Annotated in this window: 43 protein-coding genes and 2 tRNA genes; 13 read left to right on the forward strand and 32 right to left on the reverse strand. The window is 71.1% G+C overall.

Annotated features, from left to right (window positions below):
• The 4 genes from N865_RS15015 to leuC form a co-directional block, all read right to left on the reverse strand.
• Positions 1 to 621: hypothetical protein (locus N865_RS15015; RefSeq protein WP_034807614.1), on the reverse strand; the 621-nt coding region annotated here is incomplete at its 3' end.
• Between the two features lie 236 nt (positions 622 to 857).
• Entirely contained in the window at positions 858 to 1,667 is an 810-nt protein-coding gene (locus tag N865_RS15020) for an HU family DNA-binding protein (protein ID WP_034807617.1), read from the reverse strand.
• A 284-nt stretch (positions 1,668 to 1,951) separates the two neighbouring features.
• Complete coding sequence (leuD, locus tag N865_RS15025; RefSeq protein ID WP_034807619.1) at positions 1,952 to 2,545, reverse strand: 3-isopropylmalate dehydratase small subunit; 594 nt, start codon at positions 2,543 to 2,545, stop codon at positions 1,952 to 1,954.
• Between the two features lie 3 nt (positions 2,546 to 2,548).
• The gene (gene leuC / locus N865_RS15030) at positions 2,549 to 3,976 is read right to left on the reverse strand and encodes a 3-isopropylmalate dehydratase large subunit (RefSeq protein ID WP_034807622.1); all 1,428 of its coding nucleotides are present in this window, start codon (positions 3,974 to 3,976) and stop codon (positions 2,549 to 2,551) included.
• A 139-nt stretch (positions 3,977 to 4,115) separates the two neighbouring features.
• Here leuC and N865_RS15035 point away from each other — a divergent pair, with 139 nt between their 5' ends.
• The gene (locus N865_RS15035) at positions 4,116 to 4,868 is read left to right on the forward strand and encodes an IclR family transcriptional regulator (protein ID WP_034807625.1); all 753 of its coding nucleotides are present in this window, start codon (positions 4,116 to 4,118) and stop codon (positions 4,866 to 4,868) included.
• Between the two features lie 111 nt (positions 4,869 to 4,979).
• Here N865_RS15035 and N865_RS23575 read toward each other — a convergent pair whose 3' ends face one another.
• Positions 4,980 to 5,309: a hypothetical protein gene (locus tag N865_RS23575; RefSeq protein WP_245603785.1), complete on the reverse strand. Its 330-nt coding sequence runs from the start codon at positions 5,307 to 5,309 to the stop codon at positions 4,980 to 4,982.
• 1 nt (position 5,310) lies between these two features.
• Here N865_RS23575 and N865_RS15040 point away from each other — a divergent pair, with 1 nt between their 5' ends.
• Positions 5,311 to 5,952 carry a L,D-transpeptidase family protein gene (locus tag N865_RS15040; RefSeq protein ID WP_245603786.1) on the forward strand — a complete coding sequence of 214 codons (642 nt, stop codon included), beginning with the start codon at positions 5,311 to 5,313 and terminating at the stop codon, positions 5,950 to 5,952.
• Between the two features lie 97 nt (positions 5,953 to 6,049).
• Positions 6,050 to 7,057 (forward strand): glucose-6-phosphate dehydrogenase (coenzyme-F420), encoded by a 1,008-nt coding sequence (fgd, locus tag N865_RS15045; RefSeq protein ID WP_034807628.1) that lies wholly within the window; start codon positions 6,050 to 6,052, stop codon positions 7,055 to 7,057.
• A 9-nt stretch (positions 7,058 to 7,066) separates the two neighbouring features.
• Here fgd and N865_RS15050 read toward each other — a convergent pair whose 3' ends face one another.
• On the reverse strand, positions 7,067 to 7,573 hold the full coding sequence (locus N865_RS15050; protein WP_034807631.1) for a DUF4188 domain-containing protein: 507 nt from the start codon (positions 7,571 to 7,573) through the stop codon (positions 7,067 to 7,069).
• 70 nt (positions 7,574 to 7,643) lie between these two features.
• Here N865_RS15050 and N865_RS15055 point away from each other — a divergent pair, with 70 nt between their 5' ends.
• Entirely contained in the window at positions 7,644 to 8,288 is a 645-nt protein-coding gene (locus N865_RS15055) for a MerR family transcriptional regulator (RefSeq protein ID WP_034807634.1), read from the forward strand.
• Here the strand turns inward: N865_RS15055 and N865_RS15060 are convergent.
• The 8 genes from N865_RS15060 to N865_RS15095 all read right to left on the reverse strand — a co-directional run bounded on the left by N865_RS15060 (position 8,276) and on the right by N865_RS15095 (position 15,273).
• A complete protein-coding gene (locus tag N865_RS15060; RefSeq protein WP_051510669.1) occupies positions 8,276 to 10,126 on the reverse strand; it encodes an alpha/beta hydrolase in 1,851 nt (616 codons plus the stop codon). The two genes, N865_RS15055 and N865_RS15060, sit on opposite strands and share 13 nt — an antisense overlap.
• Before the next feature lie 34 nt (positions 10,127 to 10,160).
• Positions 10,161 to 10,236, reverse strand: a tRNA-Glu gene (locus N865_RS15065).
• A gap of 101 nt (positions 10,237 to 10,337) precedes the next feature.
• Positions 10,338 to 10,409 (reverse strand) — tRNA-Gln (locus tag N865_RS15070).
• Positions 10,410 to 10,499: 90 nt separating this feature from the next.
• Positions 10,500 to 11,222 (reverse strand): HAD family hydrolase, encoded by a 723-nt coding sequence (locus tag N865_RS15075; RefSeq protein WP_034807636.1) that lies wholly within the window; start codon positions 11,220 to 11,222, stop codon positions 10,500 to 10,502.
• Entirely contained in the window at positions 11,219 to 11,860 is a 642-nt protein-coding gene (locus tag N865_RS15080; protein WP_051510671.1) for a GNAT family N-acetyltransferase, read from the reverse strand. The genes N865_RS15075 and N865_RS15080 overlap by 4 nt, the downstream gene beginning before the upstream one ends.
• Before the next feature lie 10 nt (positions 11,861 to 11,870).
• Complete coding sequence (gene gltX / locus N865_RS15085; RefSeq protein WP_157557718.1) at positions 11,871 to 13,484, reverse strand: glutamate--tRNA ligase; 1,614 nt, start codon at positions 13,482 to 13,484, stop codon at positions 11,871 to 11,873.
• 66 nt (positions 13,485 to 13,550) lie between these two features.
• The gene (locus tag N865_RS15090; protein ID WP_034807640.1) at positions 13,551 to 14,330 is read right to left on the reverse strand and encodes a fumarylacetoacetate hydrolase family protein; all 780 of its coding nucleotides are present in this window, start codon (positions 14,328 to 14,330) and stop codon (positions 13,551 to 13,553) included.
• Positions 14,331 to 14,364: 34 nt separating this feature from the next.
• Positions 14,365 to 15,273: a DMT family transporter gene (locus N865_RS15095; protein WP_034807642.1), complete on the reverse strand. Its 909-nt coding sequence runs from the start codon at positions 15,271 to 15,273 to the stop codon at positions 14,365 to 14,367.
• A gap of 59 nt (positions 15,274 to 15,332) precedes the next feature.
• On the opposite strand from N865_RS15095, the gene N865_RS15100 reads away from it, so the two are divergent.
• Complete coding sequence (locus N865_RS15100; RefSeq protein ID WP_051510675.1) at positions 15,333 to 15,686, forward strand: hypothetical protein; 354 nt, start codon at positions 15,333 to 15,335, stop codon at positions 15,684 to 15,686.
• 151 nt (positions 15,687 to 15,837) lie between these two features.
• Here N865_RS15100 and N865_RS15105 read toward each other — a convergent pair whose 3' ends face one another.
• Entirely contained in the window at positions 15,838 to 17,241 is a 1,404-nt protein-coding gene (locus tag N865_RS15105) for an HNH endonuclease signature motif containing protein (protein WP_157557719.1), read from the reverse strand.
• Positions 17,242 to 17,475: 234 nt separating this feature from the next.
• Between N865_RS15105 and N865_RS15110 the strand changes: the two genes are divergently transcribed.
• Together N865_RS15110 and N865_RS15115 are read left to right on the forward strand one after the other, a co-directional pair.
• Complete coding sequence (locus N865_RS15110) at positions 17,476 to 18,351, forward strand: hypothetical protein (RefSeq protein WP_034807646.1); 876 nt, start codon at positions 17,476 to 17,478, stop codon at positions 18,349 to 18,351.
• 255 nt (positions 18,352 to 18,606) lie between these two features.
• Positions 18,607 to 18,927, forward strand: a complete 321-nt coding sequence (locus N865_RS15115) for a hypothetical protein (RefSeq protein WP_034807648.1) — start codon at positions 18,607 to 18,609, stop codon at positions 18,925 to 18,927.
• 662 nt (positions 18,928 to 19,589) lie between these two features.
• Here the strand turns inward: N865_RS15115 and N865_RS15120 are convergent.
• Both N865_RS15120 and N865_RS15125 read right to left on the reverse strand, forming a co-directional pair.
• Entirely contained in the window at positions 19,590 to 20,405 is an 816-nt protein-coding gene (locus tag N865_RS15120; RefSeq protein WP_051510678.1) for an alpha/beta fold hydrolase, read from the reverse strand.
• 128 nt (positions 20,406 to 20,533) lie between these two features.
• On the reverse strand, positions 20,534 to 21,097 hold the full coding sequence (locus N865_RS15125; protein ID WP_456077512.1) for a dihydrofolate reductase family protein: 564 nt from the start codon (positions 21,095 to 21,097) through the stop codon (positions 20,534 to 20,536).
• Positions 21,098 to 21,232: 135 nt separating this feature from the next.
• Here N865_RS15125 and N865_RS15130 point away from each other — a divergent pair, with 135 nt between their 5' ends.
• Positions 21,233 to 21,835, forward strand: coding sequence for a TetR/AcrR family transcriptional regulator (locus N865_RS15130; protein ID WP_034807651.1), 603 nt, complete (start codon positions 21,233 to 21,235; stop codon positions 21,833 to 21,835).
• Between the two features lie 18 nt (positions 21,836 to 21,853).
• On the opposite strand, the gene N865_RS23580 is transcribed toward N865_RS15130, so the two are convergent.
• Positions 21,854 to 22,051, reverse strand: coding sequence for a hypothetical protein (locus N865_RS23580; protein WP_034807653.1), 198 nt, complete (start codon positions 22,049 to 22,051; stop codon positions 21,854 to 21,856).
• On the opposite strand from N865_RS23580, the gene N865_RS15140 reads away from it, so the two are divergent.
• Positions 22,023 to 26,144, forward strand: a complete 4,122-nt coding sequence (locus tag N865_RS15140; RefSeq protein ID WP_407636787.1) for a S8 family serine peptidase — start codon at positions 22,023 to 22,025, stop codon at positions 26,142 to 26,144. The genes N865_RS23580 and N865_RS15140 overlap by 29 nt on opposite strands.
• A 203-nt stretch (positions 26,145 to 26,347) precedes the next feature.
• On the opposite strand, the gene N865_RS15145 is transcribed toward N865_RS15140, so the two are convergent.
• Entirely contained in the window at positions 26,348 to 26,905 is a 558-nt protein-coding gene (locus tag N865_RS15145; protein WP_034807657.1) for a TetR/AcrR family transcriptional regulator, read from the reverse strand.
• Between the two features lie 105 nt (positions 26,906 to 27,010).
• On the opposite strand from N865_RS15145, the gene bioB reads away from it, so the two are divergent.
• The 4 genes from bioB to bioD are packed head-to-tail and all read left to right on the forward strand — an operon-like array spanning position 27,011 to position 31,329.
• The gene (gene bioB, locus N865_RS15150) at positions 27,011 to 28,108 is read left to right on the forward strand and encodes a biotin synthase BioB (protein ID WP_034807659.1); all 1,098 of its coding nucleotides are present in this window, start codon (positions 27,011 to 27,013) and stop codon (positions 28,106 to 28,108) included.
• Positions 28,101 to 29,447, forward strand: a complete 1,347-nt coding sequence (gene bioA, locus N865_RS15155) for an adenosylmethionine--8-amino-7-oxononanoate transaminase (RefSeq protein ID WP_034807661.1) — start codon at positions 28,101 to 28,103, stop codon at positions 29,445 to 29,447. Before bioB ends, bioA begins: the two co-directional genes overlap by 8 nt.
• Entirely contained in the window at positions 29,444 to 30,598 is a 1,155-nt protein-coding gene (locus N865_RS15160) for an 8-amino-7-oxononanoate synthase (protein ID WP_034807662.1), read from the forward strand. Before bioA ends, N865_RS15160 begins: the two co-directional genes overlap by 4 nt.
• Complete coding sequence (bioD, locus tag N865_RS15165; protein WP_034807664.1) at positions 30,595 to 31,329, forward strand: dethiobiotin synthase; 735 nt, start codon at positions 30,595 to 30,597, stop codon at positions 31,327 to 31,329. The genes N865_RS15160 and bioD overlap by 4 nt, the downstream gene beginning before the upstream one ends.
• Here bioD and cimA read toward each other — a convergent pair.
• The 13 genes from cimA to serA form a co-directional block, all read right to left on the reverse strand.
• On the reverse strand, positions 31,308 to 32,888 hold the full coding sequence (gene cimA, locus N865_RS15170; RefSeq protein WP_034807666.1) for a citramalate synthase: 1,581 nt from the start codon (positions 32,886 to 32,888) through the stop codon (positions 31,308 to 31,310). The genes bioD and cimA overlap by 22 nt on opposite strands.
• Before the next feature lie 300 nt (positions 32,889 to 33,188).
• A complete protein-coding gene (locus N865_RS15175) occupies positions 33,189 to 33,902 on the reverse strand; it encodes a gamma-glutamyl-gamma-aminobutyrate hydrolase family protein (protein ID WP_034807668.1) in 714 nt (237 codons plus the stop codon).
• Between the two features lie 11 nt (positions 33,903 to 33,913).
• Positions 33,914 to 34,681 (reverse strand): 3-oxoacyl-ACP reductase, encoded by a 768-nt coding sequence (locus N865_RS15180; protein ID WP_034807669.1) that lies wholly within the window; start codon positions 34,679 to 34,681, stop codon positions 33,914 to 33,916.
• Positions 34,682 to 34,710: 29 nt separating this feature from the next.
• A complete protein-coding gene (locus N865_RS15185; RefSeq protein ID WP_034807672.1) occupies positions 34,711 to 36,084 on the reverse strand; it encodes an aldehyde dehydrogenase family protein in 1,374 nt (457 codons plus the stop codon).
• Between the two features lie 94 nt (positions 36,085 to 36,178).
• Positions 36,179 to 37,546: a glutamine synthetase family protein gene (locus tag N865_RS15190; RefSeq protein ID WP_034807674.1), complete on the reverse strand. Its 1,368-nt coding sequence runs from the start codon at positions 37,544 to 37,546 to the stop codon at positions 36,179 to 36,181.
• Between the two features lie 58 nt (positions 37,547 to 37,604).
• On the reverse strand, positions 37,605 to 38,336 hold the full coding sequence (locus tag N865_RS15195) for a FadR/GntR family transcriptional regulator (protein ID WP_034807676.1): 732 nt from the start codon (positions 38,334 to 38,336) through the stop codon (positions 37,605 to 37,607).
• Positions 38,337 to 38,390: 54 nt separating this feature from the next.
• A complete protein-coding gene (locus tag N865_RS15200; RefSeq protein WP_034807679.1) occupies positions 38,391 to 40,856 on the reverse strand; it encodes a GcvT family protein in 2,466 nt (821 codons plus the stop codon).
• The gene (locus N865_RS15205; RefSeq protein ID WP_034807681.1) at positions 40,853 to 41,755 is read right to left on the reverse strand and encodes a choline/ethanolamine kinase family protein; all 903 of its coding nucleotides are present in this window, start codon (positions 41,753 to 41,755) and stop codon (positions 40,853 to 40,855) included. Before N865_RS15205 ends, N865_RS15200 begins: the two co-directional genes overlap by 4 nt.
• Positions 41,756 to 41,770: 15 nt before the next feature.
• Positions 41,771 to 43,390 carry an amino acid permease gene (locus N865_RS15210; RefSeq protein ID WP_051510680.1) on the reverse strand — a complete coding sequence of 540 codons (1,620 nt, stop codon included), beginning with the start codon at positions 43,388 to 43,390 and terminating at the stop codon, positions 41,771 to 41,773.
• Between the two features lie 153 nt (positions 43,391 to 43,543).
• On the reverse strand, positions 43,544 to 44,359 hold the full coding sequence (locus N865_RS15215) for an HAD family hydrolase (protein WP_034807683.1): 816 nt from the start codon (positions 44,357 to 44,359) through the stop codon (positions 43,544 to 43,546).
• Between the two features lie 28 nt (positions 44,360 to 44,387).
• Positions 44,388 to 45,503 (reverse strand): branched-chain amino acid aminotransferase, encoded by a 1,116-nt coding sequence (locus N865_RS15220; protein ID WP_034807685.1) that lies wholly within the window; start codon positions 45,501 to 45,503, stop codon positions 44,388 to 44,390.
• A gap of 112 nt (positions 45,504 to 45,615) precedes the next feature.
• Positions 45,616 to 46,680, reverse strand: coding sequence for a 3-isopropylmalate dehydrogenase (locus tag N865_RS15225; RefSeq protein WP_034807688.1), 1,065 nt, complete (start codon positions 46,678 to 46,680; stop codon positions 45,616 to 45,618).
• A 577-nt stretch (positions 46,681 to 47,257) separates the two neighbouring features.
• Complete coding sequence (gene serA, locus N865_RS15235; protein WP_034807693.1) at positions 47,258 to 48,841, reverse strand: phosphoglycerate dehydrogenase; 1,584 nt, start codon at positions 48,839 to 48,841, stop codon at positions 47,258 to 47,260.
• Positions 48,842 to 49,213 lie beyond the last annotated feature (372 nt).

Here is a 49,213-nt window from a genome sequence, read left to right on the forward strand (position 1 = left end):
CACCGCCCACGTCCCGCAGTCGACGAGGTTGGTCGACAGGTCCGTGAGGCAGGACGGCTGCGTCTGCGGGAGAGCGGCACTCGGTGCGACCGACGCGATGTGCCGGGCGCCGAGGCCCTGGTAGTAGCCGAGCCGGTAGATCTCGACGGTATAGGCTGCCGCATCCGTGCGGATCTTGAAGTCGACCGTCTCACCGTGGTTGACGCTCATCTGGGTCGCGAACCCCGCGATGGACCCGCCGCCGGAGTCCTTCGTCGGGATGTCCCACTCGGAGGCGGGCGCACCAGGAAGCGCGTTCTCGCAGACGACCGGGTTGGGCGCGACGGAGCAGTCGGCGTCGATGATGGCGCCGGCGGCCGCCCTCGACGTGTCCGTGGTCGGACCGCCGGTGGGCGCGCTCGTGGCCACGCGGCCCACGGGGCGGTCCATCGGGTCGAGGACCGAGGAGATCGTTGCGCGCCCCCCGACCTTCGGATCCATCTTCCGGTCGTCCCGGGGGTCCGGTTCCCCGATGGCGGGTCCCGCCACGAGGACGAGGATGACCGATGTGGCGAGAAGCGCGGTGAGGCCCTGCCTGCGGGTGGAGACGGAGGGCAGGCGGCGTGACGATGAGCGCGGCACGGAGTTCCTTGGTGCTTGTGGTGTGCCGTGTGAGGATCGCTCGACCACCCGGCAGGCCCCGGGCGCTCGGTCGCACGAGCCGGCCAGTCGGCCTCCCCCGGTCCCCCACACCCGCGGCGTCGGCGACCCCTGATGTGCCGACAGCCGCGGGCAGCATACACGGCCTGAGGCGCCTCGCTGCACATCAGAGAGGGCGCCTCAGGGTGCCGGCCTGAGCCCGGACGCGAGGGGCCTGTTCAGCCCTTGGCGGCGGCCTTCCGAGTCGTCGTCTTCTTGGCCGGAGCCGACTTCACCGCAGCCTTCGCCGTGGACGCCGTCGCCGTCTTGCGCGCGGTGGTCGTCTTCGTGGCCGCCTTGGTCGCGGTCCTGGCAGCGGCCGTGGTCGCGGCCTTGCGTGTGGTCGCGGCCTTCGTGGCGGTCTTGCTCGCGGTCTTGGTCGCCGTCTTCGTCGTCGCCCGTGCGGGAGCGGTCTTCGTCGCGGCGGCGCGGGCCGGAGCCGCCTTCGTCGTGGTCCGAGCGGTCGTGGCCCTTGCCGTCGAGGCCCTCGCCGTGGTCTTCTTCGCGGACGCCTTCGCCGGGGCGGCCTTCGTGGCCGTCTTCGTGGCTGCCTTGGTTGCCGGGCGGGTGGCCGCCTTGGTCGCCGGGCGGGTTGCTGCCTTGGTCGCCGTCTTCGTCGTCGCACGGGCCGCCGGCCTGGCGGGCGCGGCCTTCGCGGCGGATGCCGTCCCGGCCGAGGCCCGGGAAGCGGCCGACTCCGTCTTCGAGAGCTTCTTGGCCCCCGAGACGATCTCCTTGAAGTTGGTGCCGGCCCGGAACTTGGGGACGCGGGTCCTCTTGATCTTGACCGTGTCACCGGTCTTGGGGTTCCGACCCGTCCGGGCGGCCCGGTCTGCCCGTTCGAAGGTGCCGAAGCCGGTGATGCCGACCTTCCCACCCTTGGCCACCTGGCGGATCACGACGTCGAGGAAGGCCTCGAGCGCGTCGGATGCCACTCTCTTGCTCCCGAGCTTGACCTCGAGGGCGTCGATCAGTTCTGCCTTGTTCACGTCTTCCCCTTCAGAGGACGGTCGGTGTCAGGCGACCCGACGAGAGGGTCCGGATCGAGTCCGGTTACCTCATGACGGTAGGCCGACTTGAACGCGAGGTCCACCACCGTTCCCGGGGTTCTCGTTGTGTCGCAAGGGGATTGAGGAGGGTCGGCGGCCGTCCCGGAGCCCCGAAAGGGCTGCCGGGAGGACCGGCCCCCGAGGATAGAAATGGGCGAACCCCGTTGTCGCTCAACAGGATTCGCCCATCTCACACGGCCAGCCGTGGCCGCTCGGACTGCGGCTCAGGCCAGGGTCGTGACCGGCTTGTGCGTCGGCCTCGTCTCCTCGAACTTCGATACCGCGTCCTCGTGTCGCAGGGTCAGGCCGATGTCGTCGAGACCCTCGAGGAGGCGCCACCGGGTGTAGTCGTCGATCTCGAAGGGCGCGACGATCTCCCCCGCGTGGACCGTCCGGGAGACGAGGTCGACCGTGATCTCGGCGCCGGGGTGGTTCTCGAGGTACTTCCAGATCAGCTCGACGTCGTCCTGGCGGACGATCGCCGTGAGGAGGCCCTGCTTGCCGCTGTTGCCACGGAAGATGTCCGCGAAGCGGGAGCTGATCACGACGCGGAAGCCGTAGTTCATCAGGGCCCACACCGCGTGCTCGCGACTCGACCCCGTGCCGAAGTCCGGGCCGGCCACGAGGACCGACCCAGCGGCATACGACGGGTTGTTGAGGACGAAGGACTCGTCCTTGCGCCAGGCAGCGAAGAGGCCGTCCTCGAAGCCGGTTCGGGTCACGCGCTTGAGGTACTCGGCGGGGATGATCTGGTCGGTGTCGACGTTGCTCCGGCGCAGCGGCACACCGACTCCGGTGTGCGTCTCGAACTTCTCCATGGTTCAGGCCTCCTCGCGGGCGGTGGACGTCTCGAGCGCCGGCAGGTCGGCCGGGCTCGACAGGGTGCCGCGAACCGCCGTGGCGGCGGCGACGAGCGGGCTGACGAGGTGGGTGCGCCCACCCTTGCCCTGGCGACCCTCGAAGTTGCGGTTGGACGTCGAGGCGCTCCGCTCGCCCGGGGAGAGGGTGTCGGGGTTCATGCCCAGACACATCGAGCAGCCGGGGAGGCGCCACTCGGCACCCGCCTCGGTGAAGACCTGGTCGAGGCCCTCGGCCTCGGCCTGGAGGCGGACCTTCGCCGAGCCGGGCACGACGAGCATCCGGACCCCGTCGGCCACCTGGTGCCCCTTGACGACCGCCGCTGCGGCACGGAGGTCCTCGATGCGGCCGTTGGTGCACGACCCGACGAAGACCGTGTCGACCCGGATGTCCCGGAGCGGCGTGCCCGGCTCGAGCCCCATGTAGGCGAGCGCGTTCGCGGCCGCGAGGCGGTCGCTCTCGTCGGCGAACGCCTCCGGGTCGGGCACGGACTCACCGAGCGGAAGACCCTGCCCCGGGTTGGTGCCCCACGTGACGAAGGGGGTCAGCTCGGACGCGTCGAGGTCCACCTCGGCGTCGAAGACGGCGTCGTCGTCGGAGCGCAGGGCCGTCCACTCGGCGACGGCGGCATCCCAGTCGGCGCCCTTGGGCGCGTGCGGACGCCCCTCGAGGTAGTCGAAGGTCGTCTGGTCGGGGGCGATCATCCCGGCGCGGGCCCCGGCCTCGATCGACATGTTGCAGACCGTCATGCGGGCCTCCATCGACAGGGCCTCGATGGCCTCGCCGCGGTACTCGATGACGTAGCCCTGGCCCCCGCCGGTGCCGATCTTGGCGATGACGGCGAGGACGATGTCCTTGGCGGTGACGCCGTCGGAGAGCTGCCCGCGGACGTTGACGGCGAGGGTGCGGAACGGCTTGAGCGGGAGCGTCTGGGTCGCGAGGACGTGCTCGACCTCGGACGTGCCGATGCCGAAGGCGAGGGCGCCGAAGGCCCCGTGGGTCGAGGTGTGGCTGTCACCGCAGACGACGGTCATCCCGGGCTGCGTGAGGCCGAGCTGCGGGCCGACGACGTGGACGATGCCCTGGTCGGCGTCACCCATGGGGTAGAGCTTGACCCCGAACTCCTCGCAGTTGCGCCGCAGGGTCTCGACCTGGACCTTCGAGACCGGGTCGGTGATGGGGCCCGGGGTCGTCGGGACGTTGTGGTCCTCGGTGGCGAGGGTCAGGTCGGGCCGGCGCACGCCCCGGCCCGCGAGCCGCAGCCCGTCGAAGGCCTGCGGGCTGGTGACCTCATGGAGGAGATGGAGGTCGATGTAGAGCAGATCGGGCTCACCCTCGGCCCGCCGTACGACGTGCGACTCCCAGACCTTCTCGGCCAGCGTCCCTGCCATGACATCCCTCCGCGACGACGTTCCAACCCTGTGAGCGCACGCCGGACGGGTCGTCGCGACGTCGCTGCACGGAACAGCCTGAACCTTTTGTGGGTCCAACGGATTGACGTCTCAGTGCCTGAGACGTCAATATCAGTGCATGGACAACTCTTCAGGTGTCGGCGTGCTCGACAAGGCAGCCACGGTTCTCGGTGCCCTCGAGGCAGGTCCCGCCACCCTCGCCCAGCTCGTCGGGGCGACCGGGCTGGCGCGACCGACGGCGCACCGCCTTGCCGTCGCGCTCGAGCACCACCGTCTCGTCTCCCGCGACATGCAGGGCCGCTTCGTGCTCGGCCCACGGCTCGGCGAGCTCGCGTCGGCCGCCGGCGAGGACCGCCTCCTCGCCGCCGCCGGCCCGGTCCTCGGCGCGCTCCGCGACCACACCAACGAGAGCGCGCAGCTCTTCCGGCGCCAGGGCGACCAGCGCATCTGCGTCGCCGCGGCCGAGCGGCCGGTCGGCCTGCGCGACTCGATCCCGGTCGGCGCCACCCTCTCGATGCTCGCCGGCTCGGCGGCACAGGTCCTGCTCGCATGGGAGGAACCAGACCGCCTCCACCGGGGCCTGCAGGGCGCCTCCTTCACGGCCACCGCCCTGTCCGGGGTCCGCCGGCGCGGCTGGGCGCAGAGCGTCGCCGAGCGCGAGCCCGGCGTGGCCTCGGTCTCGGCACCGGTCCGCGGGCCCTCCGGTCGCGTCGTGGCGGCGGTCTCGATCTCGGGCCCGATCGAGCGCCTGTCGCGTCAGCCTGGTCGCCTCCACGCCGCGACGGTCGTCGCCGGCGCCAACAAGCTGACCGAGGTGCTCCGTCGGCACCACGCGATGCAGCAGCAGCAACAGCAGCAGCAGAACGCCTGAGCCGTCTGCGGCGTCGTTGACAGCCGTCCTTGACGGCCGTCGTTGACAACGGATCGGTCACGATCACGATCCACCCGTCGGCGTGGCCAACCTCTCAGGTAGCCCGCGGCGTCATCCTGTGTGCAACGTCCTACGCTTGAACAGGGGGATCGAGATGTCCACGATGGCCCGACACGGCCTCAACCTGCGGCGCACATCCCAGGTGGCCACCGCGCTGGCGGTGGTCCTGGCGATCGCGGCCTGTGGTCCCGGCCAGGACGCCGGGGTGCCGCCGACCGGAACCCAGGCATCGAGCTCGACGGCGCCGTCGCCCAGCTCGACGACGCCGTCGCCCAGCTCGAGCACACCGAGCACACCGACCACCCCGCGCCAGCCGACCACGACCACGTCGCCGCCCAAGCCGACGGCGAAGCCGACGAAGCCGGCACCTCCCGTGGTCATCGTGCTCCGGCCTGGTGACAACGGCAGCAAGGTCCGCTCGCTCCAGGCCCGGCTGCGCCAGATCGGCTGGTTCTCCGGCGACGTCAGCGACCACTATGGCTCGCGCACGACGGAGGCCGTGAAGGGCTTCCAGGCCAAGCGCGGCCTCGCCGCGACGGGCGTCGTCGACGAGACGACGTGGAACCGGCTCCTGGCCATGACCCACACGCCGACGGCCGACGAGCTGGCCAACGTCAAGGCCACACCGAAGCCTTCGGGGCCGATGAGGTGGGACGTCGACACGCGCTGTCTGACCGGCCGGGTCATGTGCATCAGCAAGTCGACGCGGATGCTCACCTGGGTCATCGACGGGGTGCCGCAGTACCAGTTCGCGGTCCGCTTCGGCAGCGACGAGCTCCCGACGCGCGAGGGTGTCTTCCACGTCTACAAGAAGCAGGTCGACGTGATCTCCAACCTCTACCACACGCCGATGCCGTACTCGATGTTCTTCAGTGGCGGCCAGGCCGTGCACTACTCGTCGAACTTCGCCCGGCTCGGGTACTCCGGCGCCTCGCACGGGTGCGTCAACGTCCGCGACTGGGACGGCATCGTCCGGCTCTACAACGAGTCGCGCATCGGCGACGCCGTCATCATCCACTGGTGAACCCCCTCCAGCGCCCCCGGCCCGCCCGGCCGTGGGCGCTCGACCGTCGTAGGCTGGCGGGACCACTCCCCGTCACCCGCAAGGCCTGGAGGTCACCGTGCTCAAGGTTGGTTGGAAGGCGTCCGCCGAGCAGTTCGGTCCGCGAGAGCTCGTCACGTATGCCGCGCAGGCCGAGTCGCTCGGCCTCGACTCCGTCTTCATCTCCGACCACTTCCAGCCGTGGCGCCACGGCGAGGGCCACGCGCCCTTCGCGATGTCCTGGCTCGCCGCCGCCGCCGAGCGCACGGAGCGGATCCAGCTCGGGACGTCGGTCATGACGCCCACCTTCCGCTACAACCCCGCCATCGTGGCGCAGGCCTTCGGCACGCTCGGAGCCCTCAACCCGGGCCGGATCATCCTCGGGATCGGCACGGGCGAGGCCATCAACGAGGTCGCTGTCGGCGCGGCACAGTCGCCCTGGCCCGAGTTCAAGGAGCGGTTCGCGCGCCTGCGCGAGGCGGTGACCTTGATGCGCCGGCTCTGGACGGAGGAGCGGGTGACGTTCGAGGGCGACTACTACCGGACGAAGGACGCGACGGTCTACGACCGCCCGGAGACCCCCGTGCCGGTCTACGTCGCCGCCGGGGGACCCCTCGTCGCGCGGTATGCCGGGCGCTCGGGTGACGGCTTCATCTGCACCTCCGGGAAGGGCCGCGAGCTCTACGAGGACCAGCTCGTCCCCGCTGTCGAGGAGGGCCTCGCCAAGGCGGGGCGCCGGCCCGGGGACATCGACCGGATGATCGAGATCAAGCTCTCCTACGACCGCGATCCCGCGGCAGCGCTGCACAACGTGCGGTTCTGGGCGCCGCTGTCGCTACCGGCGGAGCACAAGCACGGCGTCGAGGACCCGGTGGAGATGGAGCGGCTCGCCGACGAGCTCACCGACGAGGAGATCGCCAAGCGGTGGATCGTCACGAGCGACCCCGAGGAGGCCATCGCGCAGATCAAGCCCTACGTCGGCTGGGGCTTCAACCACCTCGTCCTCCACGCGCCGGGCCACGACCAGCCGCGCTTCCTCGAGCAGTTCGCCGCGGACATCCTCCCAGGGCTCCGCGAGCTGGGCTGACGAGACGCTTCAGCTCGCTCGCGCCAGGCGGGCGTGTCTCCGACCGGACCGGTCCGACGTCGTGCCGAACGCTGCGCCGAGACCGGTGGCCGGCATCGAGACGTAGAGGCTTTCGTGGGCCCCGGCCGGGACGGCATACGTCTCGTGCCAGATGCCGACGACCCCGGCGGCCTCCCGGCTGCGCCGGTAGAAGTCGAGCCACGCCGGCCGGTGGCCCCGCCCCGGATCGTGGGCGTAGGCGTAGATGTCCTCGACGCTGCGCCAGTACTGGACGAGGGTCGGGCCGCCCGCCCCGAGAAGGGTCCGGTGGTCGAGGAAGCCCGGGTGCACACCCGCTCCCGCCTCGGCCGCAGCGCGGGCCCGGTGGAGCTCGGCCAGCATCGGCCCCATCGCGCGCAGCGTCGGGACCCAGATGTCGGGTCGCCACGGCTTGTTGATCCTCATCCCGATGAGGAAGACGGCGAGGTCGCCGTCGAAGTCGTGGCTGTGATGGGCGTGCTGAGTCGTGCGGGACATGCAGGCCTCCATCGGATAGTTGGACTATCCAATAGTGGATAGCGCTACTATCCAATGTCAAGGAGGATGGATGAGGATCTCGCAGCTGGCCGACGCCACGGGCGTCGGCATCCCGACGCTCAAGTACTACCTCCGCGAGGGCCTGCTCCACGCGGGTGAGGCGGAGAGCGCCACCCGCGCGTCGTACGACGCGAGCCATGTCGAGCGGGTGCGCCTCGTCCGGACGCTCATCGACGTGGGCCGCCTCTCGATCGAGCGGGTGCGCGAGGTGGTGGCGGCCCTGGAGCACCCTCCGGCGACGCGCCACGAACTGCTCGGCACCGCCCACGACGTCCTCCGCGCCCACGACCAGCCACGGCTCGGCTCGCCCGCCGACGGGATCGCCCCAGCGGCCGTCGGCCAGGTCGCCGCCCTGGGCGCGCCGCCCTGCGCCGACTCCCCTGCCGCCCGCCAGCTCGGCCTCGCCCTGACCGCCGCATCGGCCGCCGGGTGGCCGATCAGCGACCACACCCTCGAGACCTGGGCGGGCGCGATGCGTACGGTCGCCGGGCAGGACATCGACGCGGCCCTCGCGGGCACCTCGTCGGCCGACGCCCTGAGGTACGCCATCGTCGGCAACGTGCTCACCGACCCCGTCATCATCGCGCTCCGACGCGTGGCCCAGGAGCAGCTCAGCGCAGAGATGCTCGGCGGCACGGGGGGTCAGTTCCGGTAGGGCCGCGCCTCGAGGATCTTCGCGAGGTGCGCGGTCCTGGCGGCGGACCAGCCGGGCGGGTTGGACACCTGGACCCACGACGTGAGGTTCGCCGTGGCCGAGTAGAGGTGGCCGTAGCCCATGGGGATGCTCCCCGCGCCGGGCAGGTCGAGCAGAACCTGCCACATCGTCACGACGGGGAACCACCCCATCCGCTCTGACACATCGGGTCCGCGCTGACCATCCAGGATCCAGTCGGGCCGGCTGAACGCAAGGCTGGGCGAGAAGAAGACGACCGGGTCCGACGCGTGCTGGAGGTAGACGATCCGGGTCGGCCCCCACGGGCCCGGGGTCTGCGCGAAACCGTCCTGCTCCGCCGTGAACCTCACGGTGCGGCCCTTCTCGTAGACCGGCAGCCAGGGCGCGGTCCCCGGCTCGCGCTGGGCGATCAAGCGGCTGTGCAGCTCGTTGACGAAGGTGGGGCCGACCATGAGGGCGCCGTCGATCGGCTCGTTGATGACGTTCATCGACGACAGGATGCTCTCGACCCCGAGCGAGCCGAGCGACAGCCCGTAGAGGTAGAGCCTGGGCCGTGATGCCGCGGGGAGGGTCGACCAGTACCCGTGGACCGTGTCGAAGACGGTCCGCGAGGTCTCCCTCACGGCGTCCTGGTCGGCGAGGAGGGAGATCCAGCTGGGCAGGTAGGAGTACTGCACGCCGGCGATGGCCGTGTCGCCGTTCCAGATGTACTCGATCGGGTCGACCCCGTTCATGTCGAGGAACCCCGTGCCCGTCGTCGTCGCGACGACGAGGATCTTGCGGTTGAAGGCCCCGGTGCGCTTGAGCTCCTGGAGCAGCAGGTCGGCCCGTCGCTGGACGGTGTCGGCCGACGCGAGCCCGACATAGACCCGGATGGGCTCCTTGGCACCGCCGCCGTTGGCGGCGTCGAGGTCGGCGACGGTGGGGCCCGACGCGACGAACGAGCGTCCCTGGCGGCCGAGCTGCTCCCACTTCGTCAGCGACTGCGGGCTGCCCGACCGCTCCGGAGCCGCGGGCTGGGCGACGCCCAGCGTCAGGGTCGTGTCACGCGGGGCGAACAAGGCGTTGGTGGCGGCGAAGAAGCCGTTGACGAGGACGCCGCTCCACAGCAGCCACATGACGAGCAGGAGCACGCTGGTCCCCAGGACAACGGCAAGACGGCGCGGCAGCAACCGCCCGAGGAAGCGGATGACGGTCTGGAAGAGCAGTCGGACGCTCCTCGCCACGACGAGCACGAGGTTGGCCACGATGAACGTGACGACGATGATGACGGGCCAGACCGTAGGGCTCACCGGCTCCATCCCGTACACGCCGCGGATCTCGTTCTGCCAGCCGACGAGGCGCCACCCGCCGAAGACCGCCGCCCAGAGGCCGAGAGCGACGAGGATCCGCACGATGACGGTGCGCACCCGACCCGTTGGCTTGGGGATCTCGAGGTAGTCCCAGACCCACTGGAGGCTCGCCCCGAGGCCGTAGCCGACCATCACCGTGACGCCCGAGGCGATGCCCTGGACGTAGCCGGAGCGCGGCAGGAGGGACGGCGTCAGCGACAGGGCGAAGAACCACGAGGCGAAGGTGAGCCCGGTACCGGAGAAGGAGGGCTCGAAGACCCGCTTCGCGTGGCCGAGGGTCGGCGCCCAGCGGTGGTGTCCGGGTGGTGGTGGGCCGACCGCGTCGACCGGGGCGTCGTGACCCTGCCGAGCGCCCTCCGGCGCGTTCCCGGTCACGACAACGGTCATGGTGGCCAGCCCCTCGAGCTCGAGATACCTGCTCTCTGCAGCGTAGGAGCCGAACCCGTGAACCGTCCGGGGAAGGAGCAAGGCCCGGATCCTGAGGGATCCGGGCCTTGCCACGTGGTAGCCCCGACGGGATTCGAACCCGCGCTACCGCCTTGAGAGGGCGGCGTGCTAGGCCGCTACACAACGGGGCCACGCGCTTCACCGAGTCACCTCGGCACGAGGAGAAACCTTACCGTGAAGGAGCGATTTCTCCGAATCGGCCCAACCTCGCTCGCGCGGGGCTGAACCAGAGCTGGGGTACCAGGACTCGAACCTAGAATGACGGAACCAGAAACCGTAGTGTTGCCAATTACACCATACCCCAAGGGGTTTCACGTCCAGCCGACCCGGGGGCGGGCTGTGCGGTGAACCGAGAGGAAATACTACCCATGTCCGGGGCGGTCTCCCAAATCGGCTAGCCCAGGAGCGCCGCGACCTCGTCGAGACGCGTGACGCGCGCCACGGGGTGCGAGGTGCCGAGCCGCGCCCGGTCGAGCCAGACCCCACGCAGGCCGACGGCCGTGGCTCCGAGGACGTCCCACTCGAGGCTGTCGCCGATGCACACGGTCTCCCCCGGCTCGGCCCCGACGAGCCGGCACGTCTCGAGGTAGACGCGCGGGTCGGGCTTGCCGAACCCCAACGTGTCGGTCGTCACCACGACCGCGAAGGCGTCGAGCAGGTCGAGCGCCTCGAGCTTGAGCCGGGTCGGCTCGGCGGCCGAGTTCGTCAGGAGGGCGACCGGCAGCCCGGCCCGGTGTGCGGCGTCGAGGAGCGGCGGGACGTCGTCGAAGAGGCGCTGGGCCTGGCGGAAGGCCGGGGCGTAGGCGAGCTCGTAGGCCTCGTGCGCCCCGTCCGGCACGGTCAGGTCGAAGGCGCGGGCCACCTCGTCGAGACGACCCGCGCGCATCGCCTCGAAGGCGACCTCCCCCGACGCGTAGCGCGGGAACCACCGCTCGGGGTCCTCGTAGTACCGCTCAGCCATGGCCACGTGGTCGGCGTCGCTCGCCGGCCAGACCGTGGCCGCGGCGACCGTCCCCGCCGCGACCGTCGCCCCACGGGTGTCGACGATCGTGTCGTCGACATCGAGGACGAGCGCCCGTATGCCGCTGAGCGCGCTCGCGAGGGTCGGCTCGCTCACCCGCCGTCCCCCAGTCCGAAGAACGGCAGGGCGGCGTCGACCCCCGTGATCTCGACGTCGGTGCCACGGCCCGAGGCGACCCAGTCGGCCCGCTCGACGCGGACGTGCTGGAGCGTCTCCCCGCTGTGCTGGAGGGTCGAGGTGTGGGTGTCGCGGTAGCCGAGCGCACGGGAGACCCCGAGCGAGGACCCGTTGTCCACGACGGCCGAGCTGACGGCCGCCTCGGCCCCCAGGTGGCGGAACGCGAGCTCGAGGATCGCGCGGCGCATGTCCTTGCCCGAGCCCTTTCCGCGCGCGTCCCGCACGAGCCACGAGGACGAGTCGACGGTCCGCTCGGCGCGGTAGTCGGGGCCCTCGAGGGTCTGCATGCCGATCAGGTCACCACCGAGCCGGACGGCGAAGGGCAGCGCCCAGTCGTCCGGGGACCACAGGCCGAAGCAGCGCCAGTAGCTCTGCACGAGGATGGCCCGGCGGTTGGACGGGTCGTCGAGAGCGGCATACCGCGTTGCGGACGGGTCCATCTCGAGGTCGGCCGGCAGGATGGCGCAGAGGCTCGGCAGGTCGGCCTCGGTCACGGGACGCAGGTCGAGGTCGCCCACCTGCAGGCGCAGGCCGCGCAGGGGCCAGACCTCCACCATCGCCGAGGCCTCAGAGCGAGTCGCGCAGGGCACGGAGGCGGGCCAGCGTCGAGGTCTTGCCGAGGATCTCCATCGACTCGAAGAGCGGCGGGGAGATCCGCTGGCCGGAGACGGCGGTGCGAAGGGGGCCGAAGGCGAACTTCGGCTTGATGCCGAGGCCGTCGACGATGGCCTCGCGGAGCGCGGCCTCGATGACCGGGGCGTGCCACGCACTGCCGGTGCCGAGGACGCCGGGACCGTGGTCGTCGATGTCGCCGAGCGCGTGGAGGGCGGCGTCGAGGACCCGCGGCGAGTCCTCCTTGAGCTGGGCGCGCGCGTCGTCGGCGATCTCGAGCTGGTCGTCGGCGACGAAGAACGGGCCGACGAGAGCCGGTGCCTCGGTCAGGTGCGCCATCCGCGTCTGGATGAGCTCGGCGACGAGCTTGAGGCGCCCGAGCTCCCCGAGCGAGGGGTTGCCGAAGAGGACCCCCGCCTCCTCGAGATAGGGCAGCAGGCGCGAGGCGAACTCCCCCACGTCGAGCGAGCGGATGTAGACCCCGTTGAGCCAGTCGAGCTTCTTGAGGTCGAAGATCGGCCCGATCGGGTTGACCTTCGACCAGTCGAACGTCCGGCTGAAATCGTCGAACGAGAAGACCTCGACGTCGTTGCCCTCGGCGTCCTGCTGCGGGGGGTAGGCCAGGAGCGCGAGGAAGTTGACGAGCGCCTCCGGAAGGTAGCCCTGCTCGCGGAACCACGTGAGGCGGGCGGCAGGGTTCTTGCGCTTGGAGATCTTCGACTTGTCGGTGTTGCGCAGGAGCGGCATGTGCGCGAACTTCGGCGCCTCGAGCCCGAGCCACCGGTAGAGCAGGATGTGCTTGGGCGTCGAGCTGATCCACTCCTCGCCGCGGACGACGTGCGTGATGCCCATCTCGTGGTCGTCGACGACGACGGCCATGTGGTATGTCGGGAAACCGTCGGCCTTGAGGATCACCTGGTCGTCCGGGCGGGGGGCCGAGACCGTGCCACGGATGACGTCCTCGAAGACGAGCGGGGCGTCGTCGGGGATGAGCATGCGGACGACCGGCGTCTCGGAGAAACCGGGCAGCGCGGCCCGCTCCTCACGGGTCTTGCCGTGGCACAGCCGGTCGTAGCCGGTCGGCTGCTTCGTCTTCTGCTGGACGTCGCGCATCTGCGCCAGGCGCTCGGTCGAGCACCAGCAGTAGTAGGCGTGACCGGACTCGATGAGGCGCTCGACGTAGGGCCGGTAGGTGTCGAGGCGCTCCGACTGGCGGTAGGGGGCATAGGGGCCGCCGATGTCGGGCCCCTCGTCCCAGTGCAGGCCGAGCCAGCCGAGCATGTCGTAGAGCTGCGCCTCGCTGTCCTCACGGAAGCGGGCGCGGTCGGTGTCCTCGACGCGGAGGACGAACTGGCCGCCCTGCTGCCGGGCGAAGGCGAGGTTGAAGAGGGACATGTACGCCGTCCCGACATGGGGGTCGCCGGTGGGCGACGGCGCGACGCGGAGGCGCACCGCACCCTTCCCGTCGGAGGTGGAGACCCGGGGGGTGGGAGCCGGCCGGACCTCGACCGAGCTCTCGTTCGGGACCGAGCCCGGCGGCATACCAGTGTCGTTCGTCGTGTCGCTCATAGTGCGCCCAAGCCTAGTGGTCGCGTACGGGCCGAGCGACGGGCGCCGGAGGCGGCGGGAGTCCGCTCAGCGACGGACGAAGGTGTTGGTCAGCGACCCGAGGCCCTCGATCTCGACGGTGACCTGCTGGCCGGCCTCGACGAGCCCGACGCCGGCCGGCGTCCCCGTCAGGATCACGTCTCCGGGCAGGAGCGTGAAGGCAGCAGAGGCGTGCTCGATGATCGCGCCGATGCCGTGGATCATGTCGGCGGTCGTGCCGTCCTGACGGACGTCGCCGTCGAGGGTGGTCACGATGTGGAGGTCGGCCGGGTCGAGCTCGGTCTCGATCCACGGTCCGAGCGGGCAGCTCGTGTCGAAGCCCTTGGCCCGGGCCCACTGGCCGTCGGTGCGCTGCCAGTCGCGGGCCGTCACGTCGTTGGCGATGGTGTAGCCGTAGATGCACTCGGCGGCGTTCTCGGCCTTGACGCCCTTGGTGATCGTCTTGATGACGACCGCGAGCTCGCCCTCGTAGGAGATCTCGCTGCTGCCGGACGGCAGGACGACCGGGTCGTACGGCCCGACAACGGCGGTGTTGGGCTTGAAGAACATCATCGGCTCGGCCGGGACCTCGCCGCCCATCTCCTTCGCGTGGTCGGCATAGTTCCTGCCGATCGCGACGACCTTGGACCGCGGGATGACCGGCGCGAGGAGACGCACGTCCTCGAGCATGACCGGCGGCTGCCCGCTCGGCTGGAGACCGATGTAGAGCGGGTCCCCCGCGAGGGGCGTGATGACCTCGCTCCCCGGGTCACCCTGGACGATGCCGTATGCCGGGTCCTCCCCGGTCGTGTACCTCGCGATGCGCACGGGCCCCAGCCTACGACCCGCCGGAAGGACCGCGTCAGCAGCACTCGATGCGGGGAGACTGAGCGTCACAGCAGCCCCTCGGACCGAGCTCGGCCACGAACATCGCCCCGACGACGAGGACACCGCCGAGGACGCCCGCCGAACCAAGAGCCTCGTGGCCGGCCGTCGCCGCGAAGACTGCAGCGAAGAAGGGCTCCATGGTCATCACCACCGCGGCCGTGGTCGCCGTGAGCCGGCTCTGGGCCCAGGCCTGCACCACGAACCCGACACAGGTCGCTGCGACCGCGACGTAGATGGCGGACCACCACGTCGTCATCGACGAAGGCACCTCGAGACCGTCTCCCGCGATGGCCCAGAGCGCGCACAGCGCGGTGGCGATGCAGACCGATGTGGCGGTGAGTGCGACGGCGTTGGCCGCCGTCGCCCAGCGGCTCAACGACGCGATGTGCAGCGCGAAGCAGGCCGCCCCGGCCACGGTGAGGGCCGCACCCAGGCTCACCGTCGTGCTGCGCAGGACGAGGAGCGCCATCCCCACGGTCGCCAGCACGACAGCAGCCCACCCGGCCCGACCGACGCTTTCCCCGAAGAAGGCGGCAGCCACGACTGGCGTGAGGACGACGGCGGCCCCGGTGAGGAAGCCGGACACGCCCGCATCGGTGTCGAGCAGGCCGTGGGTCTGCAGCAGGAAGCCGGCCGCCAGGAAGGCGCCAAGGGCAGCGCCGTGCCCCAGCTCCCGGCGGGTCATGGCCCGGAGCCGGCGTGGTGCCGCGACCACGAGCACGAGGGCGGCGATCCCGAACCGCCAGACCAGGAAGGACGCGGGCGAGGTCTCGGGGAGGGCCTGCTTCGTGACGACGAAGGTCGAGCCCCACACGGCGGTCGCACCGACGAGGGCGGCGACCGCCCCGAGAGGTCGTGCGCTCGTCCGCGACGCTGTCGACACCCGACCATCGTCGAGCCTCGGCGCGACAGCGGACAAGGCGGACAGGGCAGGATCGGGCCATGCGTGTCATCGAGGCCTCGACCCTGCCAGCCCACCCCGTCGGTCAGTTCGGAAGCGTCGGGTTCTTCGTCGCTCTCGCGGGCGCGGCAGTTCACGCCGTCGTGGCCAGGCTCGAGCCCGGCGGCCGGATCGGGCGTCACCCGGCTGTCGTCGACCAGGCACTCGTCGTGCTGGCCGGCGACGCTGTCGTCTCTGGGCACGACGACGTGCGGGTCGAGGCGTCGGTGGGCCAGGTCGTCATCTGGACTGCCGGCGAGGACCACGAGACACACACGAGCCACGGGCTCACTGCGCTCATCCTCGAAGCCGAAGGGCTCGGCGACGCCTTCGTCGCAGAGGGTCCGCGGTCCTGACCAGGGCCCCGGGCGCGGGGGCCTTGGCTGCCGCCGAGCACACTGTTCGGACAGCCATGTCCCAGCGGCGAGACAGGCTTGGCGTCCATCCGCTCCGAGGCAAGCCTGAACAGATCGCCGCCCTCCCTGCTCTTCTACGTCGTCAGTGTCCTCAGAAGGGCGGCGAGTCGTCGGGCGCGCTCGTGGGCCGGGCCGGCTCGGCTCCGTCGCGCAGCGCTTCCAGCCAGTCCTTGGGGTAGGTGACGTACTCGCGGCCCGCGAGGGTGGTCCAGGCGAGGCCGCCGTCGGCGAGGAGTCTCGACCGGAAGAGACCCGACGTCTTGGTGTTGTGGCAGCGGCGGTGTTTCGCATGGAGATTGGCGAGCGTCGTCGGCCCGGCCGGCCACGGGACCTCGTGGTCGAGGTCGCACCGGCCGGCCGGGACCTCACAGCCCGGGCCGCGGCATACACCGTCTCGGGCACGCACCGCGGCGACCATGGCTGCGGTGGGCGTGTAGGACTCGGTGGACAGCTCGAGCGCCCGTCCGGTGTCGACGTCGACGGCGAGCCGCTGCCACACGGACCCCGGCGCCGTCATGATCTGGCGGGCGTGCGCCGCGGTGACCCAGCCGTGGCCCGGGAGCTCGCATGGCGCCTCCGAGGTCCCCGCGGCGACCGCGAAGGGCACGACGATCCACACCCGCGCGGCGGGCATCCCGGGCCAGCCCGGTTCGGCACCTGATGTCACACCGGGTGTGACATCAGGTGGGACCTGAAGGCCCGTCGGCCCTCCGTCCGGCCGCCCGGACAGAAGCGTGTCGCCGATGAAGTCGGAGCGGAGCTGGTCGAGCGTGCGTGGGTCGCCCGTCGCGCGAAGGGCCCGAGCCGCCGCGTCGGCGCGGTCGAGGATGCCGACGACCCGCTCGGCGGTCATCACGAGCGTGAGAACACCCATGCCGTCCTCCGTCAGGCGGCCGTATGCCGTGCGGGACGCCTGTGCGGACGCGCGGCGCTCGTCGGCGCCTCGGGAGTCGGCAGCGAGCACGCAGCGACGCAGCCGCTGGCGGAAGGTGGCCGCCGAGACCGGCCCGCCGTCACGTGCGGGGGCGAGAACGGCGGACTCGACGTCGGCGGCTGCCGCGTCGGGCAGCGACGCGGTCGCCTCGGCAACCGCGAGGGCCCGGGACAGGGACGTGCGACCGGCGGCCAGCTCAGCGCGCAGGAGGCGGTGCCGTCGTGGACGAGTGGCGAGGTGCAGCCGACGCGAGACCTCGCCCTCGCCCAAGCCGGTGGCGAGCGCGATCTCCTTGGCGACGACCTGGTCGACGCTGACCGGAACGACCTTGCCGTGACCGCGGCTGGCCATGACCGCACCAAACTGCTGCTCCTGCACGGTGTGCAGGAAGCCGTAGGCCTCGAGCAGCTGTGACTCGATGCGCGCCTTGGCCGCCTCGAGCTCCTGGATCCTCGCCAGCCCGTCCGACGCCGCATCGGCGAGCCCCCGGAACCGCTCGACCTTCGCATCGCCGCACGCCGACGGGCTCGACACGCGGCTGCCCCATGACGCCTCGAGCACAGAGGGATACGACGACGCACAGAGGTACGGCGGCATCTCGGCTCCCTTCACTCGCGTGGACTCGGCTCGCTCCTATTCGAACATGAGTTCGATGCTCTGTCAAGAACGTCGGGGCACTGATTCGCTTGTGCGCCAGGCAAATCCGTGCGCCAAGCGCTGAAACCGGTCCGCGCCTCCGCCCACCGCCCTGGCGCCGGGTCCTTCCCGGACGACCACCTCGCCTACCCTCGTGCCGTGGAGGTGCTGACCGAGCCGGAGTGGCGCGCGCGGACCGAGGCACACGAGGCCCGGGTCGACGCCGCCACGGCAGCGCACCTCCGTCGCCGTCAGGACGGCCGGAAGCATCCGGTCGAGGACTTCCTCTTCACGTACTACTCGTTCAAGCCCGGCCAGCTGCGCCGCTGGCATCCCGGCGCCGGCACGGCACTCCAGGGTGACGCACCCCACCTCAAGTGGCGCTTCTACCGCGTCGACGCCGGCCGTGTCGGCGTCGACGTCGACGCGTTCCTCGAAGCCCGCGGTGACACCGTCCGGTTCGTGCGCGAGCTCGTGTCCCGGACGGCGTCGCGGCCCGGACGGTTCGGCTGCTTCGGCCTCCACGAGTGGGCGATGGTCTACCGCCTCGACCAGTCCGACGTCCGCCACTCGGACTGGCCGCTCCGGCTCGGCCAGGAGGGCACCGACGCCGTCGTCGAGTCGCACCAGGTCGCCTGCTCGCACTTCGATGCCTACCGGTTCTTCACGCCCGACGCGTCCCCGCGCAACGCGCTGGCGCCGACGCGAGCCAGCCAAGCGGCATACGAACAGCCGGGTTGTCTCCACGCGGGGATGGATCTCTACAAGTGGGCCCACAAGCTCGTGCCTGCCGTGTCGAGCGACCTCGTCATGGACTGCTTCGAGCTGGCCCGCGAGATCCGCGAGCTCGACATGCGCGCCGCGCCGTACGACCTGCGCGAGCTCGGCTACGCGCCGGTTCCGATCGAGACCGCCGAAGGCAAGGCCGTGTACGTCGCCAAGCAGCGCGCGTTTGCCGAACGCGGCCACGTGCTGCGAGAGCGTTTGATCACTGCCTGCGACAAGATCATGCAATCCGCCCGAGAATCGACTTGATCGCGCAACGCGGCGGAAGCGGACACCTCTGGGAGCGCCAGGCACCGGACTATCGGCGCGGTGGTTACCGCGGTCGCGGGATTGCATCCCCGTGAGGTCTCATGATGGCCGGTGTGGCCTTGGCAGCTCTTTAGGCTGCGGTGTAGCGGGAACCGACGGCGACTGCGTTAGAGCTGAGAAAGCACCTCACAGCGAGCTCACAGCGTGGACCGGTAGGAATCACCTCCCGACATTTCAGCCCGAGGAGGAAGCAGGATGGGCCCGATCAAGTCGCTCTGGGCCAGCGTGCAGGGAGATCCCGTCTTCATGCGGAAGGTCAACGGGTGGCTCGCCATCTTCTGGATCGTGATGATCCCGGTGTCCATGATCTTCGGCTGGCTCAACTCGGTCGTCTACGTCTCGGCCCTCTCCCTCTGGGCGCTCGTGTCCGGACACTGGTCCGCATGGCAGGCGGCGCGGGTCGAGGTCAAGCAGCACGAGGAGTCGCAGCAGGCGCGCCAGCACGACATCCCCGAGCAGGTCGTCGACCTGCTCATCCGCAAGACCGACGTCGAGCCAGACGCCGCCACATCCTAGGCCGGCACTGGACGGCCAGCTCAACGCCCCCGGGCAGCGCCGGGTCGAGGTCACCCCGTCGACGCGGGAGGCGCCCCGGGCAGGCCCAGGCTTCGGGGCACGGCCAAACCCGCTGCAAAACGGTCTCTACCGAGCGCTGTAACTCTCGCGATCTCGGCGGCCATCGGGGTCGGATTAGTGGACCTACGCTCCCCCACGCGTGGCTGCCATTGGCGCCCGGGCACGCACCGTCACGGACATGAGCGGACACTTCTTCCCGGAGTTGTGCATCTGCGACGAATACGTAGATGGATCTCTGCAAGTGGGACCACAAGCTCGTGCCCGCCTTGGCGAGCGACCTCGTCACGGACTGCTTCGAGCGGGCTCGACGTGCGAGCCGCGCCGTACGACCTCCCACGAGCTCGGCTACGAGCCGATCCTCACCGAGACGCCAGAGAGCAAGGCGCAGGTTGCCGCTGAGCAGCGTTCGTGCACCGCGCGCAGTCAGGCGTTGGGTGACCGGCTGATAGTCGCGTGCGACCGCATCCCGCTCAGCTCGCCGGCCGGGGGCCGAGTGAGCGGCTGATGGGTCACCGTCCGCATCTCGGTCCCACCGGCAACGAGCACGATCGAGCAGCACTCCTTTGAGGGTGCCGAGGCGGCGCACGCCGACGACGACGGCGTCAGCTGTCGAGGCTGCTGAGCCACTCGGTGAGGCGGCGCGTGAATTCGCGTGGGCGCTCCAGGCTCGGCAGGTGTGCCGTATCCGGCCAGACCTCGCACTCGGCCGTCGGTAGTCGTGCGCCGAGGTCCCTCGCTGCCGCGGTAATGGTGTCCATGTCATGGCTACCGGAGATGATCAGGGTGGGCACGGTGACGTCCTCGAGCCGCTGGAGCGCGGGTGGGTCACACTCGTCGGCTTCGACGTCGCCCAGCTCGGACGCCGCCGCGAAGGCGTCCAGCTGCATACGCCGCACCTTCTCGACCAGTTGCCCATCAACCTCGTCGCGGCTCCGGCCGCTGCCGATCACCCATGCGTCGATGTTCGCGTCGGCTGCCGCAGACACGTCGCCGCTCTCGAGGGCCTGCCGTTCCGCGGCGAAGAATGCACGCAGATCGTCGGTGAGCTCAGACAGCAAAGCACCTCCGGGCGGGGCCAGGACCAGCGACGCGACCCGCTGCGGCTCGGTCAGGGCGACCTCCACAGCGACCCCGGCGCCGAAGGATGCGCCCACGACATGGGGACGGTCCAGGCCGAGCTCGTTCATGACGGCCACGACGTCGTCGGCGTGGCTGAACGCTCCCCCGATCGGGGGCCTGGTGCTCTGCCCGAAGCCACGGAGGTCGACTCGGGTGAGGTCGAAGTCCGTCAAGGCCTCCCACTGGGGATCCCACATCCGGCGGTCGGCGACGCCCGCGTGAATGAGCACAATCTGTGGGCTGCCCGGGTTCCCCGCCGGGCGGCGGTCATAGGCAAGACCGGTCGAGCTGAACGGCATTGGGGCTCCTCATAGTCAGGCGGTCAGGCTGTGGAAGTGGTGGATACAGGGACACCCGCTCCGGGCATGTGCGCGCTCCGCGCGACCGTGGGGCGACTCCGTTGGGCCGGCATCTGCGAGCACTGCGCTCAACGCACGACGTCGAAGACGTTGAGCTGAATTCCGTTGGCGTACGCCTTGGACTCGACCAGCTGGAGCTTCTGGGCATCCTTGTCCGTGGTGCTGAAGAGACGCTTGCCCGCTCCGAGCAGCAGAGGGTAGACGAGGAGGTGATAGCGGTCGATCAGTCCGGCGTCGGCGAGGCTCTGGTTGAGGGACGCACTGCCATGGACGATGATCGGACCGCCCTCGGTGGCCTTGAGGGCCGCCACGTCCTCCAGGGACCGCAGGATGGTCGTCTCACCCCAGTTCGACGCCAGGTCATCGACGCGCAGGGTGGTGGAGACGACGTACTTGGGCATCGCCTTGTATCCCGCAAACTCCTGCATGCCAGGCCAGATCGGGCTGAACGCCTCATAGCTCACGCGGCCCAGCAGCAAGGCCGCCGCCTCGGACTGCTCCCTGCCCTTGATGTCGTAGGCCTCAGACTCGAACTCGATGTCCTTGAAGGTCCAGCCTGAGTTGCGGTAGCCAGGCTCACCGCCGGGCGCTTCCACGACGCCATCGAGCGAGATGAAGGCGGTGCTGATCAATGATCGCAAAGGTGCTCCCCTGTTGTTGCGGCCGTTCTTGTAGCGACGTTGTGTCGCGTTAAGATGACACAGATCGGACACCCCAGGCAAGTGGAATCTGCGGGTGTCGGCACGGCGACCGAGAGGATGGACTGAGTGAAGGACGGGGCCACCCGACGGCCCGGTGGTCGCACCGCCCAGGTGCGGGCCGCCGTGCTCCACGCCACCTTTCGAGAGCTCGCCGAGCGCGGCTACGCCGGCATGAGCCTGGAGCATGTCGCCCTGAGGGCCGGGGTTCACAAGAGCACGGTCTACCGGCGCTGGGCCACCAAGGCCAACCTGCTGCTCGATGCGGTCAGCACGTTGGCCGAGACCCGCATCCCTGTCCCCGACACGGGCGACCTCGACCAAGACGTCCGGGCCTTCGCCCGCATGATTGCCGCCACGATGCGCAGCGATGACGGGGCAGCCGTGGTGAGAGGCCTGTTCGGCGGCGCAACCGAGTCCCCGGAGGTGCGCGACTTCCTGCAGGGGTTCTGGGCCGGCCGATTCGCCCAGGTCCGCCCCATCGTCGAACGCGCCGTCGAGCGGGGGGACCTGCCGGAGCACACGGATGCGGACGAGCTCATCAAGCACGTCGGAGCGCCGCTTTATTACCGGCTGCTTGTCACCCTCGATCCGGTCACTGCGACGGTGGCCGACCGGGCGGCCGCTGCGGCCCTCGCCGCGGCGCGTGCTGGCGTCTTCTCCCGGGATTGAGCTGCCGAGTCAGCTACCTCACGCACCGACCCAGTCCACTTCGGCCTCGTCCCCGCGCAGCGGCCCGTCTGCTTCCGGGCCGACCCGGAGACGTGGCGCGGAGAGTGTGCGGTTTCTCGCGACATCGTCGCAGCGCACGAGCTCGACGGACACCGCGCGCCCGCTGGACTGGTCCGAGGACATCGACCTGCGCTGGCTGATGCTGCGGATGATCACGGAGTACGCCCAGCACTGCGGACACCTCGACCTTCTCCGCGAGGGGTCGACCGCAGGACCGGCGCCTGAGAGGCCCAGGAGCCTTCACCTCCTCCTGAGGGCACCGCGCAGTATGCCGCCGAGCAGCGTTCGTTCGTCGGTGACAATGCACCAGCCGACCACGGTCACGTCCCAGGGCTTTACGCAGGCCGCGGGTGGCGAGAAGACGCCATGGCAGATGGCCGCCAGCCCGGATGGGACCCGGTTCCGGCACGTCCCTGCCACGTTGTGTCGCGTCCACTCCCCTCCCCACGATGGGACGCACATGTCAGATCACCCCCGCCCGGTCGCCGGCCCGCACCGGCGACGCGGCCTCCCCGTCATCGCCGGGGCCGTCGCGCTCGCTGTCGGCGCCGGCGTCGTCGCGCCGACCGGTGGAGCCCTCGCGGCAGACGCCGGCACGACAGACTCCGCGAGAACACAACCCGCCTCGCCCACCGGCGAGCGCACCGTCACCCTGATCACCGGTGACGTCGTCCACGTGACGACAACGGCCCAGGGCCAACAGGTCCTGACGGTCGACCGCGTGAACGACCTCCAGGGCGGCTACCAGACCCAGTCCTACGGCGGCGACACCTACGTCATCCCGGACGAGGCGCAGGCCTACCTAGCCTCCGGCGTCCTCGACGAGCACCTGTTCAACATCACGGAGCTGCTCGACCAGGGTTACGACGACGCCTCGTCCCCGGCGCTGCCGATCATCGTCGAGTACACCTCGACCAGGCAGCGCTCCGCCGCAACGCCGCCCGGCGCGAAGCTCTCCCGGACCCTGCCGAGCATCCGGGGCGCTGCCCTGACCACACCGCGTCAGAGCTCGGCGGCCTTCTGGGATGCAGCCACCCCGAGGACGCAGCGTGACGGCACCTCTGCTGCCACGCCATCGGGCGCCGGCACGGTCGCGGGCGCCGTCCCGACCACGACGTCGTTCGGCGGCGGGATCGCCCACATCTGGCTCGACGGCAAGGTCAAGGCTGACCTCGCCGAGGCTGTCCCGCAGGTCAAGGCACCCCAGGCCTGGGCGGCCGGGTTCGACGGCACCGGTGTCAAGGTCGCGGTCCTCGACACCGGTATCGACCAGACGCACCCGGATCTGGCAGGCAAGCTCGACGAGGTCCGCAGCTTCGTCCCCGGCGAGGGGACCGAGGACGTCAACGGGCATGGCACCCACGTCGCCTCGACGATCGCGGGCACCGGCGCCGCATCCTCCGGCAAGCTCAAGGGCGTCGCCCCGGGTGCCGACCTGCTCGTCGGCAAGGTCCTGAGCAACAGCGGCAGCGGCCTCAACTCGTGGATCATCGCGGGCATGGAGTGGGGCGCCGCGAACGCCCCCGTCGTCAGCATGAGCCTCGGTTCGCAGGAGGCCAGCGACGGGACCGACCCGATGGCCCTCGCGGTCAACCGCCTCACCGAGCAGACCGGCGCCCTCTTCGTTATCGCTGCGGGCAACACCGGCGCGCCCGGCACGATCGGCTCCCCTGGAGCAGCCGACGACGCGCTCACCATCGGCGCCGTCGACAAGCAGGACCGCCTCGCGTACTTCAGCTCCCAGGGCCCGCGCATCGGCGACCGGGCCCTGAAGCCCGACATGGTCGCCCCGGGCATGTCCATCGTCGCTGCGCGCTCCGCCCAGAGCAGCGGTACCGGCTTCTACACGAGCAAGAGCGGCACGTCGATGGCCACCCCGATGGTCTCCGGCGCGGCGGCGATCGTCGTGCAGCGGCACCCCGACTGGAAGGCGCCGCAGCTCAAGGCCGCGCTGATGAGCACCGCTGACGGGATCGGCACCAACGCGCCGTACCAGTTCGGAACCGGGCGCCTCGACGTCGCCAAGGCCCTCGGCCCGGTTCGAGCCACCGGCTCCGCCTACCTCGGTTTCACCGACTGGCCGCACACGGGCGACCCCGAGCAGACGCGTGACATCACGTACACCAACTCCTCCGACCAGCCAGTCGACCTCGCCCTCCAGACGAACGTCAACGGCCCGACCGGCCCCGTCACGGACCTCGTGCACCTGTCGGCCTCGACAGTCACCGTCCCGGCGAACGGCAGCGCGACCGTCCACGTCGCGGCAGACCCCGACGACGTGTCCGGTGTCGGCGCCTTCACGGGCACCGTCACGGCGACCTCGGCCGACGGAGCCGTCTCCCTCCGCACGAGCGTCGGCCTCGTCAAGGAGGAGGAGCGCTACTCGCTCAACATCCACATGGTCGGGCGCGACGGCAAGCCGGCCGGCGGCTTCGCCTACGTCTACCGCTACGGCGACGACCGCTCGTCCACCGTCCCGATCGACCCGGAGACCGGGATGGCGAGCGCCCAGCGCCTGCTCCCCGGCAAGTACATGGTGACGTCGTGGATGCCCGTCCCCGGCGCCCACGGCCCGGACTCCGCCGGCGTCGCGCTCCTCGGCACGCCCGAGATGACGCTCGGCAAGGACACGACGGTCACCCTGGACGCCCGGGCGGCGAACCTCGTCTCCGTGACGACGCCACGCCCGAGCGAGGACTCCTACCGCAGGACCGAGTGGTTCCGCTCCACCGGCGACGCAGGTCAGTACCAGACCTTCGCCGCGTCGTACACGAGCACCCCGGCCGTCCAGGACGTGCTCGCCGCGCCCGTCACGGCACCAGCCGCGGGGGCCTACGAGTTCCAGACCCGCTGGCGGAGGGTCGCACCCCGACTCGAGCTGACCGCCGCCTACGACAAGCGCGTCAAGCTCGACGAGGTCTACCAGGCGGGCACCCTGCGCCTCGACGGCAAGCGGACCTTCGCGACCGTCTGGGCCGGCATCGGCGACGCGGCCGCCTATGCGGACCTCGACGTCAAGGGCAAGGCCGTCCTCGTCCGCCGGAGCGACACGGTGACGTGGCGCGACCGGGCGAAGAACGCCGCCGCCGCGGGTGCCGCCCTCCTCGTCATCGTCAACGACCGCGCGGGCACGCTCTACGAGCCCACGGGAGGCGTCAACCTGCCGGTCGTCTCCCTGACGAAGGCCCAGGGCGACCCCGTCGCCGCCGCGGCAGAGGCCGGGAAACTGACGCTCGAGAGCGACGCGACGGAGTTCGCGCCGTACCTCTACGACCTCGTCAAGCACTACGAGGGCCGGATCCCGGAGGACCTGTCGTACGAGCCGACCGAGACCGAGCTGGCCCGCGTGGACACGACCTTCAACGGCACGGAGGGTCTCGTCTTCGAGCTTCGCGCCGACTGCCGGCCGTGGCACTGGCCGCCGTGCATCGGCCCGACGGAGGTCGTCGGTGCGCCGATGAGCCGCGTCGACTGGGTCTCCACCGACCCGGCGACCGGCTGGTACGCGGACGTGCAGACGGCGAGCGGCTGGGAGCAGCGGCACGACAGGGTCAGCTACCAGCCCGGTGCGCACGAGCGCATCGACTGGTTCGCCCCGGTGACGCACCCCCGCCTCGGCCCGGGCTTCTGGGGCCCTCGCCGTGACGGCCGGTGGATGGCGATCAACGTGGCCCCGTCCGGTGGCGGCAGCCCGCTCGTCACCGGTTACGACGACGGCGACGTGACGTCGCGGCTCTACCAGGCGGGCACGCTGCTGCGCACGAGCAAGAGCCAGTCGATCTCGATGACGGTCCCGGCGACCGACGGCACCGCCGAGTACCGGTACGAGATGGACACCGCCCGCTCGGCGGCATACGGGACGTCGCTGCGCACCAAGTCCGCGTGGACGTTCCGCACGGGCCAGGACATCGGGGACGACTGGCAGTACCTGCCGTTCCTGCAGCTCGGATTCGACGTCACGACCGACCTCGGCAACGCGGTCAAGGCGGGCCCGCACGAGATCCGGCTCACGGCCGCGCACGTCGCCGGGGTCGTCGGCGGCGGCACCGTGCAGGGCTCGACCCTCGAGGTGTCGACCGACGACGGCGTCACGTGGCGCCCGGCGAGCCTGCGCTCGACGGGCACCGGCGCGTGGGTCGCGAAGGTCGACGTCCAGGCGGGCCAGTGGATCTCCCTGCGCGCCAAGGCCTGGGACGACAAGGGCAACGCCGTCAACCAGGAGGTCATCCGCGCGTACACCGTGCGCTGACCGTGCACTGACCGGCAGAACGGACCCCGGAGCCCCGGCCACGACAGTGGCCGGGGCTCCGGCACGTCGATGTATCAGAGGCGGGGTATGCCGCTCTGAACGGTTGTCGGCGAAGGTGCAGGCACGCGCGCACGACGGACATCACCCTCACGGGTTGGCGCTGGGCGGGGCCTGAACCGCCCAGCGCTTCGCCGTACCGGGACTCAGGACGGGCGCTCGATGCCCCGCAGGATGACGCCGATGCCGACCTCGAACGCCTTGGCCGCCTCGGCCGGTGAGGGGGGCGAGACGTCCGGCTCCGCCGCCTCCGCCCTGCGCCGGTCGTGCTCGATGCCGACCGAGCCGAGGACGTGGTGGACGACGAGCTCGGCCACGGCGTCCCGCTCCGCCGGGGCCACGCCGAGGCGCCCGACGAGGCGCACGACGTCACGGAGCGGGCGCACGGACCCCGGCTCCACGGCATACGCGAGGGCGACGACCTCCGCTCCGTCGGGAACCTGGAGGACCGCCTCGCGGATGGCCGAGGCGAGCGAGGCGAGCGACTCGGCCGGCGGGCGCTCCGGGTGCGGCTCCTCGATCCGGGCCAGCAGCGCGTCCGCCACCTCGACGAGGAGCTCCTGCTTGCTCGCCACGTGCCAGTAGAGGGCTCCCGGCTGGACGTCGAGCTCGCGCGCGAGGCGACGCATCGAGAGGTCGGCGAGGCCGTAGCGGCGGAGGATGTCAACGGCCGTGCCGACGACCTGCTCACGGCTGAGCGCCACGACCAACCTCCCCTGCGTCCTTTGACAGCCGAGCCTAGCGACTCGGCATACTGAACACCGTTCAAGTTGAACACCGTTCAAGCCCCTGCCGCAAGGAGCGCCTCCATGACGCCGTCGTCCACCTCGTTCGACCAGCTCGCCGACCGGATCCTCGCCGGCGGCGCCGCCTCTCCCGAGGAGGCCCTCGCCGTGCTGCGAGCCGACGACGACGAGCTGCTCCCTCTCGTCGCGGCGGCCGGGCGCCTGCGCCGCGAGCACTTCGGCAAGACGGTCAAGGTCAACTACCTCGTCAACCTCAAGTCGGGCCTCTGCCCCGAGGACTGCCACTACTGCTCGCAGCGCCTCGGTTCGCAGGCCGACATCCTCACGTACACGTGGCTCAAGACCGATGAGGCGGTGGAGCAGGCGACCGCGGGACTCCGGGGCGGCGCGACACGCATCTGCATGGTCTCGAGCGGGCGCGGCCCGACCGACCGTGACATCGAGCGGGTCGCCGGCATGGTCGGGGCCCTCAAGGAGGAGCACCCTCAGGTCGAGGTCTGCGCCTGCCTCGGGCTGCTCAAGGACGGCCAGGCGGAGCGCCTCCGCGAGGCGGGGGTCGACGCCTACAACCACAACATCAACACGGCCGAGTCCCACCACGACGAGATCGTCACGAGTCACACCTACGCCGACAGGGTCGACACGGTGACGAAGGCCAAGGACGCCGGCCTGTCCCCCTGCTCCGGACTCATCGCCGGCCTCGGCGAGACCGACGAACAGCTCGTCGAGGCGCTCTTCGCCCTCAAGGCCCTCGACTCCGACTCGATCCCGGTCAACTTCCTCATGCCCTTCGACGGCACCCCGCTCGAGGGCACGTGGGAGCTCTCGCCGGCGCGCTGCCTCAAGATCCTTGCGATGGCCCGCTTCGTCTGCCCCGACCGGGAGATCCGCATCGCCGGCGGGCGTGAGATGCACCTCCGCTCGCTCCAGGGGCTTGCGCTCCACGTCGCCAACTCGATCTTCCTCGGCGACTACCTCACGTCCGAGGGGCAGGCCGCAGAGGCCGACCTCGAGCTCATCCGCGACAACGGGTTCGTCATCCTCGGGGCACCGGACGGTGCCCTCGATGACGGCCCCGAGCCGGTCCTCGCCGGGGTCGCGTCCCACGACCCCGTCAAGCGCCGCCGCGGCGCCGGCACGGACGCGTCGCCCAATGCCTGAGCGTGCGGCCGGCGTCGGCCTCGCGGACCGCGACCGCGGGCTCGTCTGGCACCCCTACGCCCCCCTCGACGGCCCTGAGCCGTATGCCGTGTCCGCGGCCTCGGGCGTCCGTCTGACCCTCACCGACCGGGCGGGCACGACCACCGAGGTCATCGACGCGATGGCCTCGTGGTGGTGCGCGATCCACGGCTACCGTCACCCCGTCCTCGACGCGGCGGCGCACGCGCAGGTCGACCGCTTCAGCCACGTCATGTTCGGCGGCCTGACCCACGAGCCCGCGGTCGCGCTTGCCGAGCGACTCACGGCCATCGCGCCCGGCCCGATGGCCCACGTCTTCTTCGCCGACTCGGGCTCGGTGTCGGTGGAGGTCGCGCTCAAGCTGACCCTGCAGTACCAGGCGGCGGTCGGGCGGCCCGGACGGCAACGGTTCCTCACCGTGCGCGGGGGCTACCACGGCGACACCTTCGCGGCGATGAGCGTCTGCGACCCGGTCGACGGCATGCACTCGGCCTTCCCGGGCGCCCTCGCCCGACACGTGTTCGCGCCCCGTCCGCCGGCCGCCCGGCTCGTTGTGGGCGGTGACGGCGCCGAGCGCTGGGAGACCGACGAGAGCGCCCTGGCCGAGTGGGAGACCACCTTCCGGGAGCTCGCGGCAGCGCACGCCGACGAGATCGCCGGCATCATCGTCGAGCCGGTCCTGCAGGGCGCTGGCGGCATGTACGTCTACCACCCCGACTGCCTCCGGACGATGCGGTCCGTTGCCGACGAGCTCGGCCTGCTCCTCGTGGCCGACGAGATCGCGACGGGGTTCGGGCGCACCGGGCGGCTGTTCGCCTCGGAGTGGGCCGACGCGGCTCCGGACGTCCTCTGCGTCGGCAAGGCGCTGACCGGGGGCTACCTCACCCTCGCGGCGGTGCTCACGACGCTGGCCGTCGGCGCGGCCGTCACGCGCTCGGAGTTCCGGGCCCTGCTCCACGGGCCGACATTCATGGCCAACCCGCTCGCGTGTGCGGTGGCCGGAGCCTCGCTCGACCTCCTCGAGACGCGCTGGAAGGACGACGTCGCCCGCGTGGGTGCCGCCCTCGCGACGGGCCTCGCCCCGGCCAGGGAGCACCCGGCCGTCCGCGACGTGCGCAGCCTGGGCGCCGTGTTCGTCGTGCAGCTCCACGGTCCGGTCGACGTTCCGGCCGTGACGCGTGCCGCCGTGCGCCGCGGGGTGTGGGTGCGCCCGTTCCGCGACCTCGTCTACACGATGCCGCCCTACGTCAGCAGCGACGAGGACGTCGCCACGATCGCCGCAGCCGTCATCGGCGCCGTCGACGAGGTGCACGGCTCATGAGCTCGCGAGACGTCTGGGGCGAGTGGCTCACCGAGCGCGGCGAGCTGCGACGGCAGCGCGGGACCGAGCGCTTCGACGCGATCCTGCGCCAGGGCCGCGACGACGGCCTGCTCGACCTCGCCTCGAACGACTACCTCGGCCTTGCGCAGGACGAGCGCGTCGTCGCGGCGGCGCGCGAGGCGCTCGGGCACTACGGCACCTCGGCCTCCGCCTCCCGCCTCGTCACGGGGACGCTTCCCGTGCACCGAGAACTCGAGTCGGCGCTCGCCCGACTCACGGGCCAACCCACGGGGCTCGTCTTCTCCACGGGGTATGCCGCCAACCTCGGCGTGCTGACCGCCCTCACCGGGCGCGGGGCGCAGATCCTCCTCGACGCCCACGCGCATGCGTCGCTCCACGACGCGGCCCGGATGTCGAGGGTCCCCTACGCGACCTTCGCGCACAACGACCCCGTGGCCCTCGACGCCGCACTGGCCGAGCGCGCCGGGTCGCGGGTCGTCGTCGCGGTGGAGTCGATCTACTCCGTCCTCGGTGACGCCGCTCCCCTGCTCGAGCTCGCGTCGGTGTGCGACCGCCACGGGGCGCTCCTCGTCGTCGACGAGGCGCACGGCGTCGGCGTCGCAGGCGCCGGCCGGGGACTCGTGCGCGAGCTCGGCCTCGCCGGCGACCCGCGCGTCGTCGTGACCGCCACGCTGTCCAAGGCGCTCGGCTCGCAGGGCGGCGCCGTCCTCGCGCCGGCCGCGATCCGCGACCACCTCGTCAACACGGCGCGCAGCTTCATCTTCGACACCGGGCTCGCCCCGGCGTCGGCGGCGGCCGCCCTCGCAGCCGTGCGGATCGTCGAGGCAGAGCCGGGTCTCGCAGGCCGGGTCCGGGCCAACGCGGCCGCGATCAGCGCGGCGTTCGGCACCGAGCAGGCGGCCGGCGCCGTCCAGTCGGTCCCCATGCCCGACGCCGACACCGCAGTCGCGGCCTGTCTCGACCTGCGCGCGCAGGGCGTCCTCGTCGGGTGCTTCCGGCCCCCGAGCGTGCCCGACGGCGTGTCCCGCCTGCGCGTCACCGCTCGGGCCGACCTCTCCCCCGCCGAGGTGCAGGAGGCCACCCGCCAGATCCGCGCCGTCGTGCACCGCGCCCAGGACGTGATCGCATGAGCTCCCTCCCGCGGACGGGCGGCACCCTTCCCGGTGTCATCGTGGTCACCGGCACGGACACCGATGTCGGCAAGACGGTTGCGACGGCGGCGATCGCGGCCCTGCTCGTCGGAGCGGGGCGGAGCGTCGCGGCATACAAGCCGACGCAGACCGGGGTCGCGCCCGGCGCGCCGGGCGACATGGCCGAGGTGGCCCGCCTCGCGGCCGCCGACGTCGCCGAGGGGGTGCGCCTCCTGGAGCCGATGGCGCCGCGGCCCGCCGCCGCCCTCGAGGACGAGCCCCTGCCCACCCTGTCCGAGCACGCCGCCGCGATCGCGGCGCTCGCCCGCACCCACGACCACGTCCTCGTCGAGGGAGCGGGCGGTCTGCTCGTCGAGCTGACCGGGCGCGGAGAGACGCTCGCCGACCTCGCCATGGCCCTGCCCGGCAGCGGCGCCGTCGTCGTCACCCGGGCCGCCCTCGGCACGCTGAACCACACGATGCTGACGCGAGAAGCCGTGTCCCACAGAGGGATCGATCAACTCGGAGTCATTATCGGCTCATGGCCGAGCGACCCCGGCCCCGTCGAGACGACGAACCGGGAGTATCTCGCCGACCTCTCCGAGGGACTGCTCGGGGCGATCCCGGCCGGTGCTCCCGGGCTTCTCCCGGACGTGTTCCGCGCCGAGGCACCGGGGTGGCTGCCGGGCCTCGCGCGCCTCCTCTCGCCTCAGCGCTTGGGCACGCCCTGACGGATCAGGCCGTGCACGATGCCGTCGGTGAGGGCACGCCACGAGGCCGCGAGGATCGACCCGGCGACACCGATCGTGTCCCATGACGTCTCGCCGTCGGACGTCTCGATGAGCACGCGCGTCACGGCGTCGGTGCCGTGGGACGCGTCGAGGATGCGGACCTTGAAGTCGATGAGCTCGAGCTTCTCGATTTCGGGGTAGGCCCGACTGAGGGCGTCGCGCAAGGCGTGGTCGAGGGCGTTGACGGGACCGTTGCCCTCCCCCGTCGCGATGAGCCGCATACCGTCGGCGTGGAGCTTGACCGTCGCCTCGGACGTGGCGTCCCCCGAGCCGGACGAGTCGGTGATGACGCGCCACGACTCGACGGAGAAGTAGTCGGTGCACCCGGGCTCGAGCGCCTCCCGGAGCATCAGCTCGACCGTCGCGTCGGCGGCGTCGAAGGTCCAGCCCTTCAGCTCGAGGTCCTTGACCGTGGCGAGGACGCTCGCGACGACGTCGGGGCGGTCGGACAGGTCGAGGCCGGCCTCGCGGGCCTTGAGCTCGATGCTCGCCCGCCCGGCCATGTCGGACACGAGCGTCCGCATCCCGTTGCCGACGAGGGCGGGGTCCATGTGCTGGTAGAGGTCGGGGTCGACCTTGAGGGCGCTCGCGTGCAGCCCGGCCTTGTGGGCGAAGGCGCTCGCGCCGACGTAGGGCTGGCGGCTGTAGGCCGGGACGTTGGTGACCTCGCTGATCGCGTGGGCGATGTGCATGGCCCGGCGGAACGACTCGGGCTCCATGACCGTGAGGCCGAGCTTGAACTGGAGGTTGGCGGCGACGGTGATCAGGTCGGCGTTGCCCGTCCGCTCGCCGTAGCCGTTGACCGTGCCCTGCACGTGCGTCGCACCGGCTCGGACGGCCGCGACGGAGTTGGCGGCGGCGCAGCCGGTGTCGTTGTGGCAGTGGGCGCCGACGCGCGCGCCGGTCTGCGCGATGACGTCGGCGACGACGTGCTCGACCTGGTGGGGCAGCATCCCGCCGTTGGTGTCGCAGAGGACGACGACCTCGGCCCCCGCCTCGTGCGCCGTCCGCACGACCGACAGGGCGTAGTCGCGGTCGAGGTGCCAGCCGTCGAAGAAGTGCTCGCAGTCGAGGAACACGCGGCGGCCCTGGCCGACCAGGAAGCCGACGGTGTCGCGGACCATCGCGAGGTTCTCGTCGAGCGTCGTGCGCAGGGCCTGCTCGACGTGGCGCACGTGCGACTTGGCGACGAGGCAGACGACGGAGGCGCCGGAGTCGACGAGCGCTCGGACGAGCGTGTCCTCGGCTGCGACGCCCCCCGCGCGACGGGTCGCCCCGAAGGCGGCGAGCGTCGCACGGCGCAGGTGCAGCTCGCTCTTGGCGCGCTCGAAGAACTCGGTGTCCTTCGGGTTCGCTCCGGGCCAGCCGCCCTCGATGAAGTCGACTCCGAGGTCGTCGAGCAGGCCGGCAATGGCCAGCTTGTCCGACACCGAGAGGTTGAGCCCCTCCTGTTGGGCGCCGTCGCGCAGGGTGGTGTCGTACACGTGCAGGGCTTCCATGACCTTGATTGTCCCTTGATCTCGGTGTCGAACGAACGACCGTCCAGTGACCGTCCGCGTCTCGTGCTCTTCACGTATGCCGCTCGGCTGGGTGTGGCTTCGCGGCGTCTCCCTCAGGGGTGGGTCGGGAAACAAAAAGACCCCCCAGGGTTGGGAGGTCTGCGCGACGAGGGTGTCTCGTCGCGCTATCCGATAATGAGCGTGGCGGTGGCCACGAGTCGCTTCATCACAGGGTCAATGTAGGGCGGGGTCTCGCCGGGCGAAACCATGGGTCCGCATCGTGGACCGGCCCTCGGCCCGCTAGGCAGGAGCAGCCGCCGCGACCAGGGCCTCGAAGAGCCTGGGGTCAGAGCCGTGCTCGGGATGCCACTGGACGGCGAGGCGGAAGCGGGCTGCCGGGTCCTCCATCCCCTCGAGGGTGCCGTCCGAGGCCCAGGCCGACGCGACGTACCCGGGGTGGTCGGCGACCGACTGGTGGTGATAGCTCGGGGCGTCGTCGACCCGCGGGCCGAGGATGTCGGCCGTCCGGGTCCCGGCGACCGTGTCGACCGGGTGGGCGCCGTACGTCGCCGGCGCGGGCGAGTGCTCGTCGTGGCCGACGTACTCGGGCAGGTGCTGCACGAGGGACCCGCCGGCGGCGACGGCCATGACCTGCATCCCCCGGCAGATCCCGAGGACGGGCAGGTCCAGCTCGCGCGTCACGGTCGCGATGGCGAGCTCGGTCGTGTCGCGGTCGGGCCGGGAGGACTGGACGCTCGGGTGGCGCTCAGCGGCATACAGCTCGGGGGCGACGTCGACGCCGCCCGCGATGATGACGCCGTCGAGGCGGACGAGGAGCTCGCGGACGAGCTCCTCGTCGCCGTCGTGGCGGGGCGGGATGAGCACGGCGATGCCTCCCGCCTCCTCGACCTTGCGCACGTAGGCGTGCGGCAGGAGCGCCGACGGGACGTCGACCCAGGCACCGCGGGTGGCCGGCTCGACGTACGTGGTGATCCCGATGACGGGACGGCGCATCGTGGGCCTCCTCAGAGCGGTGTGACGTACGCGCCGGAGATGCCGCCGTCGACGAGGAACGTCGAGGCGGTGATGAAGCTCGACTCGTCGGAGGCGAGGAAGAGGACGGCGTTGGCCATCTCCTCCGGCTCCCCGAACCGGCCCATCGGGATGTGGACGAGTCGACGCGCGGCCCGCTCCTCGTCCTTGGCGAAGAGCTCCTGCAGGAGGGGAGTGTTGACCGGACCGGGGCAGAGCGCGTTGACCCGGACGCCCTCGCGGGCGAACTGGACGCCGAGCTCCCGCGACATCGACAGGACGCCTCCCTTGCTGGCGCTGTAGGAGATCTGGGAGGTCGCCGCGCCCATGACTGCGACGAAGGACGCGGTGTTGATGATCGAGCCCTTCCCCTGCTCGAGCATGTAGGGCAGCGCCGCCTTGCAGCAGAGGTAGACGGACGTGAGGTTCACCTCCTGCACCCGGCGCCAGGCCTCGAGGTCGGTGTCGAGGATCGAGTCGTCCTCGGGCGGGCTGATGCCGGCGTTGTTGAAGGCGATGTCGACCGAGCCGTACGTCTCCTTGGCGGTCCGGAAGAGGGCGTCGACGTCCTCCTTGCTCACGACGTCGACGCGGACGAAGGTCCCGCCGACCTCCTGCGCGATCCGCAGGCCGTTCACCTCGTCGAGGTCGCCGATGACGACCTTGGCCCCCTCCTGCGCGAAGCGCCGGACCGTCGCGAGGCCGATGCCGGAGCACCCGCCCGTGATGACGGCCACCTTGCCGTCGAGCCTGCCTGCCATGTTTCTCCTCTTTCCGTCAGGTGGGTGGGTCAGTCGGTGCTGATGAAGACGTTCTTGACCTCGGTGAACGCCTCGAGCGCGTCGGGGCCGAGCTCGCGGCCGATGCCGCTCTGCTTGAAGCCGCCGAACGGCGTCGCGTAGCGGACGCTGCTGTGCGAGTTGACCGACAGGTTGCCGGCCTCCACGCCGCGCGCCACGCGCAGGCCCCGTCCGATGTCGCGGGTCCAGATCGACCCCGAGAGCCCATATGCCGTGTCGTTGGCCTTGGCGATCGCGTCCGCCTCGTCGTCGAAGGGCATGACGGCCACAACGGGACCGAAAACCTCCTCGCGCCAGACCCGGTCGCTCGTCGAGCGGGGCAGCACGACCGTCGCGGGGTACCAGTAGCCGGGCCCCTGGGGAGCCTCGCCGCGGAAGGCGACCTCGACATCCTCTGCAGCGTCCTCGACGTAGGACCGGACCGTCTCGCGCTGACCCGCGCTGATGAGCGGGCCCATCTCGGCGGACTCCTCGCGGGGGTCGGCGACGACGACGCCCTTGACGGCCGCCTCGAAGTGCTCCATGAAGCGGTCGAGGACGCTGCGCTCGACGAGGATCCGGCTGCGGGCGCAGCAGTCCTGGCCCGCGTTGTCGAAGACGCCGTACGGTGCTCGGGCCGCGGCGAGCTCGAGGTCGGAGTCGGCGAAGACGATGTTGGCGCTCTTGCCGCCGAGCTCGAGGGTGACCCGCTTGACCTGGTCGGCCGCGCCCCGCATGATCCGCTGCCCCACCGCGGTCGAGCCGGTGAAGCACACCTTGCGGACGTCGGGGTGGGTGACGAACCGCTCCCCCACCACGGAGCCGCGGCCCGCGATGACAGTAAGGACGCCCTCGGGGATCCCGGCCTCGAGCGCCAGCTCGCCGAGCCGGATCGCCGTGAGCGGCGTCAGCTCGGCGGGCTTGAGGACGACGGTGTTGCCGGCGGCGAGCGCCGGCGCGAACCCCCACCCGGCGATCGGCATGGGGAAGTTCCACGGGACGATGATCCCGACGACGCCGAGCGGCTCCCGGAAGGTGATGTCGATGCCTCCGGCGACGGGGATCTGCCGGCCGAAGTTCCGCTCCGGCGCCGCGGCGTAGTAGGCGAGGACGTCGCGGACGTTGCCGGCCTCCCAGCGCGCGTTGCCGATCGTGTGGCCGGCGTTGGCGACCTCGAGCTGCGCGAGCTCGTCCTGGTGCTCGCCGACGAGGTCGGAGAACCGCCGCAGGAGCAGTCCGCGGTCGGCGGGCGAGACGGCCCGCCAGGCCGCCGAGGCCGCGCTCGCTCGGGCGATCGCCTCGTCGGCCTGCTCGACCGTCGCGAGCGCCACGGTCGTGACGAGCTCCTCGGTCGCCGGGTTGATGACGTCGTGCGTCGTGGTCATGGACCTCGTTCTTCCTCTTCTTCTTCCCGTTCGATGTATGGGCGCGTGCCATACGCCGCGCCGATACATCGAACCGGGAGCTGGGGTGGGTGGGTCAGAGGCGTTCGAAGCCGCGGCGGCGCTCCCAGTCGGTGACGGCCGCGTCGAACGCGGAGATCTCGACCTGTGCGGCGTTGACGTAGTGGTCGACGACCTCGTCGCCGAAGAACCGCCGGGCGAGGGCGGACCCGGCGAGCAGGTCTCGCGCCTCGTGGAGCGTCGTGGGGACCCGGGGCTTGTCGGAGGTGTAGGCGTTGCCCTCGAAGGCCGGCTCGAGCGGGAGCCGCTCCTCGATGCCGTAGAGGCCGCCCGCGAGCATCGCCGCGACGGCGAGGTAGGAGTTGACGTCGCCGCCGGGCAGCCGGTTCTCGACGCGGAGCCCTGCACCGTGGCCGACGACGCGCAGGGCGCAGGTGCGGTTGTCGTGACCCCAGGCGACAGCAGTGGGCGCGAAGGTGCCCGGCTGGAACCGCTTGTAGGAGTTGATGTTCGGCGCGTAGAAGTACGAGAGCTCGCGCATCGTCGCGAGGATGCCGGCGAGGAAGTGGTCGAAGACCTCGCTGTGCCCGTGCTCGCGCCCCGCATCGGCGAAGGAGACGTCACCGTCCGTTCCGCGCAGGGAGAGGTGGATGTGGCACGAGCTGCCCTCGCGCTGGTCGTACTTCGCCATGAAGGTGAGCGACTTGCCGCGTCGCGCCGCGATCTCCTTCGCGGCGTTGCGGTAGACGACGTGGTTGTCGCACGTCTTGACCACCTCGTCGTAGAGGAAGGAGATCTCGTGCTGGCCGAGGTTGCACTCGCCCTTGGCGCCCTCGACGACGACGCCGGCGGCATACATCTCGTTGCGGATCTCGCGCAGGAGCGGCTCGACCCGGTCCCCGCCGAGGATCGAGTAGTCGACGTTGTAGCGGTTGGCGGGGGTCATACCGGTGTAGCCCTTGTCCCACGCCTCGTCGAAGGAGTCCTCGAAGACGATGAACTCGAGCTCGGTGCCGCAGTAGGCGCGGTAGCCGAGCTCGCGGGCCCGTTCGGCCTGCCTCGTGAGGACGGACCTCGGGGCCTGCGCGACGAGGCCGCTGCCGTCGAGCCAGGTCAGGTCGCACTGGATCGTCGCCGAGTGCGGCGCGCCCGGCGTCCGTCGCAGCGTCGTCAGGTCCATGTCGAAGAACATGTCGCCGTAGCCGCGCTCCCACGAGGAGATGGCGTAGCCGTCGACGGTGTTCATCTCGACATCGACCGCGAGGAGGTAGTTGCAGCCCTCGGTCCCCTGCTCGAGGACGTGGTCGAGGAAGTAGTGGCCGTGCAGTCGTTTGCCCTGGAGCCGACCCTGCAGGTCGGTGAAGGCGATGACCACCGTGTCGACGGTCCCGGCCTCGATGTCGGCACGGAGCTGGTCGAGGGTGAGCTGAGGGGCTGACGCCATGTCGTGTCTTCCTGTCCGATGAGTCGATGAGACCTGGGCGATGAAAGCTGGTGGTGACCTAGCCGATGAGCCCGCGCAGCAGCGCGGAGGTCGCATCGCAGTGCTCCTCCATCGCGGCCCGGGCTCCCGGGGCGTCGCCGGCGAGGATGGCCCCGACGACCTGGTGGTGCTGGTCGTTGGAGTGCTCGATGTTGCGCTTCAGCACGGGGATCGCCATGAGCATGTCGTGGAGGGCCGACTGGGACCGGGTCACCGCCTCGACGAGCATGGGCGACCCGCTCAGGGTCGCGATGGCGAGGTGCAGGCGCGAGTCGGCGACCCGATGCGCCGCGGCATCGGGAGCGTCGTCGACCTCGCGGAGGCAGTCGGTGAGCCACGCCCGCTGGTCGCCGGCGAGCGTCTGGGCCGCCGCGACCCAGGCAGCACCGGGCTCGACGACCCGCCGGAAGGTCAGCGCGTCGAGCATGGAGGCCCCGCTCCGGACGAACGACCCGCTGACCGCGGACGGCGGGTGCTCGGCTGCGTACGTGACCCACGTGCCGCCCCCGCGTCCCTGTCTCGTGGTCACCAGGCCCGACTCGCGCAGGGCGGCGATCGCGTCGCGCAGGGTGTTGCGGCTGACACTCAGCCGCTCGGCGAGCTCGCGCTCCGGGGGCAGCTGCTCACCCTCGGTGAAGACCCCGAGGCGGATCGCGGTGGCGAGCTGCTCGACCGTGGCCTCGAAGACGTTGCCCCCGGCCGGTCGCAGCACGACGTCGGGGAGCGAGGTCAGGCTGCTCTCGTCGTTCACGTTCCGATCCAATACCTCGAGCCCGTCGGCGTCAATGGTCTGCAAGTGAACCATTTAGGCCGACCCACCGCGTGACAGCTTCCGCCCGTCGGGGTCGAACGGGGGTCGGAGACCGACCTCGACCGCGAAGCGTGACCCTGCGAGATCCACCTCATAGGAACCCTCCCGTACCCAGTCGAGCGTCGCCGTCCCCGTCGCACGGTCGCCGAGGATCGCCAGCCCCACGCCGGTGCCCAGGGTCGCTCCCCAGGCCGCACTCGTGACCTGCCCCGCGGGCACCCCGTCGCGAAGGACGAGCTCGCCGCCCCAGAGGTAGGCCGCCGGGTCGTCCACGACGAACGACACGATGCGCCTCCGCGGCCCGCGCGCTCGGGCCTGCTCCACCGCCGAGCGCCCGAGGAAGTCGATGCCCGTTCGGAGCTTGCACGCGAACGTCAGACCCGCCTCCACGGGACCCGTCTCGGTGGTCAGCTCACGGGCGAAGGCGCGGTACCCCTTCTCCAGGCGCAGGGCCTCGATCGCGTAGTACCCGGCCGGCACCACCCCGAGGTCGGTGCCGGCCCGGAACAGGTCGGCATACACGCCCACCGCGAGGTCCGCCGGGACGTACAGCTCCCACCCCAGCTCGCCCACGTAGGTGATCCGCGTGGCGCGCACGGTGGCCATCCCCAACCGCACCTCGCGGCTCGTGCCGAAGGCGAACGCCTCGTCCCCGAAGTCGTCGGCCGAGAGCCTCGACAGCAGGTCGCGCGAGCGCGGGCCCATGACGCCGAACACGGCGAGGGCACTCGTCACGTCCGTCACCGTCACGGCGCAGCCCGGGGGCGCCTGTCTCCTCAGCCAGTCGACGTCGCGGTCGGTCGTCGCTGCGCTGCTCACGACGAGGTACTCGCACGGGCCGACCCGGGTCACCGTGACGTCGGCCTCATAGGTCCCACGGGCGTTGAGCCACCCCGTGTACACGGCCCGCCCGATCGGGACGTCGACGTCGGCCGTGCAGAGCCACTGGAGAACGCGCTCCGCGTCGGGACCCGCGACGAGGTACTTCGAGAACGACGTCTGGTCGAACACCGCGACCGCCTCGCGCGTCGCGACCTGCTCGGCGACGCACCAGTCCACCCACGACGGACGGTCCCACGAGTACTCCAGCCTCGGGGACACACCCCGGGGCGAGAAGACGTTGGCCCGCTCCCAGTGGTTGCGGCTGCCCAGCAGAGCGCCCTGAGACACGAGGGCCTCGTGGACGGGCGAGCGACGCAGGGGGCGCCCCGTCTCGAGCTCGCGGTTCGGCCAGGGCACGGCGTAGTGCAGGCCCAGGACCTCGACGACGCGGTCCCGCAGCCAGGCCTGGTTGCCGGACAGCGGGGAGAACCGGCGGATGTCGGCGCCGATGAGGTCCATCGTCGGGCCGCCCTCGACGATCCACTCGGCGAGGGCCCTGCCCGCACCGCCGGCGGAGGCGATGCCGACGGAGTTGAACCCGGCCGCGACGAAGAAGCCCCTCACCTCCGGGGCCTCGCCGATGATGAACTGGTTGTCCGGTGTGAAGCTCTCGGGCCCGTTGTAGAACTTCCGGATGCCCGTCTCGGCCAGGACCGGCAGCCGGTGGATCGCGCTCTCCATGAGGATCTCGAAGTGCTCCCAGTCCTCGTCGAGGAGGGAGAACTCGAACGGGTGCGGGATCCGGTCCGGCGAGACCCACGGCTTGGCCTGCGGTTCGAAACCGCCGACGAGCAGGCCGCCGACCTCCTCCTTGACGTACGTGTAGCCGTCCGGGTCGCGAAGGATCGGCAGGTCCCGGTGCACCCCGTCGATCTGGTCGGTGACGACGTAGAAGTGCTCGGCCGAGTGCAGCGGCACGCTGACACCCGCCATCGCGCCGACGGCATACGCCCACTGGCCCGCGCAGTTGACGACGACCTCCGACTCGATGTCGCCCTCGCTCGTGCGGACGCCGGCTGCCCGCCCGTCGACGGTGAGGACGTCCGTGACCCGCACCCGCTCCAGGATCCGGGCCCCGCGCATCCGCGCGCCCTTCGCGAGCGCCTGGGTCAGGTCGGTCGGGTTGGCCCGGCCGTCGCCGGGCAGCCAGATCGCGCCGACGAGGTCGTCGTCGCGGAGGAGCGGGTAGCGCTCGCGCGCCTCACGCGCGGTGAGGAGCTCGCACTCCAGGTCGTATGCCGCCGCGCTCGCTGCCGTGCGCCGCAGCGCCACCATCCGTTCCGGGGTCCGGGCCACCGTGAGGCCACCGCACACGCGGTAGCCCGTGCCGAGCCCGGTCTCGGCCTCGAGGCGGGAGTAGAGCTCGGTCGAGTACTGCACGAGTCGTGTGCTCGCCTCGGTGGCCCGGAGCTGGCCGACCAGGCCGGCCGCGTGCCAGGTGGTGCCGCACGAGAGCGAACCCTGCTCGAGGAGGACGACGTCCGTCCAGCCGAGCTGCGTGAGGTGGTAGGCCACGCTGCACCCGATGACCCCTCCACCGATGACGACCACGCGCGCCCGGTCGGGCAGGGCGGTCATGCCGGACCCTCGACGCCGACCGCGTCCTCGATGAGAACACCGAGGCGGGGGCTCGTCAGCAGCCGCGCGGCGGGCTCGAACCGCTCGAGGGCGAAGGACCAGAAGTCGGCGCCGACGTCCGAGACGGCGTGCTGGATGGCGCCCCAGAGGGTCCAGGCGTACTGGCCGGCGAGGCCCCAGAGCTCGGCGCGGGCCAGGCGCTGCGCGGTCACCGTTCCGTAGTAGGCCTCGACGAGCTCCGCCAGGCAGGCGTGGTCGAGGCGTGACTCGTTGACGAGGTTGCCCAGCTCGAACGCCGGTTCGTTCATGCCGGAGTACTCGTAGTCGATGATCCGCACGTCACCGCCGTCGTCGAGGAAGTTGGCCGCAAGCAGGTCGTTGTGGCAGGGGACGAGCGCCTCGGGGCGTGCCCGAAGGGCCGCCTCGACCGCGCCGACCCGGTCGGCGAGCTCGTCGTAGCCCGCCGGAGCCGCCAGACGGCGCTCGGCCACGATGGCCCGGTAGCCACGCTGGATGTCGAACATGTCGAAGGGAGAGGCGAACTCGGGCCCGGCATGGAGGCGACGGAGCGCGTCCGCGATGCGACGGAGGTTGGCGCCGACGTCGTGCGCGGCATACGTCCTGCCGGGAAGGAACTGCACGACGAGAACACCGTGCCCCGGGAGGTAGTCGAGGACCGGGGCCCCGACCCCCGCCTCGGCCGCCGCCCGCGAGTTGAGCCACTCGTGCTCCCGGTCGACACCGAGCAGCTCGCTGTCAGCCGAGGACAGGCGCACGACCACGTCGTGCTCCGCCGTGCGGACCCTGAAGTTGTGGTTCGTCAGGCCACCCGGCAGCTCCGTCACCTCGCGCGGCCCCGCGAGCCAGGGCAGGCTCGCGAGGGCCGCGTCGAGGAGCACGGTCGCGCCGGTCGGTCAGGCGTCCGGGCCGGGCTGGTGGGCCGTGCGACCCTCCAGCTCGAGCTCGAGCTCGTCGGCCGAGGAGACGCCCTCGGGCAGGTCGATGGTCATCTTCGGGCCGGTGAAGAAGTGCTTGGCGCGGACGTGCCAGGCGATCCACAGCAGGATGAGCGCGCCGAGCACCACGATCGGGGTGTAGTTGACGTACTTCCACTCGAAGTCGGACGTGAACGGGACACCACCGGGCGACGTCGGCAGGAGCGCGACGAACGAGGTGACCGCGATCTCCGCGACGGCGACGAGGCACATCCACTTGTACCGCGACCCCAGCGTCCACGAGCCCGGGACGAAGGCGTCGCCGAGCCTCCAGCGGTACCAGATCGGGATCGCGAAGGCGACGTAGAGGCCGACCACGCCGATCGAGACGACGGCGAAGAAGGCGACGGGCACCGGGGCGCCGTTGATGTCGACCTCGATCAGGGCGGGCAGGGTGAGGAGGATGGCGATGACGGCCGAGACGATGACGCCGTAGACGGGCACCTTGTTCTTGTTGAGCCGCGACCAGTACTGCGCCCCGGGCACGGCGCGGTCACGGCTGAAGGCGAAGAGCATGCGGGTCGTCGAGGTCATGCAGGCGACGGAGCAGAAGAACTGGCCGACCGCCGAGATGAGCAGGACGAGCCCACCCCACTTGCTGCCGAGCGCCTGCTGGAAGATCACCGCGACGCCGCCGCCCCCCTTGGTCACCCCGGCCTCGTCCTGGACCGCGAAGAGGAACGAGAGCAGCAGGATCCAGCCACCGATCGCCGAGTAGGCGATGGACTGCCAGATGCCCTTGGCGGCCGAGTTCGCGGCCGACTTCGTCTCCTCGGAGAGGTGGGCCGAGGCGTCGTAGCCGGTGATCGTGTACTGGGTGAGGATCGCGCTCAGCGGCAGGACGTAGAGCAGGAAGCCGACTCCGCTCGTGCTCCCGCCGAAGAAGCCAGTGTTGTTGACCGTGTGCGTGAAGACCGACGAGGCTGACGCGTGCTTGTCGGGGACCACGAGCAGGATGAGGACGACGGCGGTCGCACCGACGACGTGCCACCACACCGAGATGTTGTTGAGGATCGCGAGCAGGTGCGCCGAGAAGATGTTGACGAGGGCCATGAGCACGAGCACGACGATGAAGATGACGAAAACCCGGGCGAGGCTGTAGCCGGCGGCCCACGAGTCGCTGAACGAGCTCATCGCGAGGTCGAGGAAGGTGGCGCAGCCGTAGGCGACGGACGCGTCGATGGCGAGCAGGCCGATGAGGTTGAGCCAGCCGGTGTAGTAGCCGGCCTTGATCCCACCGAGCTTGGAGGCCCACCAGTAGATCCCGCCGGAGGTGGGGTAGGCCGAGACGAGCTCTGACATGCACAGGCCGATGACGAGGATGAAGACCGAGACGATCGGCCAACCCCACGAGATCGCGGCCGGCCCGCCGTTGTTCCACCCGACGCCGAAGGTCGTGAAACACCCCGCGAGGATCGAGATGATGGAGAAGGAGATCGCAAAGTTCGAGAAACCCGACCACGAGCGGTCGAGCTCCTGCTTGTAGCCCAGCTCGGCGAGCCGGCGTTCGTCGTCGGAGAGTTCGGTCACACGGGACATCTACAGCACTCCTACTCGTCTTCGGTATGAAGTCGAACCGAATGCTAGCGCCGCCCCGTCCACCCCAACAGCCCCACAAATGGGCAGTTTCCCGGCACTCCACTGCCGATCGCGCGACCGAGCCGGGGACGCCCCTCCCCCAATGGCCCCGCGTCAGACCTTTTGGACCGAGCCGGGGAGGAGCTGCTCCAGGGCGCCGGCCACGCCGTCGGCGGCGTTGGACCCGCACGTGCGGTCGGCCACCCGGCGCACGTCGGGGTGCGCGTTCGCGACGGCCCACCCCACGCCCGCCCAGCGGAGCATGGGCAGGTCGTTGGGCATGTCGCCGAACGCCCAGACCTCCTCGGCACCGATCCCGAGGCGGGCGGCCCACCGCTCCAGGGCCGCGGCCTTCGTCACGCCCGGCGCGTTGATCTCGGCCAGGCCGCCTGCCCCGGAGTATGCGACGTGGGCGCGCTGGCCGACCACCGCAGCGACGAGGTCGAGGAAGTCGCCCTCGGGCAGGGCCTCGGACCGCGCGAGGAGCTTGCCCACGGCCTCACCGGCCAGCGTCTCGATCGGCGCCTCGACCGCGTCGGCCGGGACGGGATGCTCGGGGTCGTGCGGGAACCCGGGCTCGAACCAGAGGCCGCTCGACCGCTCGGCCGCGAACCTGACGTCGTCGACCTCGTGCCGCACGTCGCGCACGATCGCCTGGACGAGGTCGTGGCCGAAGCCGTTCACTGCGAGGACCTCGCGCGTCGCGACGTCGTAGACGAAGGCGCCGTTGCCGCAGATGACGGTCCCGTGACCGGCCACGGAGCCCGCGATCGCGTCGATCCACCGGGGCGGCCGCGCCGTCACGAAGACGACGGTGACCCCGGCGGCATCGACCTCGCGGAGCACTCGAGCCGTGCGCGAGGAGACCGTTCCGTCGGGACGCAGCAGCGTGCCGTCGAGGTCGGTCGCGACGAGCCGTGGTGGTCGCATCGGGCGTCCGGGCAGGTGCGCCGGGCGGTCAGACGAGGCGCGTCAGCCAGCCGTGCGTGTCCTCTGCGCGGCCGTACTGGATGTCGAGGAGTCGGGCCCGGATCGCCTCGGCGACGCGGTCCTGGTGGCCCTCGCGGCGGTGGTCGACCGAACCGCCCTCCCAGCGGAGCTCCCCGACGGGGGTGATGACAGCCGCGGTGCCGCAGGCGAAGACCTCGGCGATCTCGCCGCTGGCGGCGCCGTCCTTCCACTCCTGGATCGGGATGCGGCGCTCCTCCGGCGTGAGGTCGAGCTCCTTGGCCAGCTCGAGGATCGAGCTGCGCGTGACGCCCTCGAGGATCGTGCCGGTCAGCTCGGGGGTGATGATGCGCCCGTCCTTCGTGACGAAGAAGAGGTTCATCCCGCCGAGCTCCTCGATGTAGGTGTGCGTCGAGGAGTCGAGGAAGACGGCCTGGTCGCAGCCGTGCTCGGCGCCCTCGAGCTGGCCCGCGAGCGACGAGGCGTAGTTGCCGCCGCACTTGGCCGCACCCGTGCCGCCGGCGCCCGCGCGGGCGTAGTCGGTGGAGATCCACAGCGTGACGGGCTTGAGGCCGCCCGAGAAGTAGGCGCCGGCGGGAGAGGCGATGACGGAGTAGGTGACCTGCTGGGCGGGCCGGACGCCGAGGAAGGCCTCGGAGGCGAACATGAAGGGGCGCAGGTAGAGGCTCTTCTCCCCCGCGTCACCGGCGGGGACCCAGTCCTGGTCGACCGAGACGAGGGCGCGCAGCGACTCGATGAAGTCGGCCTCGGGCAGCTCGGGGAGCGCGAGCCGGCGCGCGCTGCGGGCGAACCGCGCGGCGTTGGCCTCGGGCCGGAAGGTCCAGATCGAGCCGTCGGCGTGACGGTAGGCCTTCATCCCCTCGAAGATCTCCTGCGCGTAGTGCAGGACGGCTGCGGCCGGGTCGAGCTGGAAGGGGCCGTAGGGCCGCACCTGGCCGTCGTGCCAGCCGCCGTCGGCGGTCCACGTCGCGACGACCATGTGGTCGGTGAAGGTCTTGCCGAAGCCCGGGTTCTCGAGGACCGCGGCGATCCGGTCGGCCGGCGTGACGTCGTCACGGCGGGTCACCTCGAAGGCGAGCGTGGACGAGGCGGCGGACTGGGTCATGACGAACCTCCAGGACAATCAGCAGTGATCGACGTCAGGCTACCGCCCACATCGTGAGACGACGAAGCCGGTCCCGGGCGGAGAGCGTCGACCCGGGCGCCCGTGGTGAGCGTCAGAGGCGGGCGGCGATCTCCTCGCCGACGGCGCTCGTGCTGCGCACGGTCGTGCCGCGCTCGGCGAGGTCGGCGGCGACGGCGGACTCGACCCGGGCCGCCTCGGCCGGGTGGCCGAGGTGCTCGAGGAGCATGGCGACCGAGAGGATCGCGGCGGTGGGGTCCGCTTTGCCCTGGCCGGCGATGTCGGGCGCCGAGCCGTGGACCGGCTCGAACATGCTCGGCGTCGTGCGGGCCGGGTTGATGTTGCCCGAGGCAGCGAGGCCGATGCCGCCGGCGATGGCCGCAGCGATGTCGGTGATGATGTCGCCGAAGAGGTTGTCGGTGACGATGACGTCGAAGCGTCCCGGGTCGGTGACCATGAAGATCGTCGCGGCGTCAACGTGCTGGTAGGCCGTCTCGACCTCGGGGAACTCGGCCGCGACCTCCTCGACGGTGCGACGCCACAGGTGGCCGGCGTGGGTGAGGACGTTGTGCTTGTGCACGAGAGTCAGGTGCTTGCGAGGACGCGCCTGGGCGCGGGCGAAGGCGTCGCGGACGACACGCTCGACGCCGAAGCGGGTGTTGACGCTGACCTCCGTTGCGATCTCGTGCGGCGTGCCGACCCGGAGCGCCCCGCCGTTGCCGGTGTAGGGGCCCTCGGTGCCCTCGCGGACGACGACGAAGTCGATGCCGTCGGGGGCGACGCGCGCGACGTCGAGCGGGCTGGCGACGCCGGGGAAGAGGCGCGCCGGGCGGAGGTTGACGAAGTGGTCGAGGGCGAAGCGGAGCGGGAGGAGGACCCCGCGCTCGAGCACGCCGCTCGGCACGCTCGGGTCGCCGATGGCACCGAGCAGGATCGCGTCGTGGCCGCGCAGCTCCTCGAGGACCGAGTCGGGCAGCGTCTCGCCGGTCGCGTGCCAGCGCCGGGCGCCGAGGTCGTACTCCGTCGTCGCGATCTTGGGGCCGGCCTCACCGACGACGGCGTCGAGGACCTTGAGGCCCTCGGCGACGACCTCCGGCCCGATGCCGTCACCGCCGATGACGGCGATCGAGTAGGCGTCCCTGGCGTGCGTCTCTCCCATGGTCCAAGCCTATGGTTCGTCTTGTGATGTGGAATCCATGTCTCACTAAATGAACGAACGACGAAGGCCCCCACCGGCAGGTGAGGGCCTTCGCCGTTGTCGTGCAGGCGGTTTCCGCTCAGTCGTCTGCGTGGCCCTGGTCGCGCAGGTCCATGGACTCCTGCAGCGCCTGACGGGCGGCCTTGGCGTCTTCGCTCATGGCTTCACTTCTTTCGTGGTGGTGCGAGTTGGTGGTCTCAGGAGGCTCCAGCCCTGTTCGGTTGGGGCGAGCCATGTCAGCGGGAAACGCGGGATCTCCGCGGCGAGGTCGCTGACTACCTGGACTCGCCGCGGCTGGCAATGAGGAGTACGAGCTGCCGCGTCATGTTTTTCACCGTACGCCGCGGTAACACGAGGTAAAGGGGGTTTCCAGAAGATGAGACAGGCGTCCCGCCATACCTACCGCAGTTCTTCCTGTGCGTGACCGGAGTCACCGTGGGTCGTCCCGGACGTGGGTATGCCGCTGGGCCGGCACCGCGCTCGGTGTCGAGCGGGTGCCGGCCCAGCGGCATACGGTGCGGGCCGGGTGGCCCGGAGGTCAGTCCTCGAGGTTGACGACCGTGAACGTCCCTGCGTCGACCGCGGCGCTGATCTCGGCGGCGAGGGCCGGCGGGACGACTCCGTCGACGTTGAGGACGCCGATCGCGCGGTCGCCCTGCCGGGAGACCTGCATGCCACCGATGTTGACCCCGGCGTCGCCGAGGATCTTGCCGACGGAGCCGATGACCCCCGGCCGGTCGGAGTACTCGAAGACGAGCATGTGGTCGGAGAGCGGGACCTCCAGGTCGTAGCCGTTGATGCCGACGAGCTTCTCGACCATCTTCGGGCCGGTGAGCGTCCCGGACACCGAGACGACGGTGCCGTCGGTCAGGGTGCCGCGCACGGTCGTCACGTTGCGGAAGTCGCCGGAGTCGGGGTCGGTCACGAGCCGCACGACGCACCCGCGCTGCTCGGCGAGGACCGGTGCGTTGACGTAGGTCACGGCGTCCTCGACGACGTCGGTGAACAGGCCCTTGAGCGCGACGAGCTTCCACACGCTGACGTCGTGGGCAGTGATCTCGCCGCGGACCTCGATGTCGAGCTGTGCCGGGACGCCCCCGGCGACCGCCGTGAAGACGCGGCCGAGCTTCTCGACGAGCGGGATGCCCGGGCGGACTTCCTCGGCGATGAAGCCACTGCTGACGTTGACGGCGTCGGGCACGAGCTCGCCGCCGAGGGCGAGACGGACCGACTTGGCCACGGCGATGCCGGCCTTCTCCTGCGCCTCGTCGGTCGAAGCGCCGAGGTGCGGCGTGACGACGACGGACTCGTGCTCGAAGAGGGGCGACTCCGTCGTCGGCTCCGTCGCGAACACGTCGATGCCGGCGCCGGCGACACGCCCGTCGGCGATGGCCCGGGCGAGGGCGGCCTCGTCGACGATCCCGCCGCGTGCGGCGTTGACGATGCGCACCGACGGCTTGACCTTGGTCAGCGCCTCCTCGCCGATGAGGCCGAGGGTCTCGGGCGTCTTGGGCAGGTGGATCGTGATGAAGTCGGACTGGGCGAGCAGCTCGTCGAGGCTGACGAGCTGGGCGCCGAGCTGGCCCGCCTTGGCCGGCGAGGCGTAGGGGTCGTAGGCGACGATCTTCATGCCGAAGCCCTTGAGGCGCTCCGCGACGAGGGCCCCGATGCGGCCGAGGCCGACGACACCGACCGTCTTGTCGAGCAGCTCGACACCGGAGTACTTGCTCCGCTTCCACGCGCCGCCCTTGAGGGCCTCGTTGGCCGGGGCGATGTTGCGCGCGGTGGCGAGCAGGAGCCCGACGGCGAGCTCGGCGGCGGAGGTGATGTTGGAGGTCGGGGCGTTGACCACCATGACGCCGGCCTGGGTCGCGGCCTGGACGTCGACGTTGTCGAGGCCGACGCCGGCCCGGGCGATGACCTTGAGCTGCTTGCCCTCGGCGATCGCCTCGGCGTCCATCTTCGTCGCCGAGCGGATGAGGACCGCATCGACGTCGGCGAGCGCCGGGAGCAGCTCGTCACGGTTGGCTCCGTCGCACGACCGGACCTCGAAGTCGGGTCCCAGCGCCTCGATGGTGGCAGGAGACAGCTCTTCGGCGATGAGGACAACGGGCTTGCTCACGTGGTGATCCCTTTCGGACGGGTGCTGTGGCCCGCCGGGACGCGGGCCATCGAAGGCACCGCGGTGTGCCGGGGCAACTCTAGGCGCCCGACGCGGGCAGGTCACGGGTTGTAACCAACATGTGAACAGCGCCACCCCCGCACCTGCGGTGCCCACGTGCTGAAACACCGATTCCGTATGCCGGACGGCTCGTGTTGCGGCCGCCGCGGCCTCCGGCGAGGCTTGGCGTATGCGGATCGTCGTCCTGGGTGCGAGCGGGGACCTCGGCTCGCGTGTCGCGGCGCAGGCCGCCGCGCGGGGCCACGCCGTCGTCGGGGCGAGCCGGCGGACGGGGGTCGACCTCGCGACGGGGGCCGGGCTCGCCGAGGCGCT

The sequence above is a fragment of the Intrasporangium oryzae NRRL B-24470 genome, from assembly GCF_000576595.1.
Taxonomy (GTDB): Bacteria; Actinomycetota; Actinomycetes; order Actinomycetales; family Dermatophilaceae; genus Intrasporangium_C; species Intrasporangium_C oryzae.

What these genes read in the sequence shown, in the direction of transcription:
- leuD (WP_034807619.1), bottom strand. Translation starts at nt 2,545, where the DNA reads ATGGAGAAGTTCGAGACGCACACCGGAGTCGGTGTGCCGCTGCGCCGG.
- leuC (WP_034807622.1), bottom strand. Translation starts at nt 3,976, where the DNA reads ATGGCAGGGACGCTGGCCGAGAAGGTCTGGGAGTCGCACGTCGTACGG.
- N865_RS15035 (WP_034807625.1), top strand. Translation starts at nt 4,116, where the DNA reads ATGGACAACTCTTCAGGTGTCGGCGTGCTCGACAAGGCAGCCACGGTT.
- N865_RS23575 (WP_245603785.1), bottom strand. Translation starts at nt 5,309, where the DNA reads ATGACCACGGGAGGTGCCGGCTTCGTCGGCTTCGCCGTCGGCTTGGGC.
- N865_RS15050 (WP_034807631.1), bottom strand. Translation starts at nt 7,573, where the DNA reads ATGTCCCGCACGACTCAGCACGCCCATCACAGCCACGACTTCGACGGC.
- N865_RS15055 (WP_034807634.1), top strand. Translation starts at nt 7,644, where the DNA reads ATGAGGATCTCGCAGCTGGCCGACGCCACGGGCGTCGGCATCCCGACG.
- N865_RS15080 (WP_051510671.1), bottom strand. Translation starts at nt 11,860, where the DNA reads ATGGTGGAGGTCTGGCCCCTGCGCGGCCTGCGCCTGCAGGTGGGCGAC.
- gltX (WP_157557718.1), bottom strand. Translation starts at nt 13,484, where the DNA reads ATGAGCGACACGACGAACGACACTGGTATGCCGCCGGGCTCGGTCCCG.
- N865_RS15100 (WP_051510675.1), top strand. Translation starts at nt 15,333, where the DNA reads ATGCGTGTCATCGAGGCCTCGACCCTGCCAGCCCACCCCGTCGGTCAG.
- N865_RS15115 (WP_034807648.1), top strand. Translation starts at nt 18,607, where the DNA reads ATGGGCCCGATCAAGTCGCTCTGGGCCAGCGTGCAGGGAGATCCCGTC.
- N865_RS15120 (WP_051510678.1), bottom strand. Translation starts at nt 20,405, where the DNA reads ATGCCGTTCAGCTCGACCGGTCTTGCCTATGACCGCCGCCCGGCGGGG.
- bioB (WP_034807659.1), top strand. Translation starts at nt 27,011, where the DNA reads ATGACGCCGTCGTCCACCTCGTTCGACCAGCTCGCCGACCGGATCCTC.
- bioA (WP_034807661.1), top strand. Translation starts at nt 28,101, where the DNA reads ATGCCTGAGCGTGCGGCCGGCGTCGGCCTCGCGGACCGCGACCGCGGG.
- N865_RS15160 (WP_034807662.1), top strand. Translation starts at nt 29,444, where the DNA reads ATGAGCTCGCGAGACGTCTGGGGCGAGTGGCTCACCGAGCGCGGCGAG.
- bioD (WP_034807664.1), top strand. Translation starts at nt 30,595, where the DNA reads ATGAGCTCCCTCCCGCGGACGGGCGGCACCCTTCCCGGTGTCATCGTG.
- cimA (WP_034807666.1), bottom strand. Translation starts at nt 32,888, where the DNA reads ATGGAAGCCCTGCACGTGTACGACACCACCCTGCGCGACGGCGCCCAA.
- N865_RS15175 (WP_034807668.1), bottom strand. Translation starts at nt 33,902, where the DNA reads ATGCGCCGTCCCGTCATCGGGATCACCACGTACGTCGAGCCGGCCACC.
- N865_RS15180 (WP_034807669.1), bottom strand. Translation starts at nt 34,681, where the DNA reads ATGGCAGGCAGGCTCGACGGCAAGGTGGCCGTCATCACGGGCGGGTGC.
- N865_RS15185 (WP_034807672.1), bottom strand. Translation starts at nt 36,084, where the DNA reads ATGACCACGACGCACGACGTCATCAACCCGGCGACCGAGGAGCTCGTC.
- N865_RS15190 (WP_034807674.1), bottom strand. Translation starts at nt 37,546, where the DNA reads ATGGCGTCAGCCCCTCAGCTCACCCTCGACCAGCTCCGTGCCGACATC.
- N865_RS15200 (WP_034807679.1), bottom strand. Translation starts at nt 40,856, where the DNA reads ATGACCGCCCTGCCCGACCGGGCGCGCGTGGTCGTCATCGGTGGAGGG.
- N865_RS15210 (WP_051510680.1), bottom strand. Translation starts at nt 43,390, where the DNA reads ATGTCCCGTGTGACCGAACTCTCCGACGACGAACGCCGGCTCGCCGAG.
- N865_RS15215 (WP_034807683.1), bottom strand. Translation starts at nt 44,359, where the DNA reads ATGCGACCACCACGGCTCGTCGCGACCGACCTCGACGGCACGCTGCTG.
- N865_RS15220 (WP_034807685.1), bottom strand. Translation starts at nt 45,503, where the DNA reads ATGACCCAGTCCGCCGCCTCGTCCACGCTCGCCTTCGAGGTGACCCGC.
- N865_RS15225 (WP_034807688.1), bottom strand. Translation starts at nt 46,680, where the DNA reads ATGGGAGAGACGCACGCCAGGGACGCCTACTCGATCGCCGTCATCGGC.